Raw genomic sequence first — 57,671 nt, 5'->3', positions numbered from 1 at the left:
ACCGTATCCGCGCCCCAGCGGATCGCCCAGACCATCTTATCCACCTCTTCTTCCATCGACGAGGTAACCGCAGAGGTGCCCATATTGGCGTTGATTTTCACCAGAAAATTGCGGCCAATGATCATCGGCTCACATTCGGGGTGGTTGATATTGGCCGGAATGATGGCGCGGCCAGCGGCCACTTCATCCCGCACAAATTCAGCGGTCACATAATCAGGGATGTTTGCGCCCCAATCCTCGCCATCGCGTTCCTCTTTGATCGCTTCGCGCAGCTGATTTTCGCGAATGGCAATAAATTCCATTTCCGGCGTCACAATGCCCTGCCGCGCATAGGCAAGCTGGGTCACCGCTTTGCCATCCTTCGCCCGCAACGGCTGCGGCTTCACCGGAAATTCAGGCGTCAGCCGATCCCCTTCCACAAAGCCATTGTCAGCCGGTTGAATGTCGCGTCCATCATATGCTTCCACATCACCCCGCGTTTCAATCCATTTGCGCCTCACTTGCGGCAGCCCGGCTTGAATATCCGCTGTGAAATTCGGGTCCGTATATGGCCCCGAACTGTCATAAACCGGCAAGGGCGGCTCGCCCGCTGTCGGGTGCACAGAAATTTCGCGCATGGGCACACGCACATCATCAAAGCGTGCGCTCTCAACATAAATTTTGCGAGATGCGGGCAATTGATCTTCGGTAATCTTGGGATTAGGCAAATCCATTTTGGCGCTCCTTAAGTTCTAAACTCAAAAAGACACCAGAAGAATTATGGCTGGAAACGAAGGGACTTATCCCCTCAACAAAAGAAAGACGACCCCTGTTCGGTGCCGCAAATTTTCGCTTCCTACGCCAGTATCAACTGGGTCAGGTTCAAAGGGTCGCGTCACCGAATATTGCTATTCTGTCAGCCTCTCAGTCCCCTAGGCGGGACCCCCCTGCAGTTCTTTTGGGGTAGCGCTGTTCTGAATTTCTGTCAAGCGGGTGCATTTTCCGCAGCGGGTTCAAAACGCAAAATCGCACAAGCATCCACATTGCCAGTTGCCCGTTTCAACACTGGATAAACGCGCCCACACGCCGCGGCAAAACTGGCAGCAACAGCTGCCTCTTCGCCATAGCGCTGCACGATTTCATCCCGTAAATCCAATATATCTGGCCCACCAACAATAGCATTTTGCGCAAACAAAAACCCAAGGCCACTGTCCGTATCGGTGCGGGCATTGCCCATGGCACACGCTTCCAACTCCTTCGAGTTTACGCCCAATTCAATCGCTTGATCGACAATCAATTGCGCGCAGGAACCGCAATCGCCATCCATGGTGGAGGCAAGCGCCGCCCCGGCCCAAATATCTTTCGCTTCTTTCGGGCCGCGATATTGGCTGAGCAATGGCAACAGCCCAAGCCGCAGCCCGGCGCCATTTGAGGCGTTGATAATCTGGTGCATATAGCCGCCATCATAGCCATATTGATCTTCAAATTTGCTGGTGCTGCCATGTAAAATGGATTTAAGCATATTGAGCACTCCGTGTTGGATGTTTGAAAGCGAGAAACAGCGCGGTCCAGGCGGGCAGTTGAATGCCAAACAGATTGCTGAACGCAATCAGGTCGAACGGCACACCGCGTTGAAACCAAATGAAAATATGAAAAATCGCATGTAAAACGGGCCAAAACGCCCCGCACACAATCGCGGTTTTATCTTGTCGAAACAGGCCATACGCCATGGCCGCGGCGCTGGCGAAAAACACCAATCCAATATCCATCACAAAATGCATATTGAACGGCCCCATTTCTTTCACTCCGGGGGTAATTTGATACCAAGTCATTGGGTTTAAAAACATCCAGACCGCGAGCATCAAAAACCAGCCCACAAGCACCCATTGGATAATACGTGTCATCTTTATCTCCTGCATTTTGAAGACCAGACGAAACAGCACTTGGAAATGTGACCAAGATCGGTCACATTTTTTAAAGCCCAACCGTCTAGTCAGTAGCAAAGGAGGGCCGGATGCAGGACCGAGACAGAACGAATATTTTTGAACAAGAGCGCAAACGCTTGTTTGCTTTGGCCTATCGTATGCTTGGTTCCGTGGCTGATGCGGAAGATATGGTGCAGGATAGTTTTGTGCGTTGGTCCAATGCCGATCTCAAAACAATCGACAATCCGCAGGCTTTCCTCACAACAATTGTCACGCGCCTTTCGCTAGACCATCTCCGGTCGGCCAAAACCAAACGCACCAGCTATGTCGGCTCATGGTTGCCCGAGCCATTGCTAACAGAAAGCGCTGAGTCTCCCGATGATATTGCGCAAAAAGCTGACGATATTTCCTTCGCCCTGATGGCCACTTTAGAAAAACTCACCGCTTCCGAACGCGCAGCTTTTCTACTTCATGACGTGTTTGACTTGCCATTTGATCAAATCGCCAAAACATTGGACCGTACCGAAGCCTCATGTCGCAAATTGGCGTCGCGCGCCCGTCAAAAAGTGCGTACGGATGGCAATGAAACCCTGCCCATGCCCACAAATGAGCCTCCTGTCGCGTCATTCCTGAACACATTGCAAACGGGCGACTTGGACAGCTTTGTCAATTTCATCGCTGAAGATGCGATTTTGGTGACCGATGGCGGCGGAATCAAATCAGCAACCTTGCGCCCCATTTATGGCCGCGAAAAAATCTCTCGCTTCTTTATCGGCGTGGCCAACAAATTTGGTCGCCCCGGCCCGGATGACATTAAGCTGATACAGTTAAATGGTGCACCCAGCCTCCTGATCCGCGATGAAGATGGAGCTTTACAGGTGTGGTCATTCAGTTGGACCTCAGAAGGTAAAATCGCAGAATTTTACATGCTGCGAAATCCTAAAAAGCTTAGCCATCTGGCGTTTGACTAAAGGTCAATTGCGACCTTTCCCCGCTGCGTCAGAACGCGCTGCGGCAACTTAGCGGCTTGCGGCATTTTGCTTATCCACCTACGCTGAGGCCATCCTTGCAAAACATAGAGGTGCACCATGTTTGGCGGCTTCTCGGCAGAAATCTTGGCGCGTATACAATTCGCGTTCACTGTTTCTTTTCACATCATCTTTCCGGCCTTTTCCATTGGCCTTGCCTCCTATTTGGCCGTGCTCAACGCCATCTGGCTAAAAACCGGGCAAAAGGAATATTTGCAGCTTTTCGACTATTGGAAAAAAATCTTCGCCGTCGCCTTCGGCATGGGCGTCGTGTCCGGCATTGTGATGTCATATCAATTCGGCACCAACTGGTCAGTCTTTTCTGATCGCGCTGGCCCTGTGATCGGGCCGCTTATGGCTTATGAAGTGCTCTCCGCCTTCTTCTTGGAAGCTGGCTTTTTAGGCATCATGCTGTTTGGTCGGGAACGGGTGGGCAATGGCTTGCATATGTTCGCCACGGCCATGGTCGCCTTCGGCACGCTCATGTCCGCCACATGGATTTTATCGGTCAACTCATGGATGCAAACGCCAGCAGGTTTTTCCATAAATGAAGTCGGCCAATTTGTGCCAGAAAATTGGTGGGAGATTGTGTTCAACCCTTCCTTCCCCTACCGCTTGGTGCATATGGTGCTGGCTGCTTATCTCACCACCGCTTTGGTGGTTGGTGCTGCGGGCGCATGGCATCTGCTGCGCAAAAAGGAAAATCTCGCGACGCGTCGCATGTTCTCCATGGCCATGTGGATGCTAGTGGCCGTCACCCCATTGCAAATTTTGGCGGGTGACGAACATGGCCTGAACACGCTTGAGCATCAGCCGCAAAAGGTAATGGCCATGGAGGGCCATTATGACAGCCACGAAGATGGGGCGCCTTTAATCTTGTTTGGCATTCCCAACCCAGATGAAAAGCGCATCGATTATGCCATCGAAATCCCAAAACTCTCCAGCTTGATCCTCAAACGCGATCTTAATGCGCCATTGCCCGGGCTGGACACTATTCCCGATGAAGACGAACCGCCAGTTGCCATTGTTTTCTGGAGCTTTAGAGTGATGGTGGGACTTGGTTTTGCCATGCTCGGTTTGGGCTTTTGGGCTTTGCTGCAACGCAAGCGCCGCAAACTTTACACAGATCCATGGCTGCACCGCGCGGCCCTTTTGATGGGCCCAATGGGTTTTGTCGCCGTGCTCGCGGGGTGGATCACCACCGAGGTCGGCCGCCAACCCTTCACCGTCTATGGCCTGATGCGCACGTCCGAAAGCCTCGCACCCGTTTCAGCGCCTGCTGTTGGCACATCCTTGCTGATTTTCATTGTGGTCTATTTCTTCGTGTTCGGCGCAGGCACATTCTATTTGCTGCGGCTGATGGGCAAACGCCCCGGCAAGGAGCCACATGAACTTGAAAAAGGTCCACTGCGCGCCGCGGGCACCACGCCCGGACCAGAGCAGAAAGATAATTTCAAAGCCCCGATAGAGGAGGCATAACATGTTTGATCTTGCATTTATCTGGGCAGGCATCATCGCATTTGCCGTACTGGTTTATGTGGTGCTCGATGGCTTTGACCTCGGCATCGGCATCCTTTTTCCATTCGGCAAATCAGAAAAAGACCAAGATGTGATGATGAATTCCATCGCTCCCGTGTGGGATGGAAATGAAACATGGTTGGTGCTTGGCGGCGGCGGCCTATTCGCCGTATTCCCCCTCGCCTATGCAGTGGTGATGCCCGCGCTATATATGCCCATCATTCTTATGCTTATCGCCTTGATTTTCCGGGGCGTTGCATTTGAATATCGCTGGCGCACCAAACGCTGGAAAAAGGTTTGGGACGTCGCTTTCTTTGGCGGATCGTTCATTGCCACCTTCATGCAGGGCATCGCGCTCGGCGCATTGGTGCAAGGCATTGAAATGGAAAACCGTGCCTATGCTGGCGGCTGGTGGGATTGGCTCACACCATTCTCCATCCTCACTGGTTTCGCGTTGATCGCCGGCTATGCCTTGCTCGGAGCAACCTTTCTCATTCTGAAAACCGAGCATGACTTGCAGGCACAAATGCGCAATTATGCTTGGAAACTTGGCATCGCCACATTGGGCTTTATTGGCGTGGTAAGCCTGCTCACACCGTTCCAAGACAGTGTTTACTTCGAGCGTTGGTTCAACTTCCCGGGCAGCCTTTATTCAATATTTGTGCCCGCTCTTGTCGCTCTCGCCGCCTTTATGCTGTTCACCAGCCTAAAAGCAGAGAAAGAAGCGACGCCATTCTTGGCGGCACTATCTTTGTTCGTGCTCAGCTTTGTCGGCCTTGGCATATCTTTTTATCCACATATGGTGCCGCCAAGCCTCACCATTTGGCAAGCTGCCGCGCCTGAAAGCAGCCTGTGGTTTACGCTGGTTGGCACCATCGTGCTGATCCCGTTGATCTTGGGATACACCGCCTATGCCTATTGGGTGTTCCGCGGCAAAACCGATCCTGATGCGGGCTATCACTAATGGCAGAAAAATCACTGATAAAACGCTTGGGATGGTTTTCGCTGATCTGGGTCGCTAGCGTCCTTGCGCTCGGCGTGGTCGCGTACATTATTCGCCTGTTCATTACCTAAAACGAAAAAGGCCGTGCAGACATTGGTCCGCACGGCCTTTGATTTGCATGGCTAAAGCTGCTTAGGCAGCAAAACCTTCGTCTAGATCACGCTCAGATACGGTGCGTTCGGTTTTGAACACATCGACAATGCGGTCCAACTCGCTCGCTTGCGCTTCAGTTTGCTCAATCGCTGCGTTTGTTTCTTCCACCAACGCCGCGTTGTGCTGGGTCATGGTGTCCATATCACGCACCGCGATATTCACCTCTTCGATAGCAGAAGCTTGCTCTTTGCTGTCTTGGGCAATGCCCTCAATCAGCACGTCATTTTCCTTCACCGCATCCAACATATGCTGCAAACGTTCCGCTGCAGATGCAACCAATGATGAACCATTCTCAACTTCAGATGCACTTTGCTCAATCAGCACCTTCACCTCATTGGAGGCCTCGGCAGCCGATTGCGCCAACCGCCGCACTTCAACCGCAACCACAGCAAAGCCCTTACCCGCTTCACCAGCACGGGCCGCTTCTACAGAAGCATTCAGCGCCAGCAAATTGGTTTGGAAAGCGATGTCGTCAATCATGCCAATGATGTTTGAAATCTTGCTTGAAGAGGCCTTGATCTGTTCCATCGCGCTGGTCGCTTCGGTCATCACTTCGCCACCAGATTGCGCTTCTTGACGCACATGACGTGACTTAGAAGATGCATCATTCGCCCGACGCGAGTTTTCAATCACCGTGCTGGACAATTGCTCAATCGCCGCTGACGTCTCTTCAATTGTAGCCGCTTGTTTAGTGGTCCGCTCGCTCAAATCATTCGCACCGGCCAAAATTTCTCCAGTGGCCTGCTTCACGCCCCGAGAAGTGGTGCGCAGGCGCGCAACGATTTCGCTCAATTTGTCAGCAACCGCGTTGGTGTCCATTTTCAGCTTGTCGAACGCGCCTTCGTAGTGGCCGTCAACTCGCTTGGACAAATCAGTATGCGCCAACGCTGAAAGCACCTCGCCAGTTTCATCAAGGCCAGCTTCAACAGTAGCCACCAAAGAGTTGACGGACTGTGCCAACTGGTTGAGATCTTCGTGCTCAAAATGGCCTTCAATACGCTGAGAAAAGTCACCAGCCACTGCAGCAGAAACCACCCGCCGCACTTCGTCTTGCAACGCATTGCGCACTTCTTGCTCGCTGCGTTCACGCGCGCGTGTTTTTTCTTTCTCTTCGTCCAACTGACGCATTTCTAGGCCGTTAGACCGGAAGGTTTCGAGCGCCCGTGCCATCAAACCAAGTTCGTTTGATTGTGGCGCATTGCTCAAATCCACATCGAATTCGCCTTTGGCCAAACGTTCCATATTGGCAGACATGTTCGAAATGGTGCGGGTCAACCAATTGCCCGTGGCGAACGCCAGAACGGCGCCCAAAAGCGTGGCCAAAACGCCAACGGCCAAAACAATGATCGTCGCATTCTGTGCTGTTGCCTGTGCAACCGGGCCAAGCGCATCTTGGTTGGCACGCACCGCACCGGTAAGCTGCTCATAGCTTACTGCCAGTTCTTGCGCATAAATCTGCATATCCTGCTGTGAAAGCTCACCAATGGACATGATCAAGTCATGGCTTTGTGATACCAAATCTGAATAGGCTGAAAGGCTATCGCGCACCGCGATCAGCTGATCGCCCAAGCGACCAGAACGATCGGCTTTTACAAGCTTGTCGAACTGCTGAACAGTAGCTGCTGCCTTGGTTTCAAACTGGGCATATTGCTCGTTCGTCGGCGTCTGGAAATATTGGTAACCCAGCATTTGAACCTGGCTGGTTTCATTGGCAGCGCGGCCAACAGCAGCGGCGGTTGATGGGGTAAACACCAGATCCACCTTATCCAACAAATCGATTTGTGCAGTCGCCAAATTGCCTTTTGCCGCGGCAAGTTCAGTGGCAATGCCAGCGCGTTGTTCTTCTAAGATGATGATCGTATCAAAAGTGTCGCGCAAATTTGCTGCAGACACTTCGATTTTCTTGATCTCTTCCATTGCAATTGGGAAGTCAGCAAACTTCGCGACACCATCAGGGTCGTTCGTTGCCACATCATCAATCCAAATCCGCGCATCTTGCGCTTGCTCTGCAGTAGGGGCCGCAGAATATTTCTGCAGTGACAAAACCATTTGATTATAGTCAGCAAGATAATCGCTAATCTCACCAGCCTGTGAAATGGTGTGCTGGTAGCGTTCTGTTACACTCGAGAGCGTTTGCAAGCCAAAAAAGCCAGCCACACTCACCACAACAAGAAACGCAACAATAGCACCGAAACCGCCAATTATGCGGGCTCTTATCCCCAAATTCGCAAACATTTTTTTGATATCCTTAGATAAATATAATGTGCCCAATATCGCGGCGACTGGTTAAGGATGGTTAAAAGATAGGCCTATCCATCAAAATTTTTTTACTAAATTCAGAATCTCTAATTTTGTTAAATAACAGATTGAAATAATTAACATTTTTAAAAATTAAACAAAGTGACACCTGCAAATCAGGCATAACACACCAGAAAAATCGTCTATTTTTCGGCCTCCGCGATTAACCCGCGCACCCATTTTGTGCAAAGCCAAGTGGCGGGCACAGCAAAAGGCAATGCAAACAACATGGCTTGATAAGGCGACAGCACCGACAAGCCGACAATTTGCCACCCCAAACTCAGCATAAACAAATTGATCGCTACCGCGCCCCACACAAAGGGGTAAAGCACAAATGCAAGCGGATCGATTTTTGAAATTTGGCCGTCCATAGAGATCTCCTTTTTTCTCCAACATAGCCAAGGGCAACCTTCCGCTTCTTTGCGCAGACGCAAAGAAGAAATCGAGTGAATCGCTAATTTGCCTCCATCTGCACGTTTCTAAAAGGAGGTAAGCATGCGGGAAGTTCTCACGAAGAACGCAGCACGCAATATTTTTTATGGCGGGTCGCTGTTCTTCATCCTGATATTTGTGGGTCTTTCTGCCCACTCTCATTGGTATATCCAAAATGTTTCAACTGACCATGCAGGGCTGAATGAAAGCGTGGCCAAGGGCAAACGCATTTGGGAAGTTAAAGCCTGCATCAACTGCCACTCGATTTTGGGTGAAGGCGCTTACTTCGCGCCGGAACTCGGCAATGTGATGCGGCGCTGGGGTGTACAGGAAGATCCTGAAACCGCCTTTGAAGTGTTCAAAGGCTGGATGGAAGCTCAACCCACAGGCATCGAAGGCCGTCGCCAAATGCCGCAATTCAATTTGACCGATGAAGAATTAAAGCACCTGACAGACTTTCTGCTCTGGACAGGCACAATCGACACTCAGGGCTGGCCGCCCAACGATGCCGGTTAGAAAGGGCTGAACAATGAAATTTGAAACTCAAAAAATCGCATTTGCGTATTTCACCTTCGCGCTGATCCTATTCGCCGTGCAGGTGACGGGCGGTCTGCTGGCGGGCTTGGTTTATGTTATTCCCAATTTTCTGTCGGACATTTTGCCCTTCAACATCATCCGCATGCTACACACCAACAGCTTGATTGTGTGGCTCATCACCAGCTTCTTCGGCGCTGCTTATTTTCTCGTGCCGGAAGAAGCAGAACGCGAAATCCATTCGCCGCTTCTGGCCTATATTCAATTGGCCATTTTGGTGCTGGGCACCGTCGGCGTGGTTATCACCTATGTGTTCAATATTTTTGAAGGCAACTGGCTGCTCGGCAAAGATGGCCGCGAATTCCTAGAGCAACCCGGCTGGGTCAAACTGGGCATCGTCGCTGCCGCACTGATCTTTTTGTACAACATCTCGATGACCGTGCTTAAAGGCCGCAAAACAGCCATCTCCAACATCTTGATCGTGGGCCTCTGGGGCTTGGCTTTGCTGTTCCTTTTCGCCTTCGTCAATCCAGAAAACTTGGCGTTGGATAAGCAATATTGGTGGTATGTCGTGCACCTTTGGGTGGAAGGCGTTTGGGAATTGATCATGGCGTCAATCCTCGCCTATCTGATGCTGAAGCTCACCGGCGTTGACCGGGAGATCGTGGAAAAATGGCTCTACGTCATCGTCGCCACAGCTTTGTTTTCCGGCATTTTGGGCACAGGTCACCACTATTATTGGATCGGCACACCCGGCTATTGGCAGTGGATCGGCTCCATCTTCTCTTCACTCGAAGTGGTTCCCTTCTTCGGCATGATGGCTTTTGCCTTTGTCATGGTGTGGAAAGGACGCCGCGATCACCCCAACAAAGCAGCTTTGCTCTGGTCCTTGGGCTGTGCCACCCTCGCCTTCTTCGGCGCTGGCGTGTGGGGCTTCCTCCACACATTGCACGGGGTGAACTATTACACCCACGGCACCCAAATCACCGCAGCGCACGGTCACTTGGCCTTCTTCGGCGCCTATGTAGCCCTCAGCTTGGCGATCATGACCTACGCAATGCCAATCCTGCGCAACCGTGATCCTTACAATCAGGTGCTCAACATGGCCTCTTTCTGGCTCATGTCTGGCGGCATGGTGTTCATGACCTTCGTGCTCACCTTCGCTGGCACAGTGCAAACCCACCTGCAACGGGTGCGCGGCGAAGACTATATGAGCGTTCAGGACGATCTGAGCTTATTTATGTGGATGCGTTTCGGTGCTGGCGTTGCTGTTGTGCTTGGCGTGTTGCTGTTCCTTTATGCGATCTTTGTACCGAAAAAGGAGATCATCCAACCGGGCAAACAAGTCGCTGATGCAACAGCACCTGCGGAGTAAGCGCCATGGATAGAACATTCGAAAACACTAATAGAAAGGACGGGGTACAAACCCCGTTCTACCTGCCACAAGCAGACGAATGCGCTCTGTTTGAAGCTGCCTATGCCAACAACCTGCCGTTACTTTTGAAAGGGCCAACAGGCTGCGGCAAAACCCGTTTCGTGTCCCACATGGCTGCGAAACTTGGCAAAAAGCTCTATACCGTCGCCTGCCATGACGATCTGTCGGCCGCCGATTTGATTGGGCGCTATTTGCTCAAAGGCGGTGAAACCGTCTGGGTAGACGGTCCTCTCACCCGCGCCGTGCGGGAAGGTGCAATCTGCTATCTCGACGAAGTGGTAGAAGCCCGTAAAGACGTGACCGTGGTGCTGCACCCGCTCACCGATGATCGGCGCATTCTGCCCATCGATCGCACTGGTGAGGAACTGGAAGCGGCACCCGGCTTTATGCTCGTGGCCTCTTACAATCCGGGCTATCAGAACATTCTGAAAACCCTAAAGCCATCCACCCGCCAGCGATTTCTCGCGATGGAGTTTGGCTTCCCCGCCTTTGATCAGGAAGTAGAGATTGTTATGCGCGAAAGCGGCTTAACTCAATCACGCACCGAACTGCTGGTTCGGCTGGCCGGTAAGTTGCGAGCCCTTAAGGGTCAAGATTTGGAAGAAGGCATTTCCACCCGCCTGATCGTTTATGCCGCCACCATGATTGAAAAAGGCATGCCTGTGGAACGGGCCGTACAATCTGCCATGATTGAGCCTTTGACTGACGATGATGACGTGAAACTAGGCCTTAATGACCTCGTGACCGCCGTGATTGGATAAGATGATGAACAAGACCTTTGATCCCCGCCATATTGAGCCTTGGGAACCAGAAGAAACCATCGGCAAAATCTGGCATGATTTCGCCGCACAAGCCGCCGCGCCCGTTCAATTTGAAGAGGCAACGGTGGAGTTGGGCGACCTATCAAAACGCCTGGCTGTGTTCTTTAGAGGTTTAGGCGGGCATCATAGTGTCGACATCCGCCCGGTGGCAGCCGAAGTTAGCCATCAGCGCTTGTCCTTTCGACAAAAGCTGGGGCATGAGCAATTGGCCATTGCCCGCGCCTCCTTTGATGGGGAAGTGCTGCGCCTGCCCGAAAAGCTGGCGCTCTTCCCCGATCAAAATGCAAATGCTGCGCTCTATGTCTGGTTGACCGCAAGCGCGGCCTTTGCCGAAGCTTTTGAACCACAAGACGACCCACTGATTGCCGATCTGCTGACGATCAAACGTGCGGGCGAAATCACACAGCAAGTCATTGAAGAGTGCCCGGGCCTAGCTGGACTTCAAACTGAACTTGCAACCATAAGCCTCTATCTTCGCCCAAACCATAAATTGCCGCGCTTTGAAGCAGCAGTGGAAGAATTAATCCAACAAGCGCTAGGCGATAAATCGCCTCTTGGTGTACAGGCCCAACTGCTGCAAAACCATATCCGGTCTGGCGACTTTGACGGCCTGGTCGCCCCCAATAATTATTGCCCTTTTGCCCCGGTGCCCATGTGGTGCGAAAACCGCGACCTCCTGTTCAGCGCCCCATCTGACGTTGCGACCATGGACGCAGAGCGCACCAAGGAAGTGAACAAGAAGGGCCTGTTCCGCGCCCGGCGACGCAAATCCGATCAGGCCGAGCGCAAGGACAGCCTGATCCTGCATAAGTTTGAGGCCATTCTGTCCTGGGCAGAATTTATGAACCTCAATCGCCGCATTGACGATGACGACAATGATGATGCGAAAAAGGCGGCTGACGATCAGGATGAGATCGGCCTAGGCCAAATCTCCAAAGCCCCCGCCACAAGGCTGAAACTACATTTGGATTTGGCTCCCGAGGATGTGGACCGCGAACGCCTTGCAGGCAAAGTGCTGTATCCCGAGTGGGACACCCGCACCAACGCCTACCTCCCTGACCATTGTCAGGTTTTCGAAAGCAAAGGCGAAATCAAGGACGACATTCCCTCTTTCCGCGCCGATGCTCAGTCCGCCCGCCGCATCAACGCAGTGAAACGCCAGTTTGAAGCCCTGCGTCCCGGTCGGGTGAACATCCCTGCCCAACGCGAAGGCGAAGAGTTGGATATGGACGCCGCTGTGCGCGCCCAGGCAGATTTGCGTGCCTGTGGTGAAAGCAACGATAATATCTGGCGGCAATCGCGCCCCGAAGCGCGCGACCTTGCTGTCTCGATCTTGCTGGATGTATCCCGCTCCACCGAAAGCGCTGTGGGCGACCGCTCGGTAATCGAAGTCGAACGAGAAGCACTCGCTGCACTCGCTTGGGGGTTAGACGCCTGTGGTGATAATTTCGCGATCAACGCCTTTTCATCACTTAAGCGAGATCGGGTCTACATCACTAAGTGCAAAGATTTTAATGATAAAATGTCCGCTCAGGTTGAGCAAAAAATCGGCGCACTCAATCCCGGTTTTTACACGCGCTTAGGTGCCGCCATTCGCCACAGCTCGGTAGATTTGGCCAAGCAAGCCAACAACAAGCGCCTGCTGCTGGTGATCACCGATGGCAAACCGAACGATCTTGACCATTATGAAGGCCGCCACGGCATTGAAGATACGCGTATGGCCATCAACGAAGCCCGCCGTTTGGGCCACGCTGTTTATGGCATCACCATCGATGCAAAAGGCCAAAGTTGGTTTGCCCGTATGTTCGGACCTGGTCGTTTTTCAATTATTCCACAGCCTGAAAAACTAACCCAAGCCCTGCCACAAATCTATCGGCAGTTGGTGATTGGCTAAGTATTTACGGGGCTTTTTGCTCCCTTCAATTGCGCAAGATCTAAAACGATTTCAATTTTTTCCATCCAGTCAAATGTGACAAAATTGATAATTTCTTGACAGCATGCAACAAACTGAATGAATATCTTCAAACTGTCACAAAAGTGCTAAGGTAGTTGAATAGGTGTCACACCATCGCTCAACCTCGGCGCGATAATAATAAGGGCGCACGCAATTGGGGGAACCGGTCCGCGTTGTGCTTAATTCAAGTGGAGAGAAATCATGAAAAAGATTCTGACATCAGGCATCGCACTGCTCGCTGCAGGCGTTATGGACGCAACTTCTGCCCAAGCGGAAACATTGCGCTTGTTGACATGGGGCGGCTACGCACCTGAAAACGTAATCGAAATGTTTGAAAAAGAAACTGGCCACACTGTTGAAGTGACCAAATCAAACAACGAAGAAATGGTTGCTAAACTGCGCGCCACAAATGGCGGCGGCTTTGATTTGGCGCAGCCAAGCCAAGACCGCATTGCAGGCGCACAGGCAGAATTTGACATTTATAAGCCAATCGATTTGTCAAAAATCGACGAGAGCTTGTTCATCCCGTCTATGTTGGAAGCCACCAAAGGCAACACAACTTACAACGACGAAGTTTACGGCGTTCCACACGTTTGGGGCACATCTGGCTTGGTGGTGAACACTGCTGAAGCTGGCGACGTGAAAGACTATCTTGACCTTTGCGACGCGTCCGTTGCTGGCAAAGTGTCTTACCGCTTGAAGCGCCCAACATTGATCGGTTTTGCCTTCTCAATGGGCCTTGATCCATTCGCAGCTTATAATGACGAAGAAGCCTACAAAGACATCTTGTCTAAAGTTGAAGCCAAACTCATCGAATGTAAGCCAAATGTGAAAACATATTGGGATGGTGGCGACGAAATCAAAAACTTGCTCCGCTCAGGCGAAGTTGTTGCGTCAATGGCTTGGGATACAGGCGGTTGGTCTTTGAATGAAGACAATGCAGACATCACATTCGTGGCGCCAGAAGCCGGTGCTTTGGGCTGGATCGATACTTTCGTATTGCCTAAGCGTGGCCGTGCTGATGAAGCTGCTTATGCTTGGATCAACTTCGTCATGCAGCCTGAAATCGCGGCGATGATCACAACATCAGCGGGTAACTTCACCGCATCTCAAGGCGGTGACGCTGGTGTAGACGAAGCTTTGAAAGCACGTTACCAAGCCAGCTTCCCACAAGCAGCAATCGACAACATCAAGTGGTACCCAACAGTACCAGCGAACCTTGAAACTCTCGAAGGCGCTGTACTTGATCGTGTAAAAGCAGCAAACTAAGCTTTGCTTGCACTTCAATTGTAAAGAGAGAGGCGCGTTATTCGCGCCTCTTTTGCATATCGCCGGAGCCTTTAATGAGCCAGCCAACTGCCTCAGCAGCAACCCCATCTACAGCCGCCGCGTTCGATTTGGAATGTCGCGACATCACCAAAAATTTTGACCAGTTTACCGCCGTCAATAATGTAAGTTTTAATGTGCCCACCGGCACATTTTTCTCCATTTTGGGGCCATCAGGTTGCGGCAAAACCACCCTTTTGCGCATGATTGCCGGGTTTCAAACCCCAACCAGCGGTGACTTGCTGATCAAAGGCAAATCCATGATCGGCGTGCCGCCAAACAAGCGCCCCGTTTCCATGGTGTTCCAACATCTGGCGCTGTTCCCCATGATGGACATTGCAGCCAATGTGGGCTTCGGCTTGCGCCAGCGCGGCGTACCGCGTGAAGATATTGCAAAGCGGGTAGAAACCGTTTTGGAACGTGTGGGCCTTCCCGGCGTTGGCTCACGCCACATCAACCAGCTTTCAGGCGGCCAGAAACAGCGCGTGGCAATTGCCCGCTGCATGGTTCTTGAACCCGATGTGCTGCTGCTCGACGAACCGCTCGGCGCGCTTGATCTAAAGCTGCGCGAGCACATGAAAATTGAGCTGAAAAAGCTCCAATCAGAATTTGGCACCACCTTCGTTTACATCACCCACGACCAATCAGAAGCGCTAGTGATGAGCGACAAGATCGCAGTGATGAACCATGGTCAGTTCGAGCAAGTGGGCGCCGCGCGTGAGCTTTATCACGAGCCTAAAACCGCCTTTGTTGCCGGATTTGTAGGCGAGGCAAACAGCTTCACCGCAAAGGTCGAAGCCATCAATGGCGATGCGGCCACGCTTGTCAGTCCGGAAGGCTTGCAGATTAAAGGCCAAGACGCCTCAGGCAATCTTAAGCAAGGTGATCAGGCCAAAGTGTTTGTACGGCCAGAATCGATCCGCTTGGCAACAGAGGCCAACGAGCTCGACAAGGTTGAAAACCTCAATCAGGGCATCATTGAAAACATCTTGTTCAACGGCGCCAACAGCCACATTTTGCTGCGGGAAGAAAAATCTGGCGGCGAGTTAAATGTCGCCATTCCGCAAACAGGCCAATTCCGCGACCTCGCCAAAGGCGACAAGGTCTATATTGGCTGGGAAGCGGCGCAAACACGCTGCTACCAGACGGAGGGTTAAGCGATGAACAGCGCCCAATCTCGTCTTAGCCTGTTGCTGCTGTTCACCCCCTTTGTGCTGTGGTTGGCCCTGCTGATCATCATTCCGCACATATTCATGTTCCTCGTTTCCATCAGCGTCAAAACTGGCGTACGCGAATATGTGACCGGACTTGGCAACTATATGGTGTTTTTCACCGAGCCGCTCTATTGGAACACCTTCGCCCGCACAGCCTTCATGTCCATTTCAGCAACATTGCTGACGCTACTCATCGGCTTTCCCGTTGCCTATTACATCGCCAAACTCACCCGCGGCCGCACCAAAACCACCTTGTTTCTGATGTGCTTGATTCCGTTCTGGGTCAGCGAGCTGGTGCGCACTTTTGGCTGGATGATCTTGCTGCGTGAAACAGGCGTCTTTTCCTCTGCTCTGCAATATTTCGGCATTGTTTCCGAGCCGATTGAGTTTTTGTATAATGACGCCGCAATCATGATCGGCTTGGTCTACACTTCAATGCTGTTCATGGTGGTGCCACTGGTCACCACGTTGGACAGCTTGGACGACAGCTTGATCGAAGCCGGATATGATCTAGGCGGCAACGGCATCACCGTGTTGCGCGAGATCATTATCCCCCACGCCATGCCCGGCATTGTGTCCGGTTGTATCGTGGTGTTTATGCTCTCGCTCGGCAACTATCTCACCCCAATCCTTCTAGGCGGCAAAGATAGTTTGTGGTTCACAGGTCTGATTTATGATCAGTTTATCACGCGGTTTAACTGGGAATTGGGCTCCGCCTTTGGCTTCTTGCTCTTGATCCTATCATCAACCATCGTGTGGGCGGGCCTAAAACTTTCTGGCCAATCTCTCACCAACACTGTGGGGCGGTAAAATGATCAGAACACTTCCCCAATCCAACACCTTTAAATGGACCTACCGCGCCTATGTAACGCTGTTTTTCGTCTATCTTGCCCTGCCCCTAACCGTGGTATGCTTGATGGCCTTCAATGATAGCGTTTTCCCTTCTCTCCCCTGGGAAGGGTTCACTTGGGACTGGTTCTTTGGTGATGAGGCGCCCTATATCGGCGTATTCAACGATCGCTCAATTTTGCGCTCCATCGGCACCTCAATGTTTGTGGCATTCTGGGTCTCCCTACTCTCTATTGTTGTAGGCACCACGAACGCCTTTTTGTTTGTGCGGCACGATTTCAAGTTCAAAGAATTCTTCTATATCTTGATGCTGCTGCCCCTGATCATTCCGGGCATCATATTGGGCATTTCGATTTTGGTGTTCTCCAACGCCGTAGCCAACAATTTGGAAAACGCCACAGGCTTATGGTTCGACGGATTGCGTCCGGGCTTGCCGCTCGTGATCCTCGGCCAGTTCAGCTTCATCGCAACTTTTGCCACGCTGGTGATTTCGGCACGGCTGGAAAAGTTCGACCGTTCATTAGAAGAAGCAGCACTCAATCTAGGCGCAACGCGCATGGGTGCGATCCGTCAGATCACACTGCCCTTCTTGTTCCCTGCCATCGCGGGCGCAGCGGTCGTGGCCATTCTGATGAGCTTTGAAAACTTCAACACCACCTTAATGCTGGTCGGCTCAGACGCGCCACTCACCATCAACATGTTTGACCGCCTCAAGCTGGGTTCAACCCCAGTACTCAACGCGGTTTCGCTGCTATTGATCGTTGTCTCGGCGCTGCTCGGCCTCGCGAGCCTGCTTTTTCAAGGGCGCGAAAAGTCAAACTAAACAGACATAAAAAGGCTGGCCCCTCGGCCAGCCTTTTTATTCTATTTGATCTTTTCGACGTCCTCTTCAGCATTCGCAATTTCCGCTTCATGCCCAGCGATAGCCTTGTTGAGTTCAGCACGTTTCGCTTTGTCTTTATCAGTATCGCCAGTTACGCCTTTCAGTTCGCGGCGTAATTTTCTCAGCTTGGCCTTGATGTTTGCTTTCACGATTTTCCATGCTTTGACGTGATCACTTTTCGCCATAGCTCCATTCAACTGATCAACTTCTCGTTCAATTGCTTTCTTGCGTTCTTTCGCTGCGCCAACGGCATATCTCGCATCAGTGACATCTCGATGGTCCGGATCGTTTGGATGATTTTTCTTCGCGTCTTTTAAATGCGATTCCGCGTTTTTAATTTCACGCTCCGCCCGATCTAACCGATCTTGCAATTCCCGTTGTTTGAAAAACACTTCTAATGCGAAATGCGAGCGCACATCGCCCCATTTTTTGGGCCATTTCGCCCATTTGATTTCAAAGAAAACACCAAATGTGATCGCTGATGGCATTCCCCGCACAACTGAAATCGTCGACGAAACATTCATAAAGAATGGATGACGCGCTTCGTCAAATGCAACGCTGAAGAATTTAGGATGCGCGGCGCGCACCTCTTCAATTTGCGTCATCGACCAAATCGCACCATCTTCTTCGCGCGCGGCAAGAAGCTTCTCAGCTGTCGCCATTGCATTTTTCTTTTCCTGCAAGCCAAGCTGGCAAACTAAATCATGTGCGCTATCCACATCATTGATGAGTGCTAACAGATGATCAACCTGCCGTTCCGAGTATGATTTTTGCATTTTATCCTCCCTAAAAACGGAGGAATGATGCCACGTGCTGGAGAATTTGCCAAAAATCACAAAAAACGGCCGACCGCAAAGCGGCCGGCCAAGTCGTCGTCTACAGGGAACGACTGAGGGTCAGAAGCAAGATTTCAACAAATCCAGCGTATTCTCATAAGTCATCTCAATTGGGTTGCCGCCCGTGCTCGGGTCTTGCAATGCCGACATGGTCAGCTTGTCCAAATCAGGATTTTCAACACCCAATTCAGTGAGATTTTTCGGGATACCCAATTCGGCATTCAGGTCGCCAACATAGGCGTAAAACCCATCAAACCCGCCTGATATGCCCAGATAACTCGCGGCCATAGCCAACCGTTCTTCCACCGCCGGGCGATTAAATTGCAGCACAGGCTGCATCACCACCGCATTGGTGGTGCCATGGTGGGTGTTGTGCACCGCACCAATCGGGTGCGACAGCGCATGAATAGCGCCCAAGCCCTTTTGAAACGCCGTTGACCCCATCGCCGCAGCGGACATCATGTGCGCGCGCGCTTCAATGTCAGCCCCGTCCTTATAGGCCTTTGGCAAATTCTCTTTCACCAACCGCAGCCCTTCAAGCGCTATGCCTTGGCTCATCGGGTGATAATGCGGCGAGCAGAACGCCTCAAGACAGTGTGCAAACGCATCCATGCCCGTGCCCGCCGTGATAAAGGGCGGCATACCGACGCTCAATTCCGGGTCACAAATCACCATCGCAGGCAGAATTTTCGGATGGAAGATGATCTTCTTCTCATGGGTCACCGAATTGGTGATCACGGAAGCACGGCCCACTTCAGAGCCGGTACCCGCTGTTGTTGGCACCGCCACAATCGGCGCGATCGCATCCGCATCGGCGCGGGTCCACCAGTCGCCAATATCCTCAAAGTCCCAAATCGGGCGCGTTTGACCCGCCATAAAGGCAATTACTTTGCCCAAATCCAGCGCTGAGCCGCCACCAAAGGCGATCACCCCATCATGGCCACCTTCGCGATATTGCGTCAGGCCTGCCTCAAGATTCATCTCGTTCGGGTTGGGATCAACTTCGGAAAACATGGCGCGGCCAAGCCCAGCCTTGTCCAGCAGGTCGAGTGTTTTGGTGGTGATCTCCAGATTGGCCAAGCCCTTATCGCTCACCAGCAAAGGCTTTTTAATGCCTGCCGCTGCACAAGCATCCGCGATTTCAACAATACGCCCGGCCCCGAACCGGATCGGTGTTGGATAATTCCAATTGCCAACTAAATTCATACTCTAGGCTTTCTTCAAATGATAGGATTTCGGACGGGTCAGATTGTGATAGCCGATCTCGGAAAGGCCACCGCCGCGTCCGGTGTTTTTGCAGCCGGTCCAGCACAAGGCCGGGTCCAGATAATCGGCCCGGTTCATAAACACGGTGCCGGTTTCAATCTGGTCGCCAATGCGTTTGGCCCGCTCAATATCTTTGGTCCAAAGCGCTGCGGTCAGGCCAAACTCGCTGTCATTCATCAGCTTGATGGCTTCCGCATCATCCTTGACCTTCATGATGCCCACAACCGGCCCAAAGCTCTCGTCGCGCATCACCCGCATGGAATGATCCACATTCACCAGAATTTGCGGCATCAGATAAGCACCGCCATCATCTTCCGGGAACAGTGCCGGATCAATCAACGGCTTGGCCCCTGCCGCAATGGCTTCGTTGGTTTGCGCCCGCACTTCTTCGGCAAAGCGCTTATGCGCCATCGGTCCAATGGTCGTCGCGCTGTCGAGCGGGTTGCCCAACTTGTAGCTCGACACCAGCTTCACAGACTTTTCGACAAATTCATCGAAAAGGCTCTCCGCCACATAAATCCGCTCAATGCCGCAACAGCACTGGCCAGAATTGAACATGGCGCCATCGATCAATGTGGCAACGGCCGCGTCAACGTCTGCATCTTCCATTACATAGCCAGGATCTTTACCGCCCAATTCAGTGCCCACGCCCGTGAACGTGCCTGCCGCCGCTTTTTCCATCGCTTGGCCACCGCCAACGGAACCTGTGAAATTCACAAAGCCGAAGGAACCTGCCGCGATCAGAGCAGACGTCGTGTCATGATCCAAAAACATATTCTGGAACACCTCTTCCGGCACGCCAGCCGCATGGAAAGCTTCTGCCAAACGCTCGCCCACCAGCAAAGTTTGCGAGGCATGTTTCAGCATCACGCTGTTGCCTGCGATCAAAGCAGGCGCCACCGAGTTAATGGCTGTCATATATGGATAGTTCCACGGCGCCACGACCAGCACGACCCCGTGCGGGATGCGCTCAATATAGCGCGAGAACTGACTACTCTCTTCAATCTCAATCGGGGCCAACGCCTTTTCGGCGATATTGGCCATATGCAGGCCACGCTCTTCAAAGCCGCCAAACTCACCGCCAAAGCGCACCGGGCGGCCCATTTGCCACGCCAGTTCTTCTACGATCTGGTCATTCATCTCGCCCACTTTGGCGATGCCCGCGCGCACCAGTGCAATGCGCTCGTCCAATGGGCGCTTGGCCCAGGCCTTTTGCGCCTCCGCCGCCTTGGCCACAGCCGCCTTCGCATCAGTTTCGCTCAACACAGGACGTTCGGCATAAACCGACCCGTCAATCGGCGAGATACATGTCACTTTATTGGTCATTTATTACGCTCTTTCAAACCCACGGGCGATTTCATAATCCGTCACCACCCGATCAAATTCTTCCTGTTCCCATTCTGCGGCACGCACATAATGGTCAACCACCGCATCACCAAACGCCGCGCGCAACATGTCGGACTTGTCCAACGTCACCATTGCCGCCCGCAAGGTCTGCGGAATTTCATCAGCCTTTTGCGCCTCATAGACATCGCCAGATGTTTGCGGTGCAAGCTCCATTTTCTCTTCGATGCCCTTAATGCCTGCAGCCAATTGTGCCGCCACGGCGAGATAAGGGTTCAAGTCCGATCCGCCAATGCGACATTCCACCCGGATGGCCTTGGAGCCATCACCACAAAGCCGGAAACCCGCCGTGCGGTTGTCGACCGACCACACAGTTTTGGTCGGGGCAAAAGTGCCTTTTTGGAAGCGCTTATAGCTGTTGATATAAGGCGCCAGAAAATAGGAGTAGTCCGGGGCATATTTGATCAGCCCGGCCATATAATTGCGCATCAGCTCAGACATGCCCAAATCCGCATTCGGGTCAAAAAAGGCATTGCTGCCATCTTTCCAAAGCGACTGGTGCACGTGAGAAGAGCTGCCCACACGGTCATGATGCCATTTGGGCAAAAAGCTCACCGCCCGCCCCTGCTGCCAGCCAATTTCCTTGGCCGCATGTTTGGCGACAGTATGATCATCGGCACAATCCAGCGCCGCGCCATAGCGAATGTTCAATTCTTCCTGCCCCGCTTCGGCTTCCCCTTTTGAGTTTTCAATCGGGATACCCGCCGCATAGAGATGGTTGCGCAAGGGGCGCATCACCGACTCTTCTTTAGTGGTTTGTAGGATATGATAATCTTCATTATAGCCGCTGATCGGCTCCAGTTCGGTAAAGCCGGATTTGCGCACCTCATCATAGCTCTTTTCAAAAATAAAGAACTCCAGCTCGGTCGCCGTCATGGCTTCAAAGCCCAACTCTTTCAACCGGGCGATCTGCTTTTTCAGCACCGCCCGCGGCGAATGGGGAATTTCGTCATGGGTATGGTGATCGAGCACATCACACAACACCATCGCTGTGCCCTCTAGCCAAGGCACGAGGCGCAAGGTGGTCATATCCGGCTGCATAACATAATCGCCATAACCAGATTGCCAGCTCGTGGCCTTATAGCCTTCCACTGTGTGCATTTCTAAATCAGTTGCCAAAAGATAGTTGCAGCAATGGGTTTCTTCCCATGCGCTTTCAACAAAATGAACTGCGTGAAACCGCTTGCCCATTAACCGCCCCTGCATGTCGGGCAGCGCTGCGATAACGGTGTCCACTTCACCGTTTTTGACCAGTTCTTTCAGTCTTTCAAATGATAAATTACCCGGCATATTTCTGGTCCGTCATCCCTCAAATTGGCAATATATCCCGGAGCAGCAAAATGCACACCCCGGGACCAGTTGTATTAGCTGTTGTAGCGATACGGACGACCTGCTTTTTGCATGTCCGCATTGTACTTTTTGAAGATTTCAACCACCTTCGCCTTGGTCTCAGATTCTGCAGCAATCTCATCCCAGAACGTTAGCGCGGCCTTTTCAACCTGATCCCATTCCTGATCCGGAATAGAGGTCAGTTGCATCTTCGTGCCATTAACCCGAAGTGAGGCTTCGCCACCCCAATACCACCATTGACGATAATAGTGAGAGCTGTCCATGGTAATTTTAAGCAGCTCTTTCAGGTGATCAGGAAGCTCTTGATAACGGTCCATATTGGCAAAGAATGATCCTGCCCACGCACCAGAAATATTGTTGGTGAGGAAGTAGTTGGTCACATCGGCCCAGCCCACCGTGTAGTCTTCTGTGATGCCTGACCAAGCAACGCCATCCAACTCACCAGTTTGCACCGCAACCTCAATATCTTCCCAAGGCAATGTCACCGGCACCACACCAAATTGGCTCAAGAAACGGCCCGCTGTTGGGAAGGTGAAGACGCGTTTGCCTTTCAAATCTTCCAAGCTGCGGATCGGGTCTTTCGTGGCGAAGTGACATGGGTCCCATGCGCCTGCTGAAAGGTGCTTCACGCCAACTTTAGAATATTCTTCGTCCCAGATTTCGTTCAAACCATATTGGTTGAACAGCACGGGCACGTCCAAAGAATAGCGGCTAGCGAACGGGAAGTAACCGCCGAAAACAGTCACTTCTGTTGGTGAAGCCATGGAGTCATCGTCTGACTGCACGGCATCGATGGTGCCTTTTTGCATGGCACGGAACAATTCGCCTGTGGGCACAAGCTGGTCAGCGAAGAACAATTCGATTTCCATCTCGTCGCCAGCAATTTTATTAAAGCTGTCGATGGCAGGTTTAATCACATGCTCAGCCAAAGCCGGGCCAGCATATGTTTGCATCCGCCAGCGGATCTTGTTTTGCGCAATGGCCGGGGTGGCCAATGCAGCCGCTGGTGCCATCGCGGCACCGGCAAGAAACTTACGTCTGTTGGTCATTTCCTTCTCCTTGTTTGAAGCGTTTAGTGCCCATTTTCTGGGTCTTATTATTGAATTATTTTCCGTAGACTGTTTCTGGCAGCCAAAGTGCCAATTGCGGGAATGCCATGATCAACCCAAGCGCCAGCAGCATCACCAACACAAATGGCAAGATCGAGCCATAAATGTCCTTGAGCGTGATCTCTGGCGGCGCCATGGCCCGCATCAGAAAGAGGTTGTAGCCAAAGGGCGGCGTCATATAAGCGATCTGCGTGGTGATGGTGTACAAAACGCCATACCAGACCAGATCGAAGCCAAGTGCGGCCACCAGCGGCACATAAAGCGGCGCCACGATCACCAGCATCGCCGTGTCATCCAAAAAGGTGCCCATCAGCAAAAATGAAAGCTGCATGATGATCAGGATCACCCAAGGATTTAAGCCCAATTGCTCGGTGAACAGGTTCTCAATAGCGCGCACTGCGCCCAACCCATCAAACACCGCGCCAAAGCCCAAAGCGGCCAAAATGATCCACATAAACATGCATGAAATCAGCAAGGTCTGACGTACCGAAGTTTCAAACACCTCTAGCGTCATGCGCCGTTTCACGACCGCCGCCAAGAAAGCAGTCATCGCACCAATAGCAGAACTTTCGACCAAGCTGGTCCAGCCATTGATAAATGGCACCATCATCGCCGCGAAGATAACAATTGGCAGCACACCTGCGCCCAACAGCCGATATTTTTCGGCCGTGGTCACATCGCGATCTTCTTCTTTCAGCGCAGGGCCAAGCTCTGGCTGAATGCGACAGCGAATATAGATATAGAGGATGAATAGGGCCGCCATAATCAAGCCCGGCACCACGCCCGCCAACCACAGCTGGCCAACAGGTGCCCGCGCAATCATCGCATAAAGCACCAACACTACAGAAGGCGGAACCAAAATGCCCAGCGACGACCCAGCTTGAATAACGCCCGTCACCATCTTCTTATCATAGCCGCGACGCAACAATTCTGGCAGCGCAATGGTCGCGCCAATTGCCATACCGGCAACGGACAAGCCATTCATCGCTGAAACCAACACCATCAAACCGATGGTGCCGATGGCCAGCCCGCCATTGATCGGCCCCATCCACACATGGAACATGCGGTAAAGATCGTCAGCAATTTTGGATTCTGAAAGAACATAGCCCATAAAGATGAACATGGGCAGGGTCAAAAGCGGATACCATTTCATCAGCTTCATGGCCGATGCGAACGGAATATCTGACCCGCCTGTCCCCCACAGGAAAAGCGCTGCAACTGCCGCCACCGCGCCAATCGCCCCAAAAACGCGTTGCCCGGTCATCAGCATCAGCATCATCGAGGCAAACATAAAGATGGCAATCAACTCATAAGGCATTAGAGCTTCACTCCTTTAAGGGTGGCAATGTCTTTGAACAGCTCCGAAATGGACTGCAGCAACATCATGAAAATGCCAAAACACATCACAACTTTGATTGGCCAAAGATAAGGGCGCCAAGCGGTTGGGCTTCGTTCGCCATATTGGAAGGAATAGCTGGTGCTGTCATAAGCGCCATAGAGCATGACACCGAGATAGAAGATCAAAAACAAAACGGTAATCGCATCCACCTGCGCTTTCCGCTTGTCCGACCAAGTGCCATAGAACAAATCCATGCGCACATTTGCCCCTTTTTGCAGGGCATAAGGCCCACCCAAGATATAATAGGCAACCATCGCGAACTGGGCCATTTCCAAGGTCCAAAGCGAAGGCAAAAAGAAGGTTTTTGAAATTGAGGACCACAACAAAATGGCCACCATCACAAAGATAAAATACATCATGATGCGACCCATTCGATAATTGATCGCATCAATAATGCGGACATATTTGCCCATAAATGACATCATTAGCTCGCCTCCCCCGCGCTAATTTCATCAAGGGTATTCAAAGCCCGTTGCACCATATCCGAAAGCAGTTGCGCCATGTCATCTTGCTGCGCTTCAGTTTTAATCAAATCATTGCGCACTTCGATCATCACGTTCAAAAGCTTATGCTCAATGCCGTGGCGCTGCAGTGTATAAGTCACCCCATCCTCCGGGCCGTAAGGCTCGTTCCGCTCAATCTTCATCGCTGACATTTGCTCAGCATGGGCCAGCATCGCGTCCGCAAGGCGGGAATCTTCATCGTGCAAAATGCCAATTTCGGTGGCCCGTTGTTCGCCAAAATACACCGGGGTGAAGCTGTGAATGGTCACCAGCACAGGCGGCACCTTGGCCCAGCTAATGGCTTGAGCAACCTGCTTATGAAACGGCGTATAGCATTGCGACACGCGCGCCATATAGGCATCAACGCTTAGCTCGCGATTGCCCGGCACATCATAAATCTCGCTTTTTACTGGCACCGCATCCACGGCCTCTGGCGGGCGATTACAATCGTAGATTAAACGAGAAACGCCGCCAGAAATCATTTTGGCATCAAGAATTTCGCCCATCCGCTGCATCACAGCGTAAGCACCCGGGTCCCATGCCACATGGCTTTCTTGAACCTTCTGGCTCAGGCCCAACCCGTTAAACTGAGGTGGGAAATGGTTTGAAGCATGTTCACAAATTAAAAGCACAGGCGATGTGCCGTCTGGGTTCTCCAGCCGCACAGCCTCAAAATCAGTATTCATGTTTTTCGATTTTTCTGAAGAAATATTCACACCCACCCCTCTTCTGTACATTTTTCTTCAAAACTCAATCGCCTGTCAATATCTTTTCTGAAATCTTTTCTTCATATTCATTTCGATTGTTGATAAACCAAGAGAAACGGAGAATTTGTCGTGTCAAAAAGCACCAGCACAGTCGCCGAATTGTTGCAAAACAATGCCGACAATCTGACGCGCGCAGAGCGCCAGCTTTCCCAATCTATTTTGGTGAACTATCCTGTTTCAGGCCTTGGCTCGATCACGGCTGTAGCGAAAAATGCTGGGGTCTCCACCCCAACAGTCGCCCGCTTGGTAAAGAAAATCGGCTTCTCAGGTTTTCCAGAATTTCAAGCCGCGTTGCGCAACGAGGTGGAAGCAACCATCTCCGACCCGATTGCCAAGCACGACACTTGGGCAGGTCAAGCGCCGAACGAGCATATCGTCAACAAATTCACCGATGCGGTGATTGAAAATATCCGCCATTCCCTTGGCCAATTGGATATTGAAACATTCGACCAAACCTGCGCCCTGCTGGCCGACACAAAGCGATCCTTGTTTATCGTTGGCGGCCGCATCACCCGGTCCTTGGCTGACTATTTCTTTTTGCACATGCAGGTTCTGCGCGAGGATGTCACCCACATCCAAGCCATTTCAAACGCGTGGCCGCACTATCTTCTCGATATGAAGAAGGATGATGTGATCGTCATTTTTGACGTGCGCCGCTATGAAACCAGCACCCTGCGCCTCGCCGAAATGGCGGCCGAAGCCGGCGCGAAAATCATCCTGTTCACGGATCAGTGGCACTCTCCCATCGCCAAATTGGCAGACCACACTTTCAGCGTGAAAATCGTTGTGCCTTCAGCATGGGACAGTTCAGTGACCACAATGCTGGTGGTGGAAACCATTATTGCCGATGTGCAAACCCGTACCTGGCCCAAAACCCGCCAGCGGATGGAAGAGTTAGAGGTCATGTTTGACCGCACTAAATTTTTCCGGAAATTTACATAGAGTTTTCTAAAACTCTAAAGCTCATCCAAATAGAGCCGAACGGCATCTTTCACATGGCGAAACCGATCGCCACCCAAATGTTTGCCGCCATACCAGCGCGTCACCACAATGATGTGGTTGTGCAATTCTTCCCGCGCCAGCATTTGCAGAATGATCATGCCCGCGCCGCTCTCGCCGTCATCATTCTTAATCTCTTCCTCACCGCAGATCACCGCCCACGTGTTGTGCGTGGCCTTGGCGAACTTCTTCTTGCGTTTCAGCTCTTTGATGAAAGCTTTTGCCTCCTCTGCCGAGCGGCAAGGGCCACCAGAAACCGCATATTTTGACCCGCGATCCGAAATGATGTTGTCGAGAATAATCATGGCACAACTGGTACGCAGATCAGCGGCAATAATCAACTCCGGCGAAGTTTAATAATCTTTCTCGTAAAAGATGCCCGCCTCAGTGTTGCCATCACCCGAAGTTTCACCACGCGCTTTCAAACTGTCGGTGATTTCCAAATCAATCGTCACCTTATCGTCGGCAGCCTTGGTGCCCTTTTCAACATTTACATAGGTGCGGTCATTGAGATATCCGCCAATGCCAACTGTGGTTTCGCCCTGCTCGTTGCTCTTAATATCGATATTGTCGACACCTGCCAAAGTGCGCAGGCGATCCAGCAGTCCGGGGCCAGAATTGGAGCCATTCAGCGTGGCCACCGCATTGGCCAATTGCGCCAATTGCAACGGCGAAAGCTCACCCAAGCTTTTGCCAAAAAACAAATTGGCCACCACCTCATCCTGCGGCAAGCTCGGTGAGGACTGGAATGAAAATTCAGGCGAAGAAGCGTAACCCTGCACCACGATCGAATAAACATAGCCATCGCTGCGGGTGCTGGCGCTGAAGTTCAATGAAGGATCCAACGTACCGCGGAACAAGACCTGCCCCGTGTCAAAGTCGAAGCGCTTTGTCAGCAGATCCACGCGCCCGCGCATTAGACTGATTTGCCCGGAAGGCGAAGGGTTGCCTGTTGTGCCCAATATGCGCAATTGACCGCCCAACTCGGCATCTACACCGCGGCCGCGAATATAGATACGCCGTGGCGCATTTACCTGAATATCCAAATTCATGCCGCCACCGCTGCCACCACTCGCGGCAGGCTTTGGCGCCAACTCAGCCGCCTGTTGCTGCACCGCGCCAGAAGCGCCTTTGTGCTGAATATCAACAGGCGACACGCCGCCACCCAATTGCTCAGGGATAAGGATATTTGCTTGATCAATATTGGCAACACCGCCAATTGACCCACCTGTGGCCAGCGGGCCTGTCAGCCGCAAATCCGCATTAAACTGCGTCGACAATGTGCCATCTTCATAGGACCCGTTACGCACACGAATATCATAATTGCTTTGCAGGTTTTCAGCTGGCCTAAGCGAAGTCTCCCCAGTCACAGACAATTGGCCACCACCACCAATAACGCCGTTTAACCGCACCACCTGTGCCCGATCATTGTTGAGCGCAATATTTGCTTCAATGTTCGAAACCGAAACTTTAGACGCAACATCCAACAACCGCGCACCACTGGTGCTCACTTGCCCCTGATAACGTGGCACCGATGTGCTGCCCGTAATCTTTGCATCGATCGACGCTGCACCCGTCAATCGAATACCCGCCCGCGAAAGCGGTTGCGCCAAATATTCAAATGGCAACTGCCCGGCCACATCAATGTTCAAAGTATTTGATGCAAGATTGATTGTGCCATTGGCGCGGGCCGATGCCCCGCCACCTTGAATGTCATTTTGCATCGACAATTGATTGTTGGCGAAAGTGCCAGAACCCGAAAGGCTAAGCGACGACAATTGATTGCTGCGGCTCAGCGCAACAGAAAATCCATTGGCCTGATAGCGATAATCCACTTTCGGTTCCGAGGCACTGCCGGTGATTGTCGCGCGAGCCGTTAAATTGCCATCAATCGCTTGTCCCGTGCTTGCGAAGTTCTCAATCAAGCCCAGCGGAAAACCATCTAACTGCGCATCAATGTTAAGCTGATCGCCAATCTGACCATTCGCTGAAACCCGACCAGAACCCACATTCAAGCCCGGCAACGTCAGATCAAACCCATTTTCTGCGGGCGTTAACGTCGCGGCCTGCGCCAACTCCAAAGGCACATTCTGATAGCGCCCTGAAAACTCGGCCAAAGTTAGTGCAAAACCGTCATCGCCTAACGCGCCATTGCCCGACGCACGCAACTGATCCCCTTTATAGTCGGCTTGCAACACAAATGGGTAACTTTGCCCTTCGCTGCGCACATCGAACCGCACATCTGATAGCCGCTCATTCGCAGCACGCACTGTCTCAACCCGTACGCCACCATTCAAAATAGGCGTACCAAATAGGTCGCTCGCCTGCGCGCCGATTTGCACATTTTGTGCTCGTGTTGTGGCCATAGACAGTTCATCTGATGCAGCTTCAAACTGCATATTTTGCTGCCCGTCACTCGCATCCAACACCAGCTTACCGTTCAGATTGCCTGCTAACCCCTCCTGCAACAGCAGCGGTGCCAGCTCCTTCAAATCTGCAACATCAAGGGCAAAACTACCCTCCAGCAAACCATCATTCGCAATCACCAAAGCACCTTCCGCGCGACCTCCCGGCACATTGGCCTTCACGTCCCGAAGCAATTGCCGGCCATCTTCGTCCTGAATATATTCAGCCTGAAGCTCAACAGGCGACTGCCGATAAGTGGCGTTCAATGCCAGTTTAATGCCCTCTACCAAACTGCCTTCAATCGTGCCGCTCAAATCTTCCAGCGGTTCACCTTCAAGCCGCACGCCCTGACCGGCCAATTGTAACTTCACTTGCGGATTGTTCAGCGCGCCGCTCGCTTCAAGATCAAACTTGGCTTGTCCCTCAAGGCGCGGATCAAACGCAGAAAGCTTGGCAAAGCCAACATTGCCCTTTGCGCCAAGGCCGTCGGCGGTTAACTCTGCGGCCAATTCAGCATTCAAATTGCCGCTGCCCACAATAAGCCGCTCGGCGGCAAGCTTTTGCCCATCGCGCACCAGCCGCACTTCAATTTGCCCCGTTCCGTTGGCAAACAACTGGCCATAAATCCCATCCTGCTGCGGCGCAATGTCAGCATTAAGTTCGGCGATTAGATTTTGTGTTTCAGGCTCAAAACTGCCCTTACCTCGCGCCGCAATAGCAGCGCTTTCAAGCCTCAAGTTCTCAAACTGATATTGATTTGGCGAAACCGCTAAGGTCGCTGCCAAACTGATAGGCCCCGCCAGCAGCGGATCAATCTGCGGGTTCTGCAATTGGGCAGACGCCATTTTGGCCGTAACATCCAAATTGCCTTGCCGCTCGTTCAAGTCGAAAGCCGAAGCGCGGACATTAAACCGTGCATCTTCAAAGCTTGTGTCAGCGCTATTCAATTGCGCCACACGCCCATTCAACACCAAATCCGCTGCCGACAACGCTCCGCTTAATTGACCGTTCAAATTCACAGCACCCAAGCGCATTTCAGTCTCGCCATCGGGGGAGAACGCAACCTCAGTTTCCTCATCACCAAATTGCCCAGTCAGCGACAAATCAACTGCATCCGCTGCATAGGTGCCGCGCGCCTCAATTTGCGTTAGGGCTGAGCGGAACCGAGCGCTACGCACATCAAATTCATTGTCACCACTGCGTACCGCATCAATATTGAGTTGCGATTGCCCTGCCACAAATGGCACCAGCATGTCCGGCATAAACGGCGCCAATTGCCCTACCAACTCAGCTTGGAGCCCCTGTTGTTCGCCAGTTAGCGACACAACAAGCGCACCTTTAACCGCTTCGCGCCCATCCAAAGACGCGTTTAAATCTGCCTTGAGTTTCGATAAGGGACCGCTGGTCGCAATAGTCGCCTCAAATGCGGGGCGCCCAGGAATATCGATCAAATCGGCAAACAAGCCTTCACCCTGCTCATCAATGGCCAGCCGAAGCCCAAAGCCATCTTCGTTGGGCGCAATTGTCCAATCTGCATTCATGATCGGCGTGTTGCGATCAAGCGAAATCAATTGCAATTCACCATGGGTGTTCAGTGGTACATTTTGCGCGTCTACATTGCCGCTTATGGCCAATCGCCGCGCCGTGCCGAGCACCGGTTCGTCCAACACGATTTCATCAATTGAAATCTGGTCAATATCAGCGGCCCGCAGGGGGTCAGGCAAAAATTGCTCTGGAAAAGCGAGGGCAGACGCTTGCGCATCTTGGTTTTCCGGCGTAACCGGCAACCGATAAATCTGTACTTTAGAGACCGCCAAGCGGTCCAACATCAAGCGCCGCGAAAAGAGCTGGCCCAATTGATAATCCAATTGCACATCGTTGAGTTCAGCCCAAACGCCATCCACATCGCTCAAACGGACTTGGTCGATCCGCAATTGGTCGCCCAACACTTGCTTAAGGCCGGTGATCTCGACCTGTTGCGCATCATTGCTAACGCTGTTGGCGATATAATCTCCGGTAAAGTCACGCCCCGCCGAGGTTAGGAGCAAAAATGAAACTGCGCCAAGCGCCAATGCCAGCGCCACAACAAGCGGCAGCGTGATCCGCCAAATCCATTTTTTCGCTGCAATCATAAAGGGGCTTTCGACTATACCTTGCTGTGAGACGGCTTTAGGTTAAAAAGCCTGTCCTATACCAAGATATAGGCCATAATTTGGTTCCCCAGAAATATTTTTCAATGGGATCGCAATGTCAGCGCGAATTGGTCCGAGAGGCGTCAAATAACGCACCCCGACGCCGACACCAGTATAGAGTTCGCCACCTTGCCCAGGAATATTTGAGGTAAACGCCCCGCCTACATCTACAAAGCCAACCACGCCAATTTGCTCAGTGGCCTTGTACCGGACTTCGGCAGATGTTTCGAGATAGGATAACCCACCTGTCGGCACGCCTGCGCCTGTTCTCGGCCCTGCAGCCTGGAACGCATATCCGCGAATGGAGCCCGCACCGCCAGCAAAGAACCGCCGGTCTGTTGGCACATCGGCAAGGTCAGCGCCAACAATGGAACCGGCCGCAACCCGACCAGCCAAAACCAGCTTGGCTTCATCGTCAAATGCATAATAGGTGCTGGCCTTCACCGATGTTTTCACAAAGGTCGCACCATTGGAAATGGCATAAGTCGGTTCGGCATAAGCCACCGCAAATATACCTTCGGTCGGGTTCAGGCTATTGTCTCGCGTGTCATAGGTCAGCTCGAATGGCGCCGAGATGATTGATTGGTTGGTGGTCACGCCATCGACCGTCAATACGGCATATTCGCCTGTTAGGCCGCCGCGCACGCTTAACTCATCCGTGATATCGTGGGTCAGACTGGTCTCAATTTTGCCGCCACGCTTGGTGAAAGCTTTTGGGTTCTCAATATCAAAAGAGATTTTGCCCTCAAAACTGGTTTTCGGGCCAAACGCATTCGGTTTGAAATAGACCAGTGCGGTATGGAAATCCATCTTATCCAAACCACCTTGACCAATGCGATTGACCGAACCTTCAACCCGCACTTTTTCTGCACCGCCAAACAAATTCCGGTGTACCCAGAAGCCTTCAACGCCGAGCCCATCTGTGTTGCCAATGGTCGCGCCAACGCCAATGGTCCGCGGCTTGCGTTCGCTTACTCCGATATTGAGGTCAACCAAATCAGGTCGATCTGCGCGCCGTTCGCGCTTGATCACCACACTATTGAACACGCCCAACTCTTGCAGATTGCGTGTTGCCCGTTTGGTGATTTGCGGTCGATAAATTTCACCCCGCGGCAAATCAGCAATTTCGATAATGGTTTGCTCGCGCACATCTTTTGCGCCCGAAACCCGCACATTACCAATATGAGCCAATTGGCCCGTTTCAATGCGCAAGGTCACATCAAGCTGGTTGGTGCGATGGTCCGCCTCAATAGTGCGATCCACCACTTCTGCAAAGGCATAGCCTTTATCTCGCCACTCAGCCAAAATCGCGTTTTGAGCGTTCAAAATAGCGTCAGACCGAGCCACATCGCCCACGCGTAAACCATAATCAGCAACCACAATCGGCTGCCCATTTGTGCGCACATCTGGCGTAGCAAAAACAAATTGCGGCCCCGCTTCAACCTGAATGGTCACTTGTGCAACCTGACCACGCAAATCGAGGTCCAGCGGCACCTGATCCAGCGGCGTGCCATTGATCAAAACTGTCAGCACTGCGCCATAGTGGGCTTCGCCATACATGGCAGCAACAATGCGCTTCTGATCAAGTCGCGCCCGCGTTAACAGGCTTACCGTATCTTCCGGCGGATCATCCTGATCGCCAACGAGCAAAGATGCATTGGCAATCACATCTTCAAGCTCGGATTTATCGACCTGAATTTGCGTGGCATAGCGCACTTCGCCCGCAACAGGCTCAATGCTTGCGGCATCTGACACGCGCGCATCACCGCCAAAAGGCCATAATTGAGAAAAATCGAATGCATATGCGGGTGCCGCAGCGATGCTAAGCGCAGCCACAACAGAAACCCCGATAAAACCCTTACGCACCAAATTGGACAATTTGCTGCTACTCCAAACACTTAACTTAAGCTCGATTTTAATGGCCAAACCCTACCATAGTGCTAAGCCCGTTTCAAAAACCCTTTTCAACCCAATGCGCAAAAAGTGCAATGGTTCATTTCCCAAATCTCACCTGTCACCGAAGTGACATTCAAATCTCCTAAAAGGCCGCCTGTTTAACATGATTTGGCTTAGGTGAATGAAATGGGCAAAAAGGTTGGGTTTAGCGTAGGAAATTACGGTCAACAAGGCGACCTTGATGCCCTAGGCAAGCGTATCGCACAGCATGTGGATATGGGTGCAAATTTTTGTGAACTGAACGCTTCAAACCTCGATGTGGTGGCCGCCTGTCGGTTGATGCCGGATCGACTCGCCAAACTGAAAAACATTCTATCGCGTCAAAAAATTGCCTATTCTCTCCATGCGCCTATTGCCATCAATTTAATGGACCGCCCGCATATTGAACATCATTTGCGCGCCGCCATGGCCAGCCTTGAATTGGCGGCCGAATGCGACGCGGAAATTATGGTCATGCATCCGGGCCGCGTGCATCCCGGCCATTGGGTCGACAATGCCAGTAACTTGTTAGCACTAGAGGCAGAAGATTTGCATGTATTGGCCGACCGGGCCCAAAATCTAGGCGTCACCATTGCCTATGAAAACCTCAACCCCAATCGCCATAATATTGCGGGCACCGAAACATCATACGCCTTGAACTTGAGCGCCCTTGCCAACCAGCTTTCCCGCATCAATCATCCACACCTTGTGGCTTGCTTTGATGTGAGCCATGCCCAGCAAGGCGCAACACTGCAGGGCTATGATGTACTGGACAAACTGCCAGATTTGGCGCCGCATATCAGGCATATCCATTTCTCGGATTCTACAGGCGCCCCCGCCACCATCAAATGGGATAGTGATGGCGAACGGTTGTTTTTCGGCATTGGCGACATGCATGCTGCCCCCGGCTTTGGCACCATCGATTTCGAGGCAATTGCCGATGCACTCAAGCTAGAAAAGCCCGCTGGAATCATCATCGAGCTAAAAAGCAATCACTACGCCCATTCCGGCCGCCAAACCTTAGCTGCCGCGCAAAACTTTGCCGCTCAGCTAAGCTAGAAAGTAAACGATCCCGCCCACCAACAACGGGATGGGCCAAGTCACGGCAAAGCGCAGCATAAAGTTCCGTCCACCCAACAATGGCAACTCATAAGCGAGGATCTTGCTGGTCGAAAACAGCGCCCACGCTGTGGTGTAGGCCATAACGGGCGCAATAGCTGCCCCGGCTTTCAGCGCGCCTGCGCCAATTGCAAAGCAAACAAAGGCCCCACCCGGCGTGATCGGGCCGAGAAAACTGGCCAGCACGATAGCGCCAAAGCCCGCCTCTTTCCCCAATACCGACCGTACCTGATCTTGCGGTAACAGCTCCGCAAACAGGCCTGCGCCCAACAATGCGATGCCAATGCGTGGCAAAGTGAATTTTAACAATTCAACCGCCGCGCTCAGCGCTTCACCTCGCTGACCAGTGTGCCCGAGCCGCTGCCACGCATAGAAAACGCCAGCCCAAATCACAATCGTGCCGATCAAAATATTCATGCTCGCGCCTCCGCAAACATCTTCCGTGCGGCGAGGCCGCACAAAATGGGCAAGATGACTGATATGGATAAGCGCAGCAAAACAAAGTCTGCATGCAAGAAAGACATTTCCCAGATCATAGTGCGATTAAGATTCAACAGGCTCCACCCGGTCACAAAAGCAACAAGCGCACCAGCATCAACGCCAGCCACAACAAAGCCCGCCGCCAGCGGATAAACCATCATGGGACCACCCGGCATCAGCGCACCTAGAAATGCCGCCAGCCCAAGCCCCCAAATGCCGCGTTCCCCGCCGACCATATTGGCAATTTTATCATTAGAAACCAGCAACGGGATCGCCGCTGCGATAAACACACCGCCGAGAATTTTCGGTGACAGGGTGACCGCGAACACTATGGTTTCGCCGAATATTTCGACCACACGCCAAAGGCCCTTTTGGGCGATAACACCGATCGCTGCAAACAGCGTCATCGCCACAAGAACCAGAATTCCACCATCGAAGATTTTGCGCTTTTTGGGTTTAGGCGCAGCCGATAAGGCTTGATCTTCAGCGATATTTTTCAATGAATGCGTCAATATCTAATGCTCTAATATCCGGAATAGCGGCCTTATATTTGTCGCGCGGCCAGTCCCAAACTGCGATTTGCTCAAGCGCTTCCGCCTGCGCTTCGGTGAAGCGGCGCTTAATCAGTTTGGCAGGCACGCCACCAACAACACTATAGGGCGCGACATCTTTCGTCACCACCGCCCCGGCACCAACCACTGCGCCGTTACCAATCGTCACCCCAGCGGTCACGGTCACCCCGTGACCAATCCAAACATCATGACCGATATTCACCCAATGATCTTTGCGCCAGTCAAAAAACTCTTGGTCGTCGTCGCCCAGATCATATTGCTCGGCGCGATAGACTGAATGATGCTGCAAGGCCCGCCAGGTTGGATGGTTGCCCGGGTTAATCCGCACCGAATTTGCAATGGAGCAAAATTTGCCAATGCTGGTCCACACCACATGGCAATCTTGGGTGATATAGGAATAATCACCCATTTCACATTCGCGCATCATAGTGCCTTTGCCCACATCGGTCCATGCCCCTAGAGTGCAGTCCTTCAGATCAGCTTCCGGGTGTATTGTTGGCGCTTCACTCAATTGCTTCATTTTTCATCCCTTAATTGAAAGTGGGGCGCCGGTCGCGCCCCAGTTAGAACAGTGTCGCATGGCATTTTGCGTTATTTTGTGTCGCCAAACTCACCAATAATCTTCTTGCGAATTTTCGCGCTTAACCAGTCAATGATGTAAACCATGATGATGATCAAAAAGATGATCGACCATGCCTCATCCCATTTGTAAGCCGAAATCCGATCCGACAGCAAAAAGCCGATGCCGCCTGCGCCCACAATGCCCAAAATTGTACCGGACCGTACATTGGACTCAAAATTGTAAAGCAGGATGGAAATAATAACCGGGCTTACTTGCGGCATCACCCCAAAACGCACCGTTTGGAACCGCGAGCCGCCAGAGGCTTTCACCCCATCAACGGGCTTTTCTGACGTATTCTCAATCGCCTCGGAAAACAGTTTTGCGAATGTGCCAATTTCAGAAACAGCCATCGCCAAAATCCCCGGCAGCGGCCCCAAGCCAAATGCACGGATAAAGATCAGTGCCAGGATAAGTGTTTCAAACGCTCTGATCACATCATAACCACGACGCGTTGTATGCCGCAGAAATGGAATGCGATTGATGTTTTTCGCACCCAAAAATGACAGCGGAAACGCGATGACCGCGCCAAGTACAGTGCCCAAAAAGGCAATGGCCAATGTTTCCAAAAGGCCCTCTAAGATCGGCGCAAACTCGAACCAGCTTGTCCAAACATAGGGCGGGAACATAAAGCCAAGTACTCGTCCAAAACGCTCCACACCTGTCATAATCCGTGCAGGCGAAAAATCGAACACGATCAGGCAGTAGATAAACAGGCCGACAATGCCAATCCAAACCGCAGCCCGCTGTAAACGCACCCGCAATGGTTCGCTGTATAAATGCGGCACCTGTGCGCGATAATGAGCGATTTCTTTTTCTGTCACATTCATGTGCGCTCTCCCATGCCAATAATGCGGTGACGCAGTTTTTCCGATAGAAAATCAATCACCATCACGGTGACGAAAATGATGATAAAGAGGGCCGACAAGTCGGTATATTCTTGAAAGCTCATCGCCGTGCGGAACTCTTGGCCCAAGCCGCCCGCGCCCACATAGCCAATGATGGAGGAGGCCCGCACATTGATCTCAAAGCGCAGCAAGGTGTAGCTGATGATGTTCGGCATCACCTGCGGCACAGCGCCATAGCGGATTTGATCGAACCAACTGCCCCCGGCAGCTTTCACGCCCTCAAGTGGACGCATATCGATGTTCTCATTGACTTCAGAATAGAGCTTGCCCAGAGAACCCGTCGCATGCAGCGCAATCGCCAGCACGCCAGCCATTGGCCCAACTGAAAAGCAAAACACAAAGATCAGCGCCCAAACCAATTCAGGTACGGTGCGCGCGATTTCCAAATAGCGACGACACACCCAAAGCACATATTTGTTAGGCGTCAAATTTCGTGCCGCCGGGAACGACAGGACAAAACCGCCAATCACCCCAAGCACGGTCGCCATAAAGGCAATCAAAATCGTCTCGAGCAATAGCTGCATCCATACGGGCCAGCGCCAAAACCAATTAGCCAAATCTACACCCAGATTTTCCCACGTCAAAGTGGGGATGGTCTGCACAATAAATTCGCCCAACCGGGGCAATCCGGCTGAAATAATCCATTGCCATTCGCGGGCACCATCAATGGTGGTCACTTGGGTCACTTTGAAAAAGTCACCAATCCAAGCCGTCACCACAAACAGGACAAAAAAGACCAAACTGCCAATTGCCCAATTGACGCGCATGCTGCGTCGGTGGGCATTAAAATCTTGTTCAAACTGTTCCATCGCCGAGCTGCTTGGCGGCAAATCATTTATGCTGGTCGCCTGCAAGGTCATATGCTCTTCCTTCAATAAAAGAACGGACTATGCCCAAAGACATAGCCCGCCCCATCTTGTCAGTTCTTAGCCGCCACGACGCTGTTGGCGCAGCCATTCACGCATATCAACGATCCATTGATAACGCTCATGATCAACCTTTACTGAGCCTTTATCTGGATTTGGATCTGCAGGGTCGAACGATGAATAAACCTTCCAGCCCTCAGGATCAGCTGCTGGGAATGATTGAATAGCGTCCGAAATGTCGGCAATCATCTCTTCAGGCAGATTGGCGCGAGCAGTCCAAGGGCCAGATGTAATTTCTGGGCTTTCCCAGATTTTACACACCACACCTTCATCGATCATGCCCTTGTTTTCCATGCGCTGATAAACGCCATCTTCGTCATTGTTCTGATAAGTTGATGCCGTGTTGAAGGTGCCATTCACAACACCTTGCACACCAGCTTCATGCGAACCGGAGAATGGAACGGCGGAGAAATAATCTTCCGGCTTAAAGCCTTCTTTTTCAACAAAGTTGAAGTAAGGCACTGCATAGCCAGAAGTTGAATCTGGGTCGGCAAAAGCGTGCACTTTGCCTTTTGCATCAGCAAGGCTTTCAATGCCGCTATCGCAGCGGGTTACAACGATGGAACGATACCCGGTGTTACCATTCATTTTTTCTGTCGTAAGGAACGGCACCACACCGCCATTTGTAGCTGTATAAGCAGCGGCGTAGGAAGATGAACCGAAACGGGCGATCTCGATCTGATCAGCGGCGATGGCTTGCACCACACCGTCATAGTTGCCGGCTGTGAAAATCTCGACTTTCACGCCCAGTTCTTTTTCCAAATATTCGCGCAAAGGCTCGTTGCGCTCCAAACGGTCTTGCTCGTTTTCGCCAGAAAGAATACCAAATTTCACAACTTGATAATCGTCTTTCCAACCTTCTGCCGCAGCCGGGGCAACAAAGGCAGGGGTCATCATCAACGCCAAAAGCGCAGTACTTGTCAGCAACTTCATGGGGGTTCTCCTGATAGATATGCTGGTTAGGTGTTGGAAATTACGCTGCAACGCGTGGCCGATTGCCGACCGATGTTGAGGTTACAGCTTCGTTGAAATCGTCTAGGCCATCTGCGCCATAAATATCGCGCACAACCGCATCGGTGAGCTCATGGGCTGGGCCGTCAAACATCACTTGGCCTTGGCGCATGGCGATGATCCGCCCGCAATATTCGCGCGCGGTATCCAGCGTGTGCAAATTGACCAAAACAGTAAGTTTATCTTCTTCATTAATGGTGCGCAGCGCATCCATCACGCGGGTTGCGTTGCCCGGATCGAGCGAGGCAATTGGCTCATCCGCCAACATAATGCGTGGGTTTTGAACCAACGCGCGGGCAATGGCGACGCGTTGCTGTTGACCGCCAGATAAGGTGCCTGCTCGCTGCAAGGCAAACGGCACCATATCCAACCGATCAAGCGCTTTTGCCGCCATGGTGCGCTCTTCATCAGAAAAACGCATTGCAGTGGACGACAGAACGCCATGCTCGGCCACCCGGCCAATCAACACATTGGTGATCACATCCAACCGGTCCACCAAGTTGAATTGTTGAAAGATCATCGCGCAATCGCGCCGCCACTGGCGCAGGGCCTTGCCTTTTAGCTTGGTGATGTCGACGCCATCGAACGAAACAGAACCTTCTGTCGGTTCGATCAAGCGGTTGATCAACCGCAGCAGTGTGGATTTGCCTGCACCGGAGCGGCCAATCACGCCCACAAACTGCCCAGCTTCAATGTCGAGCGTTGCGCTATCCACCGCCTTGGTGGTGCCAAAATGCTTTGAAAGTCCAGAAATATTAAGAGCGGTCATTTCACCCTCCCCTTTTCATTCGGATGATTTAGGGAAGTGATACCGCGCCTAAATGACGCTCTATGTGCAGAAATGTAAAACTTGTGTCACAAGTCCGGATGAATTGGTTGAGACCCAATTCATCCGATATTTATTCAGCCTTTCAGGCCGCTTTGTTGAGGCCAACAACCCCATCAGAATAGATCACACGGCCATTGCGCATGCTGGTCACAATGTGCCCCATGCCATCCGTCTCCGCGATCACCAGATCAGCTTTTTGCCCCACTTCGATGCGGCCCCGATCAATCAGACCCAGCGCTTTGGCCGGGTTGGCTGTCGCCAAGCGCACCGCACCGGGCAATCCGTTCGGATCAGTTTGCGCCAAAATCAAAATCGCAGGCAAAATTGAACTTGGGTGATAGTCAGATGCCAAAATGTCCAACACGCCAGCTTCATGTGCCTGACGCGCCGACAAATTGCCGGAATAAGACTGGCCACGCAGCGCATTCGGCGCACCCATCGCATTAGCCAAGCCACAAGCATGGGCTTCTTTCGCCGCGATCATGTCCACCGGAAATTCGGAAATCGCCACGCCGAACGCGTTCATCAACGCGACTTTTTCAACCGTATCGTCATCATGGCTGGCCATGATCACCTTGTGCGCTTTGCACAAATCTGAAATTTCGCGCAATGTCGCGGTCAACACATCTTCCGGGCGCGTGCGATCTGCAATCTTGCGCTCCACCAGCGCCTGTGCCTCAGTGCGGGAAATGCCGCGCATATGCGCCACATGTTCAATATGTCGCTCAATATCGCGATACTGGCCTTGGCCCGGCGTATGATCCATCAGCGACACCAAATCCAGCGCGTCATCTTCAATCAAACCGCGAATAACGCTCAACGCATTTTCCAGCGTGATGTCAAAACGCGCATGAATGCGGTGGTCCACATTCAACTTGTCACGCACGGCACATAAGTCGCGGATCACTTGGCCCGTATGTTCAAACGAGCGCATTTCACCAGCGGCAGCACCTGTGGTGAAAGAAACGGCAGCATAAGCAGTGACAACACCAGCACCCGCCAAGCGACGATCCAACTCGCGGAATGCAATTTCAGCAGGCATATTGACTCGTGGGCGCGGCTCCAGCTCGCGCTCAATCATGTCCCCATGCATATCAATAAAGCCCGGCATAAGCGCCAGGCCATCGCCAGCAATACCGCCAGCTACAGGTTCTTCGCGGATTTCAGCAATCATGCCATTATCAATCCGCACCGCGCCGCGCTCAATCACGCGATCATGTTGCACAATTCTCAGATCAGACAGCCACATCAGCCGGTCTCCGTTCTTCGCTTACAATTGTCAATTCAATGGTGCGATCCACCAAATCAGCCACATCACCGGGGTGGTGAAAAACGCCAATCATGGCCACACCTTCTTTTTTCAATTCGTCCAAACGCTGGGTTAGCGCCGCGCGGGCCCCTGCATCAAGCGAGGCTGTAGGTTCGTCCAGCAGAAGCAATCGCCGCGGCAAAATTAAGGCGCGGGCCAAATTCACTTTTTGCTGCTCGCCACCAGAAAAGGTGGTTGGATAGGCTTTCCAAAGCTTCTCCTTCACACCAAACACATTGAGCCAATGGCGCGCTTGATCCAGCGCATCTTCAGGCGCAACTCCAGCCAACCGCAAGGGTTCCGCCACAATTTCTTCTGCCGCCACCCGTGGACGTGCCACCAAAAACTGGGTCACGAACCCAATCTCTTCCGCCCGCAACAGGGCCACGTCAATATCCGCCGCATTCGCCAGATCGATATCGCCACGGGCAGAATGGAACATCACCTTGCCGTCAACAGGCAAATAGGTGCGATAAATGGTGCGCAACAAGGTGGATTTGCCCACCCCGTTTGGCCCTTTGAGCAGCACAAATTCACCCTGCTTCAGGCTAAAGTTCACATCACGAAATGCATGCAGCGTATTGTCCAAATGATGCATTTGGAAGCTTTTGGTTAGCCCGCTTACATTCAAAACAGCTTCAGTCATTATGTGCCTCACAATTTCGCATGGACCAGTTGTTGGGTATAGGCATGTTGCGGATCTTGGAACACTTGGTCCACCAAGCCCTGCTCAACCACCTGCCCGCGCCGCATCACCATAACCCGGTCTGCCATCGTGCGTATGACACCCAAATCATGGCTCACAATCACCATGGTGATCTTGCGATCCTGCTGCAAACGCTTAAGCGTATCGAGCACCAGTGCCTGAACTGACACGTCCAAACCGGTGGTCGGTTCATCCAGCAACAACAAGGCTGGCTCAAGCGCAATCGCCTTGGCCAATTGTACCCGCTGTTGCATCCCGCCAGAAAGTTCAATCGGCGGCGCATCCATCCGCTCCAACGGAAACTCACTCGCATCCAGCGCATCGCTGGCCTTTGCCCGCAAATTCGCAAAGCTGCGTTCCCCAGCGATCAGCAGACGTTCCGCCACATTGCCTGAACTTGTGTGCTTCATCAAAAGCCCTTGGTGCGGGTTTTGATACACAATGCCAATGTGCCGCGACCGCAATTGCAAGCGCGCATAACGATCCATATCAAAAAGGTTCGGCTTTTCGGTTTCAATATCGAGATGGTAGGTGCCTTGATCGGGCAATTCCTGCAAATTCATCATCCGCAGTAAGGTGGATTTGCCCGAGCCACTTTCACCTACTATGCCCAACACTTCGCCGGGATACACCTTGGCGCCCACTTGATCCAACGCCACCACATCGCCATAGCGTTTGGAGATGTTGGTCATGTGCAGCAGGGGTTCATGCGTGATAAATTGTGGCGCGCTGCGCTCTAATTTCATGTCGACACTCATTGCGCCCACTCCCCATCTTGATACCACGTCTCGCCTATCTTTGGCGACGCATCCTCCGGCGCATTCAGCGCTTTAATGCCCAAATTACTGTCCGACACTTCATAGCTCGAGGTGCCATCATCATTCGGAATTTCGTTCATAAAGAAGCCCTTGAGCGCCGAGCGGGTGCAGGTGATGTCGCCATGCTCTTCCACCTTGTAGGGCACATCAGAGAACACCAATGGCTCCACCCGCGTGTGCGGCGGCACCGCAAAAATACGTTTTTCCCGCCCAGCTGAAAGAATGGTCAAATGCTCAGCCATATGCAGTTTCGGCACGTCCCAACGCGGGATCGGCGACGGCGTCATCACGTGCCGCCCATTCACCATCGACGGATAAGACGCACCCTGCATCACCCGGCCAGAGCGCACAATCTGCTCATAAAGCTGCAACCACATGCGGCTATAATCCGCATCTGCATGCATTTGCCGCGCGATGGACATGTTCGGCTCGACCGACCGCAACGGCTCTGGGTTTGGCACCTGAAGTACCAAAATCTGATCCTTGGTCAGCTTTTCCTCTGGCACTCGGTGACGCGACTGGATCAGCGTTGCATCCAACGTGTCCCATGTGGCTTCTGCCCCGGTTACCCGCGTCAAAAACTTGCGGATCGATGCAGCGTTCACGCTGTCATCTGCCCCTTGGTCGATCACTTTCACGACCGTTTTTGGATTCATCAAAGTCAGCGACACTTGCAACCCGCCCGTGCCCCAGCCCCGCGCCATCGGCACTTCGCGGCTGGCATAAGGCATCTGGCACCCCGGCACGGCCACAGCTTTCAGCATTTTGCGGCGCAATTCGCGCTTGGCAGAAGCGTCCAAAAAGCCATAGCTCACCGCTTCCCACTCTTTGCTCAGCGATTTTAAATTCATTCTGCCGCCTCCATTTGCGGGGTTTGCTTTTTCGCCTTCGCATCGCGCATGGCATCTAGGCTGGATTGGAACGTCACATAGTGCGGCAGCTTGAAGTGAATGCAGAAGCCTGAGCTTTCCACACCCTCTGTGTGGTAAAGGAAGAACTCCTCCTCAACGGCTGAGTTTTTCTCAGCCCCATCCGCATTCAAATCCAAGGTGGCGGCTGAAATGCACTTCACTTCATTCCACCCAAAGGTGGCGGCAAAGCCGCGTTCAAGCCGCTCGCCCTTGGCTTTCGACACAACTTCCGCTTGGCTCACCTTCACGCGACCCGCGCTGAAGTTGGTGCCGCACGGATGCTGGACTTCAATCTCGGCTTCGGTCAGCCGTAATTCGCTCACTGTCGGGTGCGCTTGGCCATAGCCGCGCATGGCCGAATAACCCAGTGCCAACACCCCGCCTGAATCCGCCCGGGCCAAACTTTGCAGCCGATGGGCCCGCTTGGCAGGAAACAGCAAAGGTTCACGGGTCAAATCCGGAATATCGTCCGGCGCGGTGTCATCATGGTCCGCATCGTCCACCAAACCTTGGCTCGACAACCACGCACTCACACTCGGCTGGTGAGATGGTGCCGCTTTCTCTGCTTCTTCAACAGGCTCTGGCGTATAGTCTTCGCCAGACAAAACTTCAGTCGCCAGCAAGCGGTGGGCATAATCCAAAGATGGTCCCAAAAGCTGGCCGCCCGGAATATCCTTAAACGCCGCCGAAATGCGCCGAAACACATGCAGCTCATCCTGCTCCAAAGGTTTTGCCACCGTGATACGCGGTTGCGTTGTGCGCCATGCGCGCAACAACAGCACTGCCTCGCTCAACTCGCCGCCCGTTTGCGCCAGCGCAAGCGCCGCCACATCACGATCATAAAGCGAGGCTTCGCCCATCACCCGGTCTACCAAGTAAGGCATGGTTTCGCGCACTTGCTTCACTTTTTCTGGTGTAATGCTGCCCAGCTCTTGCTTGAACAAACGCTCAGATTGCTCGATGGCCCGTTCGCCACCCCGTGTTGCCACATAGGCCATTTACAAAACCTCCGCCTTGGTGGACCGCGGCAACGCAATTAGCTGCGCCCCATCCACAATCAACATGTCAAAACCTGTCGGATATCGAATTTGCTTGGTCCGCTGGTCCCAAATCGCGCGTTCAAAACCGGCAATCGCCACATCTTCATGGCCCTTAATGCCGGGACCGCTCAGGCGCAGCTTGTCACCCTTGGCAAGGCCCGCAGCCACAATCAATGTCGCGCCATCGTCCGGGTATAGATCAGAGCCAATTTTCACCTTTGGCAGCAGCGCCGCCAATTCATCAGCCCGGCAAAACACAAAGTCAGCCTCACCAGCCGCAGCAAAGCGCGCGCCCGTTTCGCTCAATTGCTGAATGAGGACTTCATCACTTGCGAAGAAGGTGCATTCACGATCGATTAACGCAGCAATGACGGGACCAAAATCGCTGTCTGGCAGCGTTTCAATTTGGCCCGGCCGTGCGGTTGCACTCAACATCGCGTCAAACGCGGCATTGGCAAATGCTTCTTCATGGTTACGTTGAGGAGCCGCCATAATTAAAATGTCTCCATATTAACGCGCGTGGCTTCCACCGCCCGCATGCGTTGATTGTCATTTGCCGCAATGGCATCAGCCTGCGCCGCCACAAAAGCATTGATGGCTGAAAGTTCATGGCCCGCTTGCCATGCAACATCGATTACCGCGATGGCCATCGCCGCTTCCAAATCACGTCCGGTTTTCATGCCATAGCCTTCTTGGCCCAGCGCCCTAATATGTGCTTCAGCAACCAGCACTTCGCCCAAATGAAAGGCCGTGCCATCCACCGTGTCGCGCATGGGCAGCATCACCAGCCCAGTGCGGTTTTTGATCACTTCAACTTCATCAATGTCTGCCAGCAATTGCTCAGCAAACTGTTTGATTTCGGCATCATTGCCACGGGCCAGTGTTGCAAGCACAAAGGCATGGCGGCTTTCTTGGTCAGCCATTTTGGCGCTCCATTTCTAACGGGATCGGAAAATCTTCTGGTTCAACTTCAAGTGAAAAACGCACGCGCGCGCTGGCCCATGCCACCTGCGAATAGCTGATAGGCGTGCCATCAAGCAGCGCATCGATGGAGCTCACCACCATAACTGGCATTTGCGGATGCTGCGCTAGGGCATGGGCCTCCGCTGTGCGCGGCTGGCGAGTGTAGACAGTCGTGTCGGCCCGCACATAATCTTCAATGCCATAGCTTTTATAAGTGTCGGTCACAGACTTATGCTGCGTACGGCGATGGATATAATCGGGGAAACGATCATAAGGCTTGTAGGCCGTGCCATAAGCGATGGGCACATTGTCCGCCGTGGTCAGCCGTTCAATGCGGATCACCTGATCGCCCGGCTTGATGCCAAGTGCCTGCGCAACTTTTTCATCGGCCTTGCCCACACTATGGCCCAGCATTTTGCCGCCCGGTGCCAACCCTTGCTCTCGTAGGTTCTGCCGAAAGCGTGTGCGCCGACCGATCACATATTTGATCAGTTCAGGCGTTTCCACATATGTGCCACTGCCTTGCTGCGTGCGCACCTTGCCTTCAATCGACAAAGCCGCAATCGCCCGCCTCACTGAATGGCGACCCGCGTCAAACTTGGCACAAAGGTCTGGCTCCGTTGGTAAACGCGCACCCGGCTTCAGCTGCCCAGCTTTGATCTCGGCATCAATGGCGTTGCGCACCAATATCCATTTTGAATCGGCCATAGCTCACCACAATTCGTTCGAATGAATCGAAATCTATGGTGGCCGCACTACATTATTGTGACGCTTCTTCGACGTCTAAATGACAATGGCAGATGAATTTGATTTGGGAGCGTTAGGTGGCTTTTTGCCCTTTGCCTTTAATGGGTGTCACTTTTTCCTCCGGCACTTCCGACCCATCGTAAAGCCCAAGGAAAATGCCCTTATCCAGCGCTTTCCCCCGCATCATTTTAATGCGGTCATCAGAAATGGCCGTCCGCTGCGACATGCGCCGCGCCCATGTGCCCAAATGCCGATACATCTGCTCACGCACAGGATAATGCGCCGCGCTATCGCCAAGGTCGTAATATTCTTCCGGGTCGTCGTTCAGGTTGAACAACATCGGACGCATATCCCCTTCAGCATGCACCATTTTCCAAACCTTATCCGCGACCATAAACAGGCGACAATCCGCAGGCTCCAGACCCAATTTTTCGGCCGCTAATGTGGTGGAATAATCATATTCGGAGATCACAAAGTCTCGCCAATCTTCCACCTGTTCGCCGCGTAAAAACGGCATCAAAGATCGCCCTTCGACAATATGGTTTGGAATGTCCTGCCCGAACCATTCCAAAAAGGTCGGAACCAAATCGATAGCTTCAACCAGCTCATCACACACCGTCCCGCGTGTCGCATCAGCATCGGCGCTCGGATCATAAATGATCAACGGCACCTTGACGGAACATTCATGGAAAAGGTCTTTTTCACCCAACCAATGATCGCCCAAATAATCCCCATGATCAGATGTGATCACGATCATGGTATCGTCCATTTGCCCAGTTTCTTCCAAATAGGCAAACAGCCGCCCCATCTGATCATCACATTGTTTGATCAGCCCCATATAGGCGGGGATCACCTTCTCGCGCACCTCATCCTTGGAGAAGCTCTGCGCCACCAAATTTTCCATATAAGCGCCATAGACCGGATGCGGATGCGCTTTCTCTTGGTCACTGCGCTTCACAGGTAAAATATGTTCAGGCCCGTACATGTCATGATAAGGCGCAGGCACAATGTAAGGCCAATGCGGCTTGATGTAGGACAGGTGACAAAGCCAAGACTTATCCGCCTCTCGCCGCTCTTCCATAAACTGGATCGCTTGACTGGTCAGCCAGGGAGTTTCGGAATCTTCTTCCTTGATATTGGCAGGCTGATCCGCATTTTGCATCAACCAGCCAGAGGCAATATCGCCCTCTTCATTTAGCGCGGCGTTGGCATTGTCATGCCACGGATTTTGCGCCACATAGCCTTTATCTTTCAGATATTCATTATAGGGCGAGCGCTTGCTGTCATAAAGACCACCGACGCCCTCAGCCCACAAGCCATCATCACGAATATATGCATCAAACCCGCACTCTGATTGCCGCGCGCCGATCACGCTATCGGGCATAATGCCCAGCCGCTTCAACCCAGCCTCATCTGCTTGCATGTGGGTTTTGCCGATCAAATAGCAATCAATGTCCCCATTCCGCAGATGATCGCCGAGTGTAAACTCGCCCACCTTCAACGGAAAATTGTTCCGCTGTGCCCCATGGCTATGCACATAACGGCCTGTGTAATAACTCATGCGCGACGAACCGCAGATCGGCGACTGCACATATGTGCGGGTAAAGCGCACGCCCTTTTCCGCCAAACGGTCCATATGCGGCGTCTGCAAATGCGGATGGCCCTGACAGCTCAAATAATCAAACCGAAGCTGATCAAACATGATGAAAAGAACATTTTTCTTCTGGGTCATAAAAACCTCTATAATTCTTTTTGGCGATCAGCCCAGATCATCCAAACCATGGTGATCAGCGCGATCGCAAACAGGGCCAAAGCAATGGGGTAGTTGATCAAGGCCAAAACATTGCCATCCAACAAGACAAGACTTTGCGACAGGGCAATTTCAAACCGCCCACCAAGGAAAAAGGCGATGATGAAAATCACAGGTGAGAAGCCGAAGCTAGTCATCACATAGCCAAGCGCCGCGGCCATCAACATAATGATCACCCCGAACAAGCCGCCCGTCGCCAAATAGACCCCAGCAATACACAGCAAAATGGCAGTGGAAAAGATCAGGGATTCCGGCGCCCGGATAACAAAGGACCACAAGCGCAATCCCAACTGCCCCACAAACAGATTAGCGAAATTCGCCATAATCATCGCGCCAAATAGGCCATAGACTAGCCGCCCCTGCTCTTCAAACAGCAACGGCCCCGGCTGAATTCCATGGATCACAAAAGCCGAAATAATCAGCGCCGCACCCACACTGCCGGGTATCCCCAACGTCAAAAGCGGGATCAGGTTCGCTCCCATCACCGCAGAGTTCGCGCTTTCTGCCGCAGCGATCCCCTGCAAATTGCCTTTGCCAAAACTCTCCGGATCTTTGGACGATTTTTTGGTCGCCGCATAAGACATAAAGGCTGCCGCCGTTGAGCCAACCCCGGGCAATGCCCCCAGAATTGTGCCAATAAACGCACCGCGCAGCATTGTAAAACGGCACGCCCAATATTCGGCAAAGCTCACCCGCCGATCCGCCGGCACCATATCCTTTTGCTGCGCAATCGCCGCAGTGGAACCTTTTTTGCTGCTGGCCAACCGCCGCAATATCTCAGCAACAGCCAACATACCGATGGCCACCGCCGCCAAGGGCAAGCCATCGTAAAGCTCAAAATAACCGAAATAATAGCGCGGAGTTGCATGTTCCGGGTCCAGCCCCACCGTCGCAGCCAACATGCCGAGCGCCGCCGCGATAATCCCTTTTGAAATGCTCTTGCCCACGAGACCAGCAATCACGGAGAATGCAAAAACCATCAGCGCCAGAATTTCAACTGGCCCCATTTTCAGCGCCACCAGCGCCAGCGGCGCGGAAATGGTCACCAACACGATGTCAGAAAATGTGTCACCTGTGACAGAGGAATAAAGCGCCATCTTGGTGGCTTTTTCCGGCTTGCCCTGCTGCGCCAACGGATGCCCATCCATCGCAGTGGCCGCTGCATCGGGCGTGCCCGGCGTATTGATCAAAATCGCAGGCACCGCGCCGCCCACGAGGCCGCCCTTGTTAATGCCAACCAAAAAGGCGATGGCTGGCAGCGGGTCAATCACAAAGGTGAAGGGAATGGCAATAGCCATCGCCATTACGGGGCCAATGCCGGGCATTGCGCCCACAAATTGGCCAAGCATCACGCCGCACACCACAAACAGCAGATTAATGGGCGTAAAGGCGTCAGCAAACCCAGCTAAAATGACGGAAAGATCGACCATAAATTATCCAGTTAGAGCAAAGGGCGTTCCAGCACATATTCAATCAAAAAACTGATGGTCAGGGGCAGCAACAGTGCACCCACCATCAACCAAGACCAGCGACGTTCTCCCACCAGCAGCATCAACACCAGCGCCAAGATGGGCGCAACAAACAGATATCGCCACTGCGCCATGGCCCATAGGCCAATTGCTATCACCAACAAAAAGCCGGCGGCGCGCGCCATTTTTGGAAAGTCGATTTGCTGAACTTGCGGTGTTGCAAGCGCCAGCGTGGTGCCAGCCAATATCATGATCACTGCCATAACATTCGGCACCGTGTTTGGCCGTAACCAGCCATACCCTACCGTTTCCGTCGCACCAGGTGTGATCAGGAAATAAAGCGCCGTACCATACAAAATGACGGCCACACCAGTCAATCGATCAGTCATGAATGCTGTCCTGAAAAAGGGAAAGGCTGCCCCAAATTAGGGGCAGCCAATTCATGCTTAGTTGAACAGATCGCCAACACTGTTCAGTCCATCTTCCATCATTTTCTTTGTGCCCTCAGGGCCCAAATTGTTAGTGCTGTTTTGCATCACATTGGTGACCACATCCTGCACTTTTTCAGACTTGATGGCATTGTCCAATGCCGCTGCCAACGCTTCTTTTGCATCATCAGAAAGCCCATTTGGCGCTGCAAAATAGAAATATGGGTCTGTGTAAAGGTCGTAGCCTTGCTCTTGCAAAGTTGGCACGTCTTCAGCATAGGCATGACGGTCCGCATTGGCACTGGCCAACATTTTCACGTCGCCCTTTTCCAAATACTGAATGTGCGTGCCCGCATTGAAAGAGGCTTGGACCTGCCCACCCAAAACAAACTGCACCATCTCAGCAGAGCTTTTGGTTGAAACCAGCTTGAAACCAGCGCCAGTTTGCTCATTCAGCGCCATCAGCATCAATTCTTGCGGCTTGGCATCAAACGCAACGGGCACACCGCCCTGCTCTTTTGAATATTCAACAAGGCTCGCCATGTCATCAAACGGAGCGTCCGCTTTGGCAATAATTGCCAATTGCGCGCGGGTCACCGTGCCGAGATAATCAAAGCTGTCCAAATCAAATGGCAACTGGTCACCGCGCAAAGTGAGGTTGATCAACACAGGCATGGAAACGCCCATAGCGATAACCGAGCCATCATTTTTGGCGTTCAATAGGCCCGTAAACATTGCGATACCGCCGCCGCCAGGCTTGTTTTGTGGCACAACGTTCCAGCCAGTTTGCTCTTCCATCGTCGCGGCGATCACGCGGCCGAGCGTATCAGTTTCGCCCCCGGCACCAAAGCCGATTTGCAACTCAACTGATCCTGATGGTGACCAATCTTGCGCCATAGCTGACCCAGTCATTGTCATCATCGCCGCACATGCAACTGCAATAAACTTTTTCATTTTGTCCTCCCAATCGCTTCAGCCGAAGCCGTTCATGTTCAGCGCGCGCCGACCCTTCGGTTAGCCCGCTTGTTGTGCTTCATCATTGCTGGCCAATTGCGCCGCCTTGGCCACGCGTTCAACCATGTCGAGGAATTGTGCTTTCTCCGCCTCGCTCAAAACACTATCAATTTGCTGGTGATAGGTCGCAATCACTGGCTCCACCCGTTCGAAGTAAGATTGTCCAGTTTCACTTAGGCTAAATATCCGAACCCGACGATCATGGTCAGATTGTTTGGATTGAATGATGCCCTTTTGCTCAAGCTTCATCAGCGCGCGGCTGACTTGTGCTTGTTCAATACCCGCAAAATCAACAAGGTCTTTTTGCGATGGATTTTCGCTTTGTGAAATGCCAAGACAGATCCGCCATTCAACCAGCCCCAACTCGCCATTTGCTGCCAGCAACATCGAAATCTGCCCACGCAAAAGCCGGGCCAAACGCTGTGTCGCAACCGACAAGTCACTGGCGGTGTCTGGAATATGATCCAACCGTAAAACGGATGTCGTCTTCTTGTTCATTTCACTCATCCCCCAAAGATGAAATTACATGACTTATCATTTAATGACAAGTCATATTAAATTTCGTCATTCAAGCGCGCAAAAAAAGCACGACAGGATTTCACCTGTCGTGCTTACCATCTCACCAAAAAATTGGACTCTAGGATCGTTTGATCCCCACCACTTTGGCCGGCGCAACCTGCGACGGCGAACTCGCTTCATGTCGCTCCGGTTTGCCATAATAATAGCCCTGAACCAGCTGACATCCATGCTCAAGCAGGAAGGCAAGCTGTTCTTTATTCTCCACGCCCTCCGCCAAAATCGGCACAGAAAGAGCATCGCCAAGCGAGAGAACCGCGCGGAACATCCCTTTGGATTTTTGATTATTGTCAATATCGTCAATCAAGGATTTATCGAGCTTGATCTTATCAAACGGGAATGACCGCAACATCGCCAGTGACGAATAGCCCGTACCGAAATCGTCAACGGAAATGGAAATTCCCGTTGCCTTGAGCGCCTCCAAAACCGCAATCGCTTTCTTCTGGTCCGTAATGAAGCTTGTCTCGGTCACTTCCAATTCAAGCTTCTCTGGCGACAGGCCCGTTTCAAGCAAAATATCTTGGACCTGCTCCACAAAATTTGTGGAGGTTAGCTGCGCCGGTGACAGATTAACCGACACAGGCAGTCCGCTTTCCCAGTTTGCGGCTTCGTGGCAAGCGGTGCGCAGCACCCATTCACCCAACATGGTGATAAGGCCTGTTTGCTCCGCCAGCGGAATAAACACATTTGGCGGCAGCAATCCTTTTTCAGGGTGCCGCCAACGCACCAGCGCTTCATATCCAGCAACTGTTTCATCCGGCACATTCATCTGCACTTGATAGTGCAACTCAAGCTGATCACTTTGAATGGCCAACCGCAATTCATCCACCAACTGACGCCGTTTGCGGATCGTGTCATCCATTCCTTTGTCATATAGGCAAATCTGCTGATCATCCGAAGATTTAGCGCGATACATGGCCAAATCAGCATTGTTCAGCAATGTGTTGATCTGCTGCCCATCATCTGGATAAAGCGCAATGCCAAAGCTGGCTGGGCAGCTCAAAACTGCACCGTCATGCTCAATATCTTGCCCCAGCTCGCGCTCCAAAACTTCGGCCAAATGAATAGCATCATCTTTGGATTTGATTTCTGAAAACACCACAAATTCGTCGCCACCAATACGAGCTGCAAATTGGTGCGATGCCAAAACCTCTTTTAGCCGTTTGCCGGTACAGCCCAAAACACGGTCACCCGCCACATGGCCATGCATATCATTGACTTCTTTAAAGCGATCTAGATCGATGGCGATCACCGCATAGGCGCTGTCATTGCCACCCCATTCCAAGATGTTTTGCGTATTTTCCAAAAATGTTGCGCGGTTGCGCAGACCTGTGAGGCTGTCATATTGCGCCAGAAACGAAATTTTCTCTTCCTGCGCCAAACGTTGACTAATATCGCGCAGCGCCAAAACCGTCAAAGGCTGACCATCTTCGCTCACCTGCTCAGTTTGCACCGCCAGTTCAACGGGCAGGCCAGATCCATCTTCGCGCTTCAATTCCGTCGCGCTCAACTTGCCTTCTTGATATTGCGCCACATTTTCAATGAATTTGGCCACGGGTTTCCCAACAATATCGGCCTTGCTCATTTTCACCATCCGCGCAAATTCGCTGTTGGCGCCAATCACATGTTGGTCGCGCACAACGGCCATGCCATCCACTGCGCTCTCCGCCAAATGCCGCAAACGGATGGTTGCAAATGCGCGTGCTTGATTATCCAAAAAGAACGCCACCGCACCAGTGCCCAAAACCAAAAGACATACCCCGGCAACAGCAACAGCAATCATATTTCGAGCTTCCGCTACAGTCGCGTCTGCAGCATCAGGTGCCAATGGGCTAATTTCCAACGCAGCCATACCGGTGAAATGTAGGCTGACAATCGCCAGCACCATCACACCGGAGCCGATGGCAATGCTCTTCGCGCCGCGCAATTTGTCCATAAAGGTGAATGTTAGTGCACCAAGCACAACTGCAAGCAATACGGAGGCAACCACATAATTCATGTCCCATGCCAGCAGCGCCCGCGCCGAAAAGGCCGTCATGCCCATATAGTGCATGGCAGAGATGGCCAAACCGAACACTGTGCCGCCGATAGGCGCGGCAAAGGCAAAACGTTCGCTCGCCAAGCCATAAGCAGCAATGCATCCGAGAATGGCAACAATCAAAGAAACAAGTGTCGGACCAAAGTCATAAGATACCGGCACGCCCGGTTCAAATGCCAGCATAGCTACATAATGGGTGCACCAAATGGTTGACCCTGCGGCGATGGCACCAATAAATCCCCACGCAAATCGCGCCCGCGATGTGGTAGCGAAAACCTTCTTGAGCAAATGTACGGACACGAAGGCACCAACGGCGCAGATCACTGCTGCCAAAGCCACCAAAGCAAGGTCGTGTGCGTACGCAATACAATTGATCACACGCAACATAATATCTCTCCTAGGCGGACGTTACCCCAATAACCCTTACGAAATATTGAATATGTTCCTTATTTAATGCACATTAAAATCAACATTTTCAGCACCAATGGAGCCTAAAACGCGCTTTTTTGACCAAGGTCAATGCAGCCAATTCATTTTGCGTCATTCTGATGCCGCAAAGGAGATATGTGATGCCTGCTGCAACAACTAAGCACGACCTCATTGAGGTTACCGACAAAGAGTTTGCCAAGCTGGACAAGCTGATCGACACGATTGATGCCGAATTTGCCCTCCAATTGGATGAAGATGACACGTCCATCAAAGACGTTATCGGCCATCGCGCACACTGGATTGAATTGTTCCTTGGTTGGTACCATGACGGCATGGCGGGAAAAGAAGTATATTTCCCGGCCAAAGGCTATAAATGGTCAGAACTCAAACGCTACAATAGCGAATTGCGCAAGCAACAGGCCCAGTTGAGTTGGGCAGATGCGGTGGCACTTCTCCGGACCAATCACGAAAAAATTCGCCAGTTTATGGCAGCACATAGTGACAAAGAGCTCTATGGCGGCCCGATGAAGGGCGCCAATAATGATTGGACACCCGGCCGTTGGGCAGAAGCTGCCGGGCCAAGTCATTATCGTTCAGCCGCAAAATATCTGCGTGCCCGCATTCGTGCAGCAAAAAGCTGATTTGCGCCTAGAGTGTCCGCGCAAAAATTGGTGCACCATCATCTGCAATCTGTTCAAAGCCCATGGCTTTATAAAATCCGATCGCCCGGTGATTTTCACGATTGACGCCCAAATGGATGCCGCTCACACCGTCTGCACGTAAACGGTCGAGTGCAGTACGCATGAGCTTTCCGCCAAACCCACCACCTTGCGCCTGCGGCAGCAAGTTTATGTGTAAATGAGCGGGATATTCATCGGCATAGTCGGGTGCTGGCTTTTGGTTCTGCGCCAAAGCCTCAAGAAAATTGTGGTCGCCTTCCGTCTGCGGCTCGAACTCAGCCAAAAACGCATCCACCCGCGGCCACCAATTTGTTTTCTGCCATGCCTCGTAGGTTCGGGTATTGGCCGCAGTGACAATATAGCCAATGGCCGTCCCCTTCCCATCATCAACCACAAAGCAATGGTCTGGATTATGGTGCACATAAGGCACAGCCCAAATCATGCCAGGTAAATCACGTCGAGAATAATTTTCCCGCGCATCTTCACCACTGGCAGCCGTGCGCACGCAGATATCACTGATGGCTGCCTCATCCTCTATATGCGCAGGACGCACACAAAACTGAGAAATATTTGCCATCAGCTTACCTCCATCAACATGCAAATGCGGTTTTATGCAGCGCGCACAAAACGTCCAGTTGCAATCTCTTCCAATCCGCCTGTGCTGGCTGCTGTTTCCGCGCGCACTTTATCGGCAAACTTAGAAAAGTCACGTGCATGTTCAAAATCGGCGTTAATCCGCGTGTGCGCGTTCGGCACGGATGACAAAAGCAATTGCGAATATGCATGTTGAGGGTCGCGTACAATCGCGTCAGATGGCCCATATTCCACAATGCGCCCGCCAAACATCACAGCCGTATTTTCCGTCAAATAGTGAGCTGTGGCCAAATCATGTGTAATGTACAAAAACGTGATGCCGCGATCTTTTTTCAATCGGTTCATCAAGTTCAAAATTGACCGGCGAATAGACACATCAAGCATTGATGTAGGTTCATCTGCGATAATCAATTCTGCGCCAACGGCCAAAGCCCGCGCCAAATTGATCCGCTGGCGCTGACCGCCAGAAAGCTCATGCGGAAACTTGTCCAACATCACGCCGGGCTCCAATTCCACATCTTCAAGCGTACGCACCAATTCCTTTTCCAAGGTCGAACCTTCCGGCACACGGCTGTGCAGCAAAAGCGGGCGCGCCAAATGATGACGCACGGTGTGGGTCGGATTGAGTGACGCAAAGGGGTCCTGAAACACCATTTGCACCTTGCGCGCATTCTCTCGCTTCTCTTTCGAATTCCGGGCGCTGGTACGGAAGCGGCCGTTCGCCAATGTGCAGCATTTGGGTGTCAGGGGCTCAAAACCGTCATTTGGAGCCTGAGTCTTGTCTATTGCGCAACAATCCCAATAGCGGATGGTGTGGATGGCTCCTACACACCGGCGTTAAATGCGCCATAATGGCAGGTGTTATCACTGCTAGTATAGGAGCCACAAATGCAGATTATCACAATTGGCGTTGATCTTGCCAAGAATGTTATTCAGGTCCACGGCGTTTATGAAGATGGATCGGTCGCTTTCAACAAACCCTTACGTCGCGCCCAAATGCTGCCCTTCTTCGCAAAATTAGCCCCCTGCTTGATTGGTATAGAGGCTTGTGCATCGAGCCATTATTGGGCGCGTGAGCTGACGACGCTGGGTCATGAAGTAAAATTGATGCCAGCCACTTACGTAAAAGCCTATGTTAAACGCGGCAAATCGGATGCGGCAGACGCTGCTGCTATCTGCGAGGCTGTCACACGTCCCAGCATGCGGTTTGTGGCCATCAAGACAGAAGACCAGCAAGCTATATTAAGCCAACATAGTGTTCGTCAGGCACTGATCAATCAACGCACCCAGCTGGTAAACATGATCCGTGGTTTGCTCGCCGAGTTTGGGATTATTATTCCCAGAGGCATTGATCATTTGCGCCGCCTTGCGCGCGAGATGCAGGTTGGCGAACTTTTGGAAATTCCCGAGAGTGCTGAAGATGTCATTGCGCTGCTGTGCGATCAATTGATTGATCTTGATTTGCGCATCGCCAGGCTGGACAAGACCATCTCTGAGCAGGCCAAGCAGGATGAACGCATTGAACTACTACGAACCATACCCGGCATCGGGCCCCTAACAGCCTCCGCCATCGTTGCGACCATCGGCAATGGAAGGCAGTTTCGAAGTGCTCGCGACTTTGCTGCCTGGATCGGCCTGACGCCACTCAACAAATCGAGTGGTGGTAAACAAGTGTTGGGGCGCATAAGTCGCATGGGCAATCAATATCTACGCAAGCTTTTGGTCAACGGCATGGCAAGTCGCGTGCGCGCTGCCAAAACCAAACCTGAAAGAGCTGATCCATGGATGCTCAGCCTGCTCGAGCGCAAGCCCGTAAAGCTCGCGGCCGTTGCTATGGCAAACAAAACAGCTCGCATAGCATGGGCGGTGCTCACCAATGGCGAACCGTACAGGGAGATGAGTACAACCTAAAAAGAGAATAAGTTTGCAAGAACGTATGATGTGATGAATATCCGGGCCAGCCGGAGAGCCAAGACACCCCGCCAATGTCCGGGGACATAAATAGTCCGCCAAGCGGAATGGGACTTGGTTCGCGGAAATCATCAGGGCCAGCAGCATAAACCTGCATCAATAGGCCGGACACAGGACTGTATCTGATCTCGGAAATAAGTCACAAAAAGTACTTGCAATTACGGAGCCATCCACACAGGACATTGG

55 protein-coding genes and 1 riboswitch (1 of these 56 running past the window's edge) are annotated in these 57,671 nt (G+C 52.3%); of the genes, 16 read left to right on the top strand and 39 right to left on the bottom strand.

Features of this window, described 5'->3' with window-relative positions:
* The 3 genes from thiC to ACP15Y_RS07950 all read right to left on the bottom strand — a co-directional run.
* On the bottom strand, nt 1-713 hold the beginning of the coding sequence (thiC, locus tag ACP15Y_RS07960) for a phosphomethylpyrimidine synthase ThiC (RefSeq protein WP_424982526.1). It extends 1,087 nt beyond the left edge of the window; the window shows 713 of its 1,800 coding nt (coding positions 1-713); it begins with the start codon at nt 711-713; its stop codon lies off the left edge, out of view.
* Between the two features lie 102 nt (nt 714-815).
* Nucleotides 816-938, bottom strand: a riboswitch (TPP riboswitch).
* Nucleotides 939-964: 26 nt separating this feature from the next.
* Nucleotides 965-1,501 carry a hypothetical protein gene (locus ACP15Y_RS07955; RefSeq protein ID WP_424982525.1) on the bottom strand — a complete coding sequence of 179 codons (537 nt, stop codon included), beginning with the start codon at nt 1,499-1,501 and terminating at the stop codon, nt 965-967.
* A complete protein-coding gene (locus tag ACP15Y_RS07950) occupies nt 1,494-1,883 on the bottom strand; it encodes a hypothetical protein (protein WP_424982524.1) in 390 nt (129 codons plus the stop codon). The genes ACP15Y_RS07955 and ACP15Y_RS07950 overlap by 8 nt, the downstream gene beginning before the upstream one ends.
* 110 nt (nt 1,884-1,993) lie before the next feature.
* On the opposite strand from ACP15Y_RS07950, the gene sigJ reads away from it, so the two are divergent.
* From sigJ to ACP15Y_RS07930, 4 genes are all read left to right on the top strand, one after another.
* Nucleotides 1,994-2,875, top strand: a complete 882-nt coding sequence (sigJ, locus tag ACP15Y_RS07945) for an RNA polymerase sigma factor SigJ (RefSeq protein WP_424982523.1) — start codon at nt 1,994-1,996, stop codon at nt 2,873-2,875.
* A 117-nt stretch (nt 2,876-2,992) separates the two neighbouring features.
* The gene (locus ACP15Y_RS07940) at nt 2,993-4,411 is read left to right on the top strand and encodes a cytochrome ubiquinol oxidase subunit I (RefSeq protein ID WP_424982522.1); all 1,419 of its coding nucleotides are present in this window, start codon (nt 2,993-2,995) and stop codon (nt 4,409-4,411) included.
* Nucleotide 4,412: 1 nt separating this feature from the next.
* A complete protein-coding gene (cydB, locus tag ACP15Y_RS07935; protein ID WP_424982521.1) occupies nt 4,413-5,414 on the top strand; it encodes a cytochrome d ubiquinol oxidase subunit II in 1,002 nt (333 codons plus the stop codon).
* Nucleotides 5,414-5,524 (top strand): DUF2474 domain-containing protein, encoded by a 111-nt coding sequence (locus tag ACP15Y_RS07930; protein ID WP_424982520.1) that lies wholly within the window; start codon nt 5,414-5,416, stop codon nt 5,522-5,524. Before cydB ends, ACP15Y_RS07930 begins: the two co-directional genes overlap by 1 nt.
* Before the next feature lie 61 nt (nt 5,525-5,585).
* Here ACP15Y_RS07930 and ACP15Y_RS07925 read toward each other — a convergent pair whose 3' ends face one another.
* Both ACP15Y_RS07925 and ACP15Y_RS07920 read right to left on the bottom strand, forming a co-directional pair.
* Nucleotides 5,586-7,841 carry a methyl-accepting chemotaxis protein gene (locus ACP15Y_RS07925; RefSeq protein WP_424982519.1) on the bottom strand — a complete coding sequence of 752 codons (2,256 nt, stop codon included), beginning with the start codon at nt 7,839-7,841 and terminating at the stop codon, nt 5,586-5,588.
* Nucleotides 7,842-8,047: 206 nt separating this feature from the next.
* Complete coding sequence (locus ACP15Y_RS07920) at nt 8,048-8,275, bottom strand: hypothetical protein (protein WP_424982518.1); 228 nt, start codon at nt 8,273-8,275, stop codon at nt 8,048-8,050.
* Between the two features lie 124 nt (nt 8,276-8,399).
* Here ACP15Y_RS07920 and ACP15Y_RS07915 point away from each other — a divergent pair, with 124 nt between their 5' ends.
* The 8 genes from ACP15Y_RS07915 (at nt 8,400) to ACP15Y_RS07880 (ending at nt 17,292) form a co-directional block, all read left to right on the top strand.
* A complete protein-coding gene (locus ACP15Y_RS07915; protein WP_133571797.1) occupies nt 8,400-8,852 on the top strand; it encodes a c-type cytochrome in 453 nt (150 codons plus the stop codon).
* A gap of 13 nt (nt 8,853-8,865) precedes the next feature.
* The gene (locus ACP15Y_RS07910; protein WP_424982517.1) at nt 8,866-10,245 is read left to right on the top strand and encodes a cbb3-type cytochrome c oxidase subunit I; all 1,380 of its coding nucleotides are present in this window, start codon (nt 8,866-8,868) and stop codon (nt 10,243-10,245) included.
* Nucleotides 10,246-10,250: 5 nt separating this feature from the next.
* The gene (locus ACP15Y_RS07905) at nt 10,251-11,066 is read left to right on the top strand and encodes a CbbQ/NirQ/NorQ/GpvN family protein (protein ID WP_424982516.1); all 816 of its coding nucleotides are present in this window, start codon (nt 10,251-10,253) and stop codon (nt 11,064-11,066) included.
* A gap of 4 nt (nt 11,067-11,070) precedes the next feature.
* On the top strand, nt 11,071-13,020 hold the full coding sequence (locus ACP15Y_RS07900; protein ID WP_424982515.1) for a nitric oxide reductase activation protein NorD: 1,950 nt from the start codon (nt 11,071-11,073) through the stop codon (nt 13,018-13,020).
* A 261-nt stretch (nt 13,021-13,281) separates the two neighbouring features.
* On the top strand, nt 13,282-14,349 hold the full coding sequence (locus ACP15Y_RS07895) for an extracellular solute-binding protein (RefSeq protein WP_424982514.1): 1,068 nt from the start codon (nt 13,282-13,284) through the stop codon (nt 14,347-14,349).
* Between the two features lie 74 nt (nt 14,350-14,423).
* On the top strand, nt 14,424-15,563 hold the full coding sequence (locus ACP15Y_RS07890; protein WP_424982513.1) for an ABC transporter ATP-binding protein: 1,140 nt from the start codon (nt 14,424-14,426) through the stop codon (nt 15,561-15,563).
* Nucleotides 15,564-15,566: 3 nt separating this feature from the next.
* Entirely contained in the window at nt 15,567-16,430 is an 864-nt protein-coding gene (locus ACP15Y_RS07885; RefSeq protein WP_424982512.1) for an ABC transporter permease, read from the top strand.
* A 1-nt stretch (nt 16,431) separates the two neighbouring features.
* Nucleotides 16,432-17,292: an ABC transporter permease gene (locus tag ACP15Y_RS07880; protein WP_424982511.1), complete on the top strand. Its 861-nt coding sequence runs from the start codon at nt 16,432-16,434 to the stop codon at nt 17,290-17,292.
* Between the two features lie 41 nt (nt 17,293-17,333).
* On the opposite strand, the gene ACP15Y_RS07875 is transcribed toward ACP15Y_RS07880, so the two are convergent.
* The 8 genes from ACP15Y_RS07875 to ACP15Y_RS07840 all read right to left on the bottom strand — a co-directional run bounded on the left by ACP15Y_RS07875 (nt 17,334) and on the right by ACP15Y_RS07840 (nt 25,905).
* A complete protein-coding gene (locus tag ACP15Y_RS07875; RefSeq protein WP_424982510.1) occupies nt 17,334-18,128 on the bottom strand; it encodes a hypothetical protein in 795 nt (264 codons plus the stop codon).
* A gap of 120 nt (nt 18,129-18,248) precedes the next feature.
* Nucleotides 18,249-19,394 (bottom strand): iron-containing alcohol dehydrogenase, encoded by a 1,146-nt coding sequence (locus tag ACP15Y_RS07870; RefSeq protein ID WP_424982509.1) that lies wholly within the window; start codon nt 19,392-19,394, stop codon nt 18,249-18,251.
* Between the two features lie 3 nt (nt 19,395-19,397).
* Nucleotides 19,398-20,780, bottom strand: coding sequence for an aldehyde dehydrogenase family protein (locus ACP15Y_RS07865; RefSeq protein WP_424982508.1), 1,383 nt, complete (start codon nt 20,778-20,780; stop codon nt 19,398-19,400).
* A 3-nt stretch (nt 20,781-20,783) separates the two neighbouring features.
* Complete coding sequence (locus ACP15Y_RS07860) at nt 20,784-22,148, bottom strand: glutamine synthetase family protein (RefSeq protein ID WP_424982507.1); 1,365 nt, start codon at nt 22,146-22,148, stop codon at nt 20,784-20,786.
* Between the two features lie 74 nt (nt 22,149-22,222).
* The gene (locus ACP15Y_RS07855) at nt 22,223-23,257 is read right to left on the bottom strand and encodes a TRAP transporter substrate-binding protein (protein WP_424982506.1); all 1,035 of its coding nucleotides are present in this window, start codon (nt 23,255-23,257) and stop codon (nt 22,223-22,225) included.
* A 55-nt stretch (nt 23,258-23,312) separates the two neighbouring features.
* Nucleotides 23,313-24,635: a TRAP transporter large permease gene (locus ACP15Y_RS07850; RefSeq protein ID WP_424982505.1), complete on the bottom strand. Its 1,323-nt coding sequence runs from the start codon at nt 24,633-24,635 to the stop codon at nt 23,313-23,315.
* Nucleotides 24,635-25,141, bottom strand: coding sequence for a TRAP transporter small permease subunit (locus tag ACP15Y_RS07845; protein WP_424982504.1), 507 nt, complete (start codon nt 25,139-25,141; stop codon nt 24,635-24,637). Before ACP15Y_RS07845 ends, ACP15Y_RS07850 begins: the two co-directional genes overlap by 1 nt.
* Nucleotides 25,141-25,905: an N-formylglutamate amidohydrolase gene (locus ACP15Y_RS07840; RefSeq protein WP_424983080.1), complete on the bottom strand. Its 765-nt coding sequence runs from the start codon at nt 25,903-25,905 to the stop codon at nt 25,141-25,143. Before ACP15Y_RS07840 ends, ACP15Y_RS07845 begins: the two co-directional genes overlap by 1 nt.
* 150 nt (nt 25,906-26,055) lie before the next feature.
* On the opposite strand from ACP15Y_RS07840, the gene ACP15Y_RS07835 reads away from it, so the two are divergent.
* A complete protein-coding gene (locus tag ACP15Y_RS07835) occupies nt 26,056-26,928 on the top strand; it encodes a MurR/RpiR family transcriptional regulator (RefSeq protein ID WP_133571810.1) in 873 nt (290 codons plus the stop codon).
* A 14-nt stretch (nt 26,929-26,942) separates the two neighbouring features.
* On the opposite strand, the gene ACP15Y_RS07830 is transcribed toward ACP15Y_RS07835, so the two are convergent.
* The 3 genes from ACP15Y_RS07830 to ACP15Y_RS07820 are packed head-to-tail and all read right to left on the bottom strand — an operon-like array spanning nt 26,943 to nt 33,461.
* The gene (locus ACP15Y_RS07830; RefSeq protein ID WP_424982503.1) at nt 26,943-27,290 is read right to left on the bottom strand and encodes a YigZ family protein; all 348 of its coding nucleotides are present in this window, start codon (nt 27,288-27,290) and stop codon (nt 26,943-26,945) included.
* A gap of 48 nt (nt 27,291-27,338) precedes the next feature.
* Nucleotides 27,339-31,523: a translocation/assembly module TamB domain-containing protein gene (locus ACP15Y_RS07825; protein WP_424982502.1), complete on the bottom strand. Its 4,185-nt coding sequence runs from the start codon at nt 31,521-31,523 to the stop codon at nt 27,339-27,341.
* A gap of 42 nt (nt 31,524-31,565) precedes the next feature.
* Nucleotides 31,566-33,461, bottom strand: a complete 1,896-nt coding sequence (locus ACP15Y_RS07820; protein WP_424982501.1) for an autotransporter assembly complex protein TamA — start codon at nt 33,459-33,461, stop codon at nt 31,566-31,568.
* Nucleotides 33,462-33,665: 204 nt separating this feature from the next.
* Here ACP15Y_RS07820 and ACP15Y_RS07815 point away from each other — a divergent pair, with 204 nt between their 5' ends.
* Nucleotides 33,666-34,577: a sugar phosphate isomerase/epimerase family protein gene (locus tag ACP15Y_RS07815; protein WP_424982500.1), complete on the top strand. Its 912-nt coding sequence runs from the start codon at nt 33,666-33,668 to the stop codon at nt 34,575-34,577.
* On the opposite strand, the gene ACP15Y_RS07810 is transcribed toward ACP15Y_RS07815, so the two are convergent.
* The 21 genes from ACP15Y_RS07810 to ACP15Y_RS07710 all read right to left on the bottom strand — a co-directional run bounded on the left by ACP15Y_RS07810 (nt 34,569) and on the right by ACP15Y_RS07710 (nt 54,198).
* Nucleotides 34,569-35,054 (bottom strand): hypothetical protein, encoded by a 486-nt coding sequence (locus ACP15Y_RS07810; RefSeq protein ID WP_424982499.1) that lies wholly within the window; start codon nt 35,052-35,054, stop codon nt 34,569-34,571. The genes ACP15Y_RS07815 and ACP15Y_RS07810 overlap by 9 nt on opposite strands.
* Complete coding sequence (locus tag ACP15Y_RS07805) at nt 35,051-35,617, bottom strand: permease (RefSeq protein WP_424982498.1); 567 nt, start codon at nt 35,615-35,617, stop codon at nt 35,051-35,053. The genes ACP15Y_RS07810 and ACP15Y_RS07805 overlap by 4 nt, the downstream gene beginning before the upstream one ends.
* A complete protein-coding gene (locus ACP15Y_RS07800; RefSeq protein WP_424982497.1) occupies nt 35,601-36,209 on the bottom strand; it encodes a chloramphenicol acetyltransferase in 609 nt (202 codons plus the stop codon). The genes ACP15Y_RS07805 and ACP15Y_RS07800 overlap by 17 nt, the downstream gene beginning before the upstream one ends.
* Nucleotides 36,210-36,280: 71 nt before the next feature.
* Nucleotides 36,281-37,138 carry a phosphonate ABC transporter, permease protein PhnE gene (phnE, locus tag ACP15Y_RS07795; protein WP_424982496.1) on the bottom strand — a complete coding sequence of 286 codons (858 nt, stop codon included), beginning with the start codon at nt 37,136-37,138 and terminating at the stop codon, nt 36,281-36,283.
* Entirely contained in the window at nt 37,135-38,076 is a 942-nt protein-coding gene (gene phnE / locus ACP15Y_RS07790) for a phosphonate ABC transporter, permease protein PhnE (RefSeq protein WP_424982495.1), read from the bottom strand. Before phnE (ACP15Y_RS07790) ends, phnE (ACP15Y_RS07795) begins: the two co-directional genes overlap by 4 nt.
* A 66-nt stretch (nt 38,077-38,142) precedes the next feature.
* A complete protein-coding gene (gene phnD, locus ACP15Y_RS07785; protein WP_424982494.1) occupies nt 38,143-39,075 on the bottom strand; it encodes a phosphate/phosphite/phosphonate ABC transporter substrate-binding protein in 933 nt (310 codons plus the stop codon).
* A 40-nt stretch (nt 39,076-39,115) separates the two neighbouring features.
* Nucleotides 39,116-39,922 (bottom strand): phosphonate ABC transporter ATP-binding protein, encoded by an 807-nt coding sequence (phnC, locus tag ACP15Y_RS07780; protein ID WP_133571821.1) that lies wholly within the window; start codon nt 39,920-39,922, stop codon nt 39,116-39,118.
* Nucleotides 39,923-40,064: 142 nt separating this feature from the next.
* The gene (locus tag ACP15Y_RS07775) at nt 40,065-41,231 is read right to left on the bottom strand and encodes an alpha-D-ribose 1-methylphosphonate 5-triphosphate diphosphatase (RefSeq protein WP_424982493.1); all 1,167 of its coding nucleotides are present in this window, start codon (nt 41,229-41,231) and stop codon (nt 40,065-40,067) included.
* The gene (locus tag ACP15Y_RS07770; protein ID WP_424982492.1) at nt 41,218-41,937 is read right to left on the bottom strand and encodes a phosphonate C-P lyase system protein PhnL; all 720 of its coding nucleotides are present in this window, start codon (nt 41,935-41,937) and stop codon (nt 41,218-41,220) included. The genes ACP15Y_RS07775 and ACP15Y_RS07770 overlap by 14 nt, the downstream gene beginning before the upstream one ends.
* An 8-nt stretch (nt 41,938-41,945) precedes the next feature.
* A complete protein-coding gene (locus tag ACP15Y_RS07765) occupies nt 41,946-42,755 on the bottom strand; it encodes an ATP-binding cassette domain-containing protein (protein ID WP_424982491.1) in 810 nt (269 codons plus the stop codon).
* On the bottom strand, nt 42,752-43,666 hold the full coding sequence (locus ACP15Y_RS07760) for an alpha-D-ribose 1-methylphosphonate 5-phosphate C-P-lyase PhnJ (protein WP_424982490.1): 915 nt from the start codon (nt 43,664-43,666) through the stop codon (nt 42,752-42,754). The genes ACP15Y_RS07765 and ACP15Y_RS07760 overlap by 4 nt, the downstream gene beginning before the upstream one ends.
* The gene (locus ACP15Y_RS07755) at nt 43,663-44,724 is read right to left on the bottom strand and encodes a carbon-phosphorus lyase complex subunit PhnI (protein ID WP_424982489.1); all 1,062 of its coding nucleotides are present in this window, start codon (nt 44,722-44,724) and stop codon (nt 43,663-43,665) included. Before ACP15Y_RS07755 ends, ACP15Y_RS07760 begins: the two co-directional genes overlap by 4 nt.
* A complete protein-coding gene (gene phnH, locus ACP15Y_RS07750) occupies nt 44,725-45,258 on the bottom strand; it encodes a phosphonate C-P lyase system protein PhnH (RefSeq protein WP_424982488.1) in 534 nt (177 codons plus the stop codon).
* A 2-nt stretch (nt 45,259-45,260) separates the two neighbouring features.
* Nucleotides 45,261-45,689: a phosphonate C-P lyase system protein PhnG gene (locus ACP15Y_RS07745; RefSeq protein WP_424982487.1), complete on the bottom strand. Its 429-nt coding sequence runs from the start codon at nt 45,687-45,689 to the stop codon at nt 45,261-45,263.
* Entirely contained in the window at nt 45,682-46,437 is a 756-nt protein-coding gene (gene phnF / locus ACP15Y_RS07740) for a phosphonate metabolism transcriptional regulator PhnF (RefSeq protein ID WP_424982486.1), read from the bottom strand. The genes ACP15Y_RS07745 and phnF overlap by 8 nt, the downstream gene beginning before the upstream one ends.
* Before the next feature lie 112 nt (nt 46,438-46,549).
* Nucleotides 46,550-48,208, bottom strand: a complete 1,659-nt coding sequence (locus tag ACP15Y_RS07735; RefSeq protein ID WP_424982485.1) for an alkaline phosphatase family protein — start codon at nt 48,206-48,208, stop codon at nt 46,550-46,552.
* 8 nt (nt 48,209-48,216) lie between these two features.
* Complete coding sequence (locus ACP15Y_RS07730) at nt 48,217-49,716, bottom strand: tripartite tricarboxylate transporter permease (protein ID WP_424982484.1); 1,500 nt, start codon at nt 49,714-49,716, stop codon at nt 48,217-48,219.
* 11 nt (nt 49,717-49,727) lie between these two features.
* Nucleotides 49,728-50,144 carry a hypothetical protein gene (locus ACP15Y_RS07725; protein ID WP_424982483.1) on the bottom strand — a complete coding sequence of 139 codons (417 nt, stop codon included), beginning with the start codon at nt 50,142-50,144 and terminating at the stop codon, nt 49,728-49,730.
* A gap of 57 nt (nt 50,145-50,201) precedes the next feature.
* Entirely contained in the window at nt 50,202-51,137 is a 936-nt protein-coding gene (locus ACP15Y_RS07720; protein WP_424982482.1) for a tripartite tricarboxylate transporter substrate binding protein, read from the bottom strand.
* Nucleotides 51,138-51,197: 60 nt separating this feature from the next.
* On the bottom strand, nt 51,198-51,695 hold the full coding sequence (locus tag ACP15Y_RS07715; protein WP_424982481.1) for a MarR family winged helix-turn-helix transcriptional regulator: 498 nt from the start codon (nt 51,693-51,695) through the stop codon (nt 51,198-51,200).
* 139 nt (nt 51,696-51,834) lie between these two features.
* Complete coding sequence (locus tag ACP15Y_RS07710; protein ID WP_424982480.1) at nt 51,835-54,198, bottom strand: bifunctional diguanylate cyclase/phosphodiesterase; 2,364 nt, start codon at nt 54,196-54,198, stop codon at nt 51,835-51,837.
* A 182-nt stretch (nt 54,199-54,380) separates the two neighbouring features.
* Between ACP15Y_RS07710 and ACP15Y_RS07705 the strand changes: the two genes are divergently transcribed.
* The gene (locus tag ACP15Y_RS07705) at nt 54,381-54,881 is read left to right on the top strand and encodes a ClbS/DfsB family four-helix bundle protein (protein WP_424982479.1); all 501 of its coding nucleotides are present in this window, start codon (nt 54,381-54,383) and stop codon (nt 54,879-54,881) included.
* 7 nt (nt 54,882-54,888) lie between these two features.
* Here ACP15Y_RS07705 and ACP15Y_RS07700 read toward each other — a convergent pair whose 3' ends face one another.
* Together ACP15Y_RS07700 and ACP15Y_RS07695 are read right to left on the bottom strand one after the other, a co-directional pair.
* A complete protein-coding gene (locus ACP15Y_RS07700) occupies nt 54,889-55,497 on the bottom strand; it encodes a GNAT family N-acetyltransferase (protein WP_424982478.1) in 609 nt (202 codons plus the stop codon).
* 32 nt (nt 55,498-55,529) lie between these two features.
* A complete protein-coding gene (locus ACP15Y_RS07695; RefSeq protein WP_424982477.1) occupies nt 55,530-56,240 on the bottom strand; it encodes an ATP-binding cassette domain-containing protein in 711 nt (236 codons plus the stop codon).
* A gap of 162 nt (nt 56,241-56,402) precedes the next feature.
* On the opposite strand from ACP15Y_RS07695, the gene ACP15Y_RS07690 reads away from it, so the two are divergent.
* Nucleotides 56,403-57,425 carry an IS110 family transposase gene (locus ACP15Y_RS07690; protein WP_424982476.1) on the top strand — a complete coding sequence of 341 codons (1,023 nt, stop codon included), beginning with the start codon at nt 56,403-56,405 and terminating at the stop codon, nt 57,423-57,425.
* Nucleotides 57,426-57,671 lie beyond the last annotated feature (246 nt).

The organism is Maritalea sp. S77 (assembly GCF_049801075.1).
GTDB lineage: Bacteria > Pseudomonadota > Alphaproteobacteria > Rhizobiales > Devosiaceae > Maritalea.
This window is presented reverse-complemented; position numbering and strand designations above follow the sequence as displayed.

Coding starts and splice junctions, on each gene's coding strand:
- ACP15Y_RS07955 (WP_424982525.1), bottom strand. CDS start 1,501: ATGCTTAAATCCATTTTACATGGCAGCACCAGCAAATTTGAAGATCAA.
- ACP15Y_RS07950 (WP_424982524.1), bottom strand. CDS start 1,883: ATGACACGTATTATCCAATGGGTGCTTGTGGGCTGGTTTTTGATGCTC.
- sigJ (WP_424982523.1), top strand. CDS start 1,994: ATGCAGGACCGAGACAGAACGAATATTTTTGAACAAGAGCGCAAACGC.
- ACP15Y_RS07940 (WP_424982522.1), top strand. CDS start 2,993: ATGTTTGGCGGCTTCTCGGCAGAAATCTTGGCGCGTATACAATTCGCG.
- cydB (WP_424982521.1), top strand. CDS start 4,413: ATGTTTGATCTTGCATTTATCTGGGCAGGCATCATCGCATTTGCCGTA.
- ACP15Y_RS07930 (WP_424982520.1), top strand. CDS start 5,414: ATGGCAGAAAAATCACTGATAAAACGCTTGGGATGGTTTTCGCTGATC.
- ACP15Y_RS07925 (WP_424982519.1), bottom strand. CDS start 7,841: ATGTTTGCGAATTTGGGGATAAGAGCCCGCATAATTGGCGGTTTCGGT.
- ACP15Y_RS07920 (WP_424982518.1), bottom strand. CDS start 8,275: ATGGACGGCCAAATTTCAAAAATCGATCCGCTTGCATTTGTGCTTTAC.
- ACP15Y_RS07915 (WP_133571797.1), top strand. CDS start 8,400: ATGCGGGAAGTTCTCACGAAGAACGCAGCACGCAATATTTTTTATGGC.
- ACP15Y_RS07910 (WP_424982517.1), top strand. CDS start 8,866: ATGAAATTTGAAACTCAAAAAATCGCATTTGCGTATTTCACCTTCGCG.
- ACP15Y_RS07905 (WP_424982516.1), top strand. CDS start 10,251: ATGGATAGAACATTCGAAAACACTAATAGAAAGGACGGGGTACAAACC.
- ACP15Y_RS07900 (WP_424982515.1), top strand. CDS start 11,071: ATGAACAAGACCTTTGATCCCCGCCATATTGAGCCTTGGGAACCAGAA.
- ACP15Y_RS07895 (WP_424982514.1), top strand. CDS start 13,282: ATGAAAAAGATTCTGACATCAGGCATCGCACTGCTCGCTGCAGGCGTT.
- ACP15Y_RS07890 (WP_424982513.1), top strand. CDS start 14,424: ATGAGCCAGCCAACTGCCTCAGCAGCAACCCCATCTACAGCCGCCGCG.
- ACP15Y_RS07885 (WP_424982512.1), top strand. CDS start 15,567: ATGAACAGCGCCCAATCTCGTCTTAGCCTGTTGCTGCTGTTCACCCCC.
- ACP15Y_RS07880 (WP_424982511.1), top strand. CDS start 16,432: ATGATCAGAACACTTCCCCAATCCAACACCTTTAAATGGACCTACCGC.
- ACP15Y_RS07875 (WP_424982510.1), bottom strand. CDS start 18,128: ATGCAAAAATCATACTCGGAACGGCAGGTTGATCATCTGTTAGCACTC.
- ACP15Y_RS07870 (WP_424982509.1), bottom strand. CDS start 19,394: ATGAATTTAGTTGGCAATTGGAATTATCCAACACCGATCCGGTTCGGG.
- ACP15Y_RS07865 (WP_424982508.1), bottom strand. CDS start 20,780: ATGACCAATAAAGTGACATGTATCTCGCCGATTGACGGGTCGGTTTAT.
- ACP15Y_RS07860 (WP_424982507.1), bottom strand. CDS start 22,148: ATGCCGGGTAATTTATCATTTGAAAGACTGAAAGAACTGGTCAAAAAC.
- ACP15Y_RS07855 (WP_424982506.1), bottom strand. CDS start 23,257: ATGACCAACAGACGTAAGTTTCTTGCCGGTGCCGCGATGGCACCAGCG.
- ACP15Y_RS07850 (WP_424982505.1), bottom strand. CDS start 24,635: ATGCCTTATGAGTTGATTGCCATCTTTATGTTTGCCTCGATGATGCTG.
- ACP15Y_RS07845 (WP_424982504.1), bottom strand. CDS start 25,141: ATGATGTCATTTATGGGCAAATATGTCCGCATTATTGATGCGATCAAT.
- ACP15Y_RS07840 (WP_424983080.1), bottom strand. CDS start 25,905: ATGAATACTGATTTTGAGGCTGTGCGGCTGGAGAACCCAGACGGCACA.
- ACP15Y_RS07830 (WP_424982503.1), bottom strand. CDS start 27,290: ATGATTATTCTCGACAACATCATTTCGGATCGCGGGTCAAAATATGCG.
- ACP15Y_RS07825 (WP_424982502.1), bottom strand. CDS start 31,523: ATGATTGCAGCGAAAAAATGGATTTGGCGGATCACGCTGCCGCTTGTT.
- ACP15Y_RS07815 (WP_424982500.1), top strand. CDS start 33,666: ATGGGCAAAAAGGTTGGGTTTAGCGTAGGAAATTACGGTCAACAAGGC.
- ACP15Y_RS07810 (WP_424982499.1), bottom strand. CDS start 35,054: ATGAATATTTTGATCGGCACGATTGTGATTTGGGCTGGCGTTTTCTAT.
- ACP15Y_RS07800 (WP_424982497.1), bottom strand. CDS start 36,209: ATGAAGCAATTGAGTGAAGCGCCAACAATACACCCGGAAGCTGATCTG.
- phnE (WP_424982496.1), bottom strand. CDS start 37,138: ATGAATGTGACAGAAAAAGAAATCGCTCATTATCGCGCACAGGTGCCG.
- phnE (WP_424982495.1), bottom strand. CDS start 38,076: ATGACCTTGCAGGCGACCAGCATAAATGATTTGCCGCCAAGCAGCTCG.
- phnD (WP_424982494.1), bottom strand. CDS start 39,075: ATGAAGTTGCTGACAAGTACTGCGCTTTTGGCGTTGATGATGACCCCT.
- phnC (WP_133571821.1), bottom strand. CDS start 39,922: ATGACCGCTCTTAATATTTCTGGACTTTCAAAGCATTTTGGCACCACC.
- ACP15Y_RS07775 (WP_424982493.1), bottom strand. CDS start 41,231: ATGTGGCTGTCTGATCTGAGAATTGTGCAACATGATCGCGTGATTGAG.
- ACP15Y_RS07770 (WP_424982492.1), bottom strand. CDS start 41,937: ATGACTGAAGCTGTTTTGAATGTAAGCGGGCTAACCAAAAGCTTCCAA.
- ACP15Y_RS07765 (WP_424982491.1), bottom strand. CDS start 42,755: ATGAGTGTCGACATGAAATTAGAGCGCAGCGCGCCACAATTTATCACG.
- ACP15Y_RS07760 (WP_424982490.1), bottom strand. CDS start 43,666: ATGAATTTAAAATCGCTGAGCAAAGAGTGGGAAGCGGTGAGCTATGGC.
- ACP15Y_RS07755 (WP_424982489.1), bottom strand. CDS start 44,724: ATGGCCTATGTGGCAACACGGGGTGGCGAACGGGCCATCGAGCAATCT.
- phnH (WP_424982488.1), bottom strand. CDS start 45,258: ATGGCGGCTCCTCAACGTAACCATGAAGAAGCATTTGCCAATGCCGCG.
- ACP15Y_RS07745 (WP_424982487.1), bottom strand. CDS start 45,689: ATGGCTGACCAAGAAAGCCGCCATGCCTTTGTGCTTGCAACACTGGCC.
- phnF (WP_424982486.1), bottom strand. CDS start 46,437: ATGGCCGATTCAAAATGGATATTGGTGCGCAACGCCATTGATGCCGAG.
- ACP15Y_RS07735 (WP_424982485.1), bottom strand. CDS start 48,208: ATGACCCAGAAGAAAAATGTTCTTTTCATCATGTTTGATCAGCTTCGG.
- ACP15Y_RS07730 (WP_424982484.1), bottom strand. CDS start 49,716: ATGGTCGATCTTTCCGTCATTTTAGCTGGGTTTGCTGACGCCTTTACG.
- ACP15Y_RS07725 (WP_424982483.1), bottom strand. CDS start 50,144: ATGACTGATCGATTGACTGGTGTGGCCGTCATTTTGTATGGTACGGCG.
- ACP15Y_RS07720 (WP_424982482.1), bottom strand. CDS start 51,137: ATGAAAAAGTTTATTGCAGTTGCATGTGCGGCGATGATGACAATGACT.
- ACP15Y_RS07715 (WP_424982481.1), bottom strand. CDS start 51,695: ATGAACAAGAAGACGACATCCGTTTTACGGTTGGATCATATTCCAGAC.
- ACP15Y_RS07710 (WP_424982480.1), bottom strand. CDS start 54,198: ATGTTGCGTGTGATCAATTGTATTGCGTACGCACACGACCTTGCTTTG.
- ACP15Y_RS07705 (WP_424982479.1), top strand. CDS start 54,381: ATGCCTGCTGCAACAACTAAGCACGACCTCATTGAGGTTACCGACAAA.
- ACP15Y_RS07700 (WP_424982478.1), bottom strand. CDS start 55,497: ATGGCAAATATTTCTCAGTTTTGTGTGCGTCCTGCGCATATAGAGGAT.
- ACP15Y_RS07690 (WP_424982476.1), top strand. CDS start 56,403: ATGCAGATTATCACAATTGGCGTTGATCTTGCCAAGAATGTTATTCAG.